Source organism: Marinobacter albus (assembly GCF_030238305.1).
In the GTDB taxonomy this organism is placed as follows: Bacteria; Pseudomonadota; Gammaproteobacteria; order Pseudomonadales; family Oleiphilaceae; genus Marinobacter; species Marinobacter albus.
On record NZ_JASSQD010000001.1, the window covers coordinates 798,407 to 855,800 of the forward strand.

Genomic DNA, 57,394 nt, shown 5'->3' on the forward strand with positions numbered 1-57,394 from the left:
CTCCGCGGCTGCCGCCATTTCACTGCCCACCATTGCCCTGCACATGTACGGCGGTGAAGACGGCTGGCGCTGGGCCATCGCCCAGAGCGCCATTGTGATGGCGGCCTATGGGGTCTACTACTGGTTTGCCATCACCGACGGCCCTGTCGGTACGGTACACCGCAAACCGCGCAAGGCCGTGGCGCTGGAAGTCAGCTCCTGGGGCGACATGGTCAAGCTGATTCTGTGGACCATTCCCCTGGTCGGGGTGCTGAGCATCCTGGTCTGGCGCATCCGGAACATGGGGTACCTGAGTGCCACCGGAGCAACCATCTGTTACGCGGTGATCTTCGCGATTGTGTGCTACCAGATCATTCAGATCCTCCGGGTGAACGTGCCTATCCTGAAAAAAGGCGTACCAGAGGACGACAAATACCCGTTCAACAGCGTGGCTGCGCTGAACAGCACCTACTTTGCCAATTTTGGCGCCGAACTGGCCGTGGTCTCCATGTTGCCGATGTTTTTCGAGCAAACCTGGAGCCTGAGCGCGACTGCCGCAGGCCTCATCGCCGCCTCGTTTGCCTTCGTGAACCTGGTCGCCCGTCCCATGGGTGGGCTGGTGTCTGACCGGATGGGGAACCGCCGTTTCGTGATGCTCAGCTACATGCTCGGTATTTCCGTTGGTTTTGCCCTGATGGGGCTGATGAACTCCAACTGGCCGCTGATCATTGCGGTGGGGATTACCGTGTTCACCTCCTTCTTTGTCCAGGGAGCGGAGGGAGCCACCTTCGGCATCATACCCTCCATCAAACGCCGCCTGACAGGACAGATTTCCGGCATGGCGGGGGCCTACGGTAACGTGGGTGCGGTGGTTTACCTGACCATCTTCACCTTCGTCACCCCGACCCAGTTCTTCTACATCATTGCCGCGGGCGCCTTTATCAGCTGGGTTCTGTGTGTCATGTGGCTGAAGGAGCCGGAATCCGGCTTTGCCGAGGAGTACCAGGTGTCGTCGGTGGATCTTCAGATCGAGGAAGAGGAACGTCGCCGCCAGGCCGCTGCAACTGCGGGCTGATATTCGAAAGGGAGGCCAAAACCGCCAGGAGTAATCCTGGCGGTTTTTTTTTATTCAAGGAATTCCGGTGCCCCATACACGCTGAAGGCCGACGACCGTCTGCCAGGTACTCACTCCACGATCCCGCTCCTCGCGCGAGACCGTGCCGGGGCGGTCAGAAGTGGTCGTATCCGAACTTCATGTAGGTGATTCCGGGGCTCAGGATCAGCCTCCAGGCCAGTTCGACATCGTCGCAGAAGTCCGGATCGTAGGCCTTGACCGTGTCGATCAGGCACTCGAGCCAAAGGTCATAGAGGTGGGGTTTAATGTTCAGCTGGGCGGCGCTGTGCAGGTAAGCGATTCTTCGAAGCACATCGTCAATGGTGCCGCTGGCGTAGAACGCGACCAGGCTGAAGAACGATTTTTTCAGCATTCGGCGTTGCACATTCATATCCGTATTTCGAAATAGAATGCGAACTTCCGACGAGGATTTCAGGAAGCGCCGGTAGAAGGCCTCAAAGAACTCAATACCATCCGGCGACTCCAGGAGGACTCGGTCATAGCTTTCGTCAAAGATGTCATCGAACGACATGACAACCTCCGGTCTTTGATAGGAAGGCATAGCTCATATTTTAAAAGTAGCAGTCCAAAGGTTACATAACCATTCCGGTGAGAGGCGGTGCCTTGCCCGGCAAAGAAAAGCCCCGGTGCCATTGCTGGGACCGGGGCTCGAAGGGGGTGTGGGAATTACGGGTTCTTGATGTAGGCGTTCTTGCGCAGATAGAACCACCAGTTAACCAGCAGGCACACCGCGTAGAAAACCGCAAAACCGTACATGGCCACCTCCGGAGTGCCGGCCTGGATCTCCTGGCCCATCACCCGTGGCGCAATGAAGGCGCCGTAAGCGGCAACTGCCGATGTCCACCCCAGTACCGGGCCTTTCTGCTGCTGATCAAAGATGAAACCAATGCTGCGGAAGGTAGACCCATTGCCGATACCGCTGGCCGCAAACATGATGATGAAGAGGATCAGGAAGGGCGCGAAATAGGTGTTCGGATCGGTGCTGTTGTACGCCAGCATCATCACATAGCCGGTTGCGACCGAGGCACCGACCATCACCACCGAGATAATCTGGGTGACGATGGAGCCGCCCACCTTGTCGGAAATCCAGCCGCCGACTGGCCGGATCAGGGCGCCGACGAAAGGTCCCATCCAGGCCCAGGTGAGCGCGCTGGGGGCATCCGGGTTAACAACGCGTGTCATGGTGCCGTCCGCGGCGACTTCCATCATGTTGCCGAAAATGACGCTGATGGACAGCGGCAGCGCGGCCGAGAAGCCGATGAATGAGCCGAAGGTGAGGATGTACAGCACGGTCATGGACCAGGTGTGCTTGTTGCTGAAAATCGCGAACTGGTTCTTGATGTTCGGTTTGATGTCGCCAGGGATCAGTCGCAAGAGCGCCACGGTCAGCACAATGGTAACCGGCAGTGCCAGCCACATGTTCATCATCTGCAGTGCCCAGACACCGGCGATGGAAGTCAGCAGGCCGACGCCGTAGAGGCCGAGGATCTTGCTGAAGGCGGAAAGAGGGCTGCCCGGGTTGGGGGTGACCACTTTCAGGTTGTTCATACCGAACCAGCTGGCGAACGCCAGGGGAATCAGGAACAGCAACCAGATAAATCCGGCATTCTGGATCCAGGTGTCGGTGCCGGCATCAATGCGACCAATCAGGGTGCCGCTCGGGCTTTGCAGTTGCATCGGGTCGCCGGCCAGCGCCCCAAAAATGCCAATGGTCATGACCAGGGGGATCACAACCTGCATGGTGGTGACGCCAAAGTTACCGAGGCCGGCGTTCATGCCGAGGCCATAACCCTGCTTGCTCTTCGGGTAGAAGGTGCTGATGTTACTCATCGAACAGGCGAAGTTGCCGCCGCCGATACCGGAGAGCAGAGCCAGAGCCTGGAACACAATAAAGGGGGTGTCCGGATTCATAAGGGCGATGCCGGTACCCAGGGCAGGAAGCATCAGCAGCGAAGTGGTGAGAAACACCGTGTTGCGGCCACCGGCAATCTTGATCATGAAGGAGGCCGGAATCCGGAGGGTCGCGCCGGAGAGACCGGCGATGGCGCTTAGTGTAAAGAGTTGTTCAACGGAGAAAGGGAAGCCCAGGTTTTTCATCTGGGTGGTGATCATCCCCCACATCAGCCAGACGGCAAAGCCCATCAGCAGGCTGGGAATGGATATCCAGAGGTTGCGGGTAGCTATGCGCTTGCCTTCACTCTCCCAGAAAGACTCGTTCTCGACGTCCCAGTGTTCGATGTCGGCATTGGTCCTGTCTTTGGCGCCCATCGGTCCGGCGTCTGTTGTGCTATTAGCCATGATTTTGCTCCTCGGTTTGCTAACCCGGAGCCACGGCACCCGTGGCTTCTTGGGCTTTGCGGACATTGTGCAAATCAAGTAGCAAGCCAGGTCTTGATGAACATCAAGGAAGATGTTGGGTCAATTTTACTCGCGTTTTATGACAGTTTCAGTGACTGTGTCCGTGTCTAAAAAAGCAATAAAAACATATCGTTGTGGTGGTTGTACGCCCAAGGTGGTAGCCGGGCAGGCGCAGGATTCAGTGGAGGTAGCCAATCATTTCCGGCGCTGTTGGCTGTGGTGAAACAGGGTGAGAAGCAGGATCGCGACCATTCCGTAAGCCGTGGCCCAGGCCAGGGCGGATATCCAGAGCGCCTCTGGATGGGCAAACGGAGTGGCACCCGCGTACAGCCGAGCCAGTACAGCCACCGCCATGGCGAAAGCGATGCCGTGTACCTGCCAGGCTGGAGGAAAGGTCCGTCTCGCCCTCTGCCAGGCCAGGCGTAGCATCACACTGAGAGACAGGGTGCCGAGAGCGCCAATCGTAATCACATGCAACGCCGGTAAGGGATCAATTCCCTGCAAAAGCCTAACTCCCGTTATGCCCGCTCCGCCAGCCAGCCAAAAATAGCCAATAGCAAGCACCAGCAAGTCGTGCCGGTTCACGCAATACGAGAGTTTCCAGCGCGCGGTACGGATCACAATAAGAGCGGCTGACGATACTAAAAGAAGGCCGGTAACCGAGTCTGCAAGGGGCATGAACACCAGTATCAACGCCGCTGGCAGAATCACCAGAAGCGCACCTTCAATTCGTGGCTGCACCCTGGCTTCTATTGGAATGCCCCGCTTTTCCAGCGTTCCGGCCACAGCCGGGGCGATAATTCTCCCGCCCATGAATGTCATCAGCAATAACAGACCAAGAATGGCGGCCATCATGATCCGTCGTGTGTCGGGTACTGGAAGCTCGAAATCAGGAGGAGCAGCCGCCGCAATCCAGAAGATGACTGACAGTAGGCACAGAACCAGGATCAGCGGCCCGGCGATCTTGTTGCGCCACTTTTTGGCCGCCTGGAATCTTGGGACGGCGTAACGGGCAAGCAATAATGCAAACGCCGGGCTCAGCAGCTGGGATACCAGGCTGGCGGGCAACAACACCCAGCACAGGCGGGCCGCCAGCCAAAGCAGAAACAGGGGGGCCAGTACTTTCCAGGGTTGGGGACCAAGGGTATAGCCGGCAATCAGGGCCAACGCAAAACCGAAAATCAGCTCATGGCCATGTCCGGCGCCCAGAAGCCCCGCGGGCCACCCGGAACCTGACAGCACCGCATTAATCGACAAGGGCACGACCAGAGCTGCCCATACAGCTGCCGCCGGAAAAAACAGCCAGAAAGCGTGAAACGGTTTTGTCGTTGCTTTTGCCATTAGCCTGTTACCGATGCGGTGGCGCCGTCTTGCCTGAGATCATTGGGGCTTCTTGACCGTACAGACTGGCCCGGCTATCACTAAAATATAAGAACTGGTGAAAGGGGTTCATCATGTCTATTGCTAAATTGTTTCGCTTGCCCTTCTCGGGCAACGGCGTGTGGTTGGAGCTGCAACGCCAGAACTTCTCCATTCCTTTCCTTGCCTGGGCGGTGGTTGTTCCCTTGTCATTTCTGCCGCCGGTGCTGCTGTATTACGCCGGAACCCATTACGGCGACGCCTTTCTGGCCGGGTTTGCCGACAAGGAGTGGCGTTTTATAACCACCATACTGTTCCTGGCGGAATTGCTGACGTTTTTTGTTATGGGGTGGCTTATCCGCGCCGTTCTTGAGGGGGACAAACTGGAAATCAGTTACCAGGACTCCTACCTGTTGGCCGCAGTTGCGCCCATTCCCTTGTGGTTGTCATCCCTGGCGCTGCTGGTTCCTGTGCTGGCGGTAAGCGTTGTGGCTGTCGCTGTCGGTATGTTTCTGTCCTGCGCTCTGGTTTACCAGGGCGCCCGGTCTCTGTGCCACCGCTCCGACAACGATGTTGTCACCATGTCTGCCACCTACACCATAATGGCGGCGTCTCTGCTGGCCTGGGGTATCCTGATGGCAATGGTGTGGGCGTTCTGATCACACGGTGTAGGGAAGCACGCCGTAATAGATGGCACTGAAGTGAAGCGCACTGCCGCCGATGACAAACAGGTGCCACACCGCATGCATGTAGGGGATGCGGTCAGCCAGGTAGAAAATCACGCCGGCGGTATAAACCACTCCGCCGGCGATGGTCAGGTAGAGTGCGGTCTCGCTCAGGCTGGCAACCAGGTCGGAGGAGGCAAAGGTGATCAGCCACCCCATGGCAACGTAGATACCCACCCGGGCCAGTTTGAATCGATTTTTGAAGATGATCTTGAGTACGACGCCGGTCAACGCCAGTGACCAGATCACGGCAAACAGGGTCCAGCCGACGGTACCTCGCATGTTGACCAGCAGGAACGGAGTGTAGGTGCCCGCAATCAGTAGGAAGATGGCGCAATGATCGAGGGTTTTGAAAGCGCTCTTGAGTTCCGGGTGTCGCGCGCCGTGATAGAGGGCTGATGCCAGGTAAAGGAGGATCAGCGACGCGCCGAAGATACTGAAACTTACCAGCTTCCAGGTGTCCCCCAGCTGGCTTGCCCCAACGATCAGCGCGATCGTTCCAATCACGCTCAGAATGGCGCCAATTCCATGCGTCGCGCTGTTCAGCCATTCCTCGATGCGATGGTGGATGGACGTCGACGGAACTTCGTTGGTGGTCATGGTAACGGTACCTGTATTGGTCATGCCGGTACGGTACGTGAGCGTACAGGTGTACGCAACACTGCCAGATGAACATCCTGTGATCATGCTCAGAAAATCTGAACAACCTGCCTGAAATGTTCCGATATCACCCCGACGGTGTCGTCGTTAAACTTGTTGTCATCAGTTTAGTTCAGGTTAGAGACGTCAGTGCACCAGCACGGCGTGACCTCATTGCCGAATTAACATATTGCGGAAAGCGTTGAGCATTTCAGGCAGTAGGGCATGGCCCTGCTGCTTTTTTTTGTTCAACGAAACGTTTTTTTCGTGGCTCCGGTTTTCAGGCGGGAGAAGGTGGCCGGTACGACTCCCAGCCACGAGGCCAGTTGGTTGTCCGGCACCCGCTTGACGAGTTCGGGGTATTCTTCCAGCAGCAGCTGATAGCGGTCCCGGGCTGGCAGGGTGTGTTTACGGAATTCACGCATGCTGGTCAGTTCTGCCAGCTCTTCGGTCAGAGCCAGGGCAAATCGGGGCCAGAGGCCTTCTCCGTGGGCACGAATGGTCGAGCGAAAGCGGGAGAAGTCCGCAACCCACAGCGTTGCCGGAGTAACCGAAGTCAGGCACAGGGTGTTGCGAACTGTGCGGGTGCGGCCAAACACCGGCCAGACCATGTCGCCCTCGGAGAAGAAGTGATGGATCGCCACCTTTCCGCTCGGGGCCTCCCGGAACAGTCGAAGAATGCCGTACTGGATGAGGTAAACGCGGCCCCAGGGCCGGTCGTGCTTTTCCAGTATGGTTTCGGCGTCGATACGCTGGGGCTGGAAAAGCCCCGACAAATCGGTCAATAGTCGCGTGTCCGCGTCATCCTGATTGTCGTTGAGGCGAATACCGAACACTCGACTCAATCCATGGAGCAGTGCCTCCGACTCCGAAGCCGATTCCTGCCGAACAATGCCCGCGTCCTCTTGCCCGAGTAAGCAGGGGGAGGAGGACATGTCCGGCCTGACGATGCTGTTCATGGCGTAGACCCTGTAATGACTGATCTGGCAATTATGGTAGCAGAGCGGCGCGGCACGAAATGATCTAAGTCATCGTGGTCCGGTAAGAATCTGATCAGAAAAGAAAAAGCGGAATTTTTGGAGGGCTGTAAATGGCCGTCCTACCGGGTTCGCGCTACACTTTGCGGTTTCGTCCGCCCGACTCTCTTCTGCCCGGAGTACTCATGGCCGCTGCGCTGGCATTGTTTATCAAGCTGATCCCCCTGTACGTGACCGTCGCGCTTGGCTGGGTGGCTGGCCGTTATCTGGAAGCCAGCGGCAGGCATATCGCCGGCATCATGCTGTACATCGTCACACCCTCGGTGGTGTTCTCGGGGGTGATGGCCGCGCCCCTGTCTCCGGAGGTCATTTTCCTGCCATTCCTGACGTTCGGAATAGCCTCGGTGCTGGGTATTGTTCAGCTCAAGCTGGCAAGGAAAGTCGTTACCGATGGCAGCGCCAGCATCATGCCCTTGTGCGTAGGCTCCGGGAATACCGGTTATTTTGGTGTGCCTGTGGCCCTGTTGCTCTTCGGTGAAGAAGGGCTCGGGCTCTACATTGTGTGCATGCTCGGCACCACCCTGTTCGAAAACTCGGTGGGGTTCTATCTCGCCGCCCGTGGCCGGTATGACCTGAAGGCCGCACTCTGGCGGGTCGCGAAGCTGCCATCGGTATATGCTTTTCTGGCCGCCGTATTCCTGAACCTGTCCGGCATCCGTATTCCGGACATGTTTGTTCCCTTGTTCGATAATCTGCGGGGCGCCTACAGTATTCTCGGCATGATGATCATTGGCATGAGCATTACCAGTTTTCGGGGATTGGCGGGCAATATCCGCTTCACCGGCCTGGCTTTCTTCGGCAAATTCGTGGTCTGGCCGTTGGTTGCCATCCTGTTCTGGTGGCTGGATGCCAATGTGCTGGGAATTTATGAGCCCGCCGTCCACAAAGCCATGTTCCTGATTTCAATCACTCCGATCGCCGCCAATACCGTGGTTATCGCGACCCTGCTCGACACATCCCCACGGCAGGCGGCGGGCACGGTGCTACTCACCACCCTGTTCGCCCTGGCGTTCATCCCGGTAATGATCTCCCTCGCATTCTAGCGGGAGCCCGATGACGAGGTGTTGGCGGCTGGCTGCATGGATTCGGATCGAGCCTCTGCAATGTCCTTGCGGGCATGGCGAACCACGCTCACGCCGGCCGTGACCGCGAGAGTCCCCATGATGGCCGCAACCATCAGGTCAGGCCAGGCGCTGCCGGTACCGAAGACCCCAAGCGCCGCCCCCATAACGGCAATGTTGCTGATGGCGTCGTTCCGGCTACACAGCCACACCGAACGCATGTCGGAATCGCCCTCCCGGAATCGGAACAGCATGACAGCGACACTGACGTTAGCGGTCAGGGCCAGCAGGCCGACGGCGCCCATGGTCAGAGGCTCGGGAGTAATGCCGGTTTGGGCGATCCAGATGGCGCGCGCCCAGACCACCAGGCCAAAGGTGGCCATGGTCAGGCCCTTGATCATCGCCGCCCGGCCGCGCCAGAGCATACCCATGGAGAGGACGCTCAATGAGAGGATGTAGTTGGCACTGTCGCCAAAGAAATCGATGGCGTCGGCCATCAGCGAGACCGAGCCGGATTGAATGCTGGCAATTCCTTCCACCAAAAACATCGCGAGATTGACCCACAGGGCAATCCATAAGGCGCGTCGGAACCCGGGCGCCGGTGATTTGGGGTCGGGGGCAGAGCAGGTGCACGCCATTACAAACCTCCTGATGGTGTTTTTAGCCATTTAAAACCCTGTAGTTGCTACAGAGTCAACCGGCTGCATAGGGGACGGGGCAGTCAGCTGTGGCCCTGGCCGTGGGTACCGGGTACATGGTTGTGTTTGTCAGAGGTTTCGAGGACTTCCAGTTCCGTAGTGAGGCCGTCAAGAATGCCACACTCCCGGACGGTCCGGCCCTCCGAGCAGGCTCTCTGAAGGTGTTCGAGCGTCTTTTCCAGACTCGCCAGCTCCTGCCGACGCTCGCGAACGTGGTGCAGGTGCCTTGCCAGCAAGGCGTCTACACCGCTGCAATCTGCCTCCGGATTCTCGGCAAGGCGAATCAGTTCGCGGATTTCGTCCTGCGCCATATCCAGGTTGCGACACCGTTTGATGAACAGCAGGCGATCCAGGTGGGCCGGACGATAGGACCGGTAACCGCTGGCGGAACGGTCAGGTTCCGGAAGCAAACCGATCTTTTCATAGTATCGGACGGTTTCAACGGGGATCTTGGCCCGTTTCGAAATTTCGCCAATTTTCATAGTGTTTCCGGTCTGTGGTCCGCGGTTTCCGGTCAACGTTCTCAGATTCAGGCGCATGGCTTTATCACCATAGCGCTCCGTGATGACCGGGACAATAAACAAACCGGGAAGCGGCCTGCGGTCAGCCTGCGCGATGTGTTTGCCGGGGAAAAATGACACACATCAACCCCGTGTCAGGCTTGTGCAAAAAATTCAGTTTCGGTTCAGTTTTGGCAACTACAGTGAAAGAGTACCGACAATCCTAAGCAAGGAGTTTGACTATGGTTTCCATGAAAAAAATCGTTGCCGTTGGTGTCCTGGCAGCCGCCCCGGTTTGGGCTTTTGCCCATGGCAGTGAGGGACCCTACTCAGGACACGGGCCTGGCATGATGATGAGCCCGGAACAGATGGAACAGATGCACCGTAACTGGTCGAGAATGGACGGCATGATGCAGCAGGTTCCCGAAGCCAGTTCGCCAGCCGAGCGCCAGCGTCTGATGGAGGAACACTGGGAGGCGATGGAAGAACAGATGGAGCTGATGCACCAGGGCATGATGGGGCCCGGCATGATGGGTAATAGCCAGGGCATGATGAACAATGGCCAGGGCATGATGAACAATCAGGGACAAAAGCAGTCTGGAAACGCCCAGGGTAAGGGGTCGGGAGCTGCCGGCATGGGTTATGAGCAGCGCATGGAAATGATGGACCGTCGTATGGACCAGATGCAGATCATGATGGAGCAGATGTTCAAGCATCAGCAGCAACTGAACCGGAATTGATCTCTGTCGTTCTTGAGCCGGAAGTGTGTGATAGCGTGAGGCCTTTCGTGACTCTTTTCTGAAATAATCGGAGGCTCTTGTGCTGGAGCGCCTGCAACGCCGATTAGGGCTGCAGACGATACCCGGGGTGTTCTTCACCGCTGCGGGAATGGCGGTCATGTTTGTGATCGTTGCCATTCCCTTTGATGAGGAAGTCTCCGGGCTGTTCGGGATTCTGACCGGCTGGGTGGCCAGTCATCTGGGTTGGTTCTATATCCTCTCGGTTACATCCCTGCTGCTGTTCCTTCTGGCTCTTGCCGTCAGCCGGTATGGCACTATCCGGCTGGGCAGTGACGATTCCCGCCCGGATTATTCCAACCTGACCTGGTTCACCATGTTGTTCGCAGCGGGTATTGGCACCATCCTGATGTTCTGGGGCGTAGCCGAGCCGATTTCCCATTTTTCCGAACCTCCCTTCGAGGGGGTCCGAGCGGGTAGTGAGCGCGCGGCCAGTGATGCCATGACCATCGCGCTTTACCACTTCGGCCTGCACACCTGGACCATCTTTGCCATGCCGGGGCTGGCCATCGGCTACTTTGCCTATCGGCACAATCTGCCCATGCGCATCAGCAGCCTGTTCTACCCGATTCTGGGGGACCGGGTTTTTGGTCCCTGGGGATGGGCGGTGGATGTCATTGCTGTGCTCGGCACCCTGTTCGGGGTTGCGACGTCGCTGGGCCTGGGCACTCTGCAGTTGAACAGCGGCCTGGCTTACCTTTTTGGTATCCCGTCCACGGGAACGGTTCAGGTTCTGTTGATCGCAATCATCGCCGGCATTGCGGCCACATCGGTGGCCCTCGGGCTGGACAAGGGGGTCCGGCGCCTGTCCCAGCTCAATATCGTGCTCGCGATAGTGCTTATACTGTTTGTGATAACCGTTGGGCCGACCGTTTTTATTGCCGAGGGCATCGTACAAAGTGTCGGAGATTATCTTGATGCCCTGCCGTGGCTGGCCTTCTGGACTGAAACCTTCAGGGATTCGGACTGGCAACGCCAGTGGACACTGTTCTATTGGGCCTGGACCATTTCCTGGGCACCCTACGTGGGAATATTCATTGCCCGGATTTCCCGTGGCCGAACCATCCGTGAGTTCGTCGCGGGCGTTCTGTTTGCGCCGACGGCTTTCACTGTGCTGTGGTTTGGCGTTTTTGGCCTTGCAGCGATTGACGTGGAGATGAACGGCAAGGTCGCGCTGGCTCAGCAGGTCCAGCAGGATCCATCGGTGGCAATCTTCGCGTTTCTTGAGGCGTTTCCCCTCGCCGACCTGGCCTCGTTACTCAGTGTAGTGATCATTATCATCTTCTTTACCACGTCGTCGGATTCCGCCTCGCTGGTTATCGACATGCTGACACGTCGGGACGACCAGCCATCGCTGGTGCGTCAGCGCATCTTCTGGGCGGCGGCCCAGGGTGTAATTGCCGCAAGTCTGTTGCTGGCTGGCGGTCTGGATGCACTGCAGAATGTGATTACCTCCCTGGGCCTGCCGTTCTGTGTGCTGCTGATCTTCATGGCAGTGGCACTGTTCCGGGCCCTGAGAGCGGATTACCGGGGTTACTCGGTCAGTGAGCTGGTGCAGGGACGTGCCTTCCCGGATGTGGAAGCCGTTAAGGTATCCCAACAGGAGAACCAGGATGTACAGTAAAATCTTGATTGCCATCGATCCTGAGGACGACGGTGAGGGCAAGCGGGCTCTTGAAGAGAGCGTCAAACTGCTCGATCAGGCCGGGGAATTGCACCTCGCCAGCGTCTTCAGTCCCGGCGGCGCCGGTTTCTTTCCCCACGTCACTGAAGATGCACCAGAGGAAAAAGAGGCGGAAGTACGGGGCACGCTCAGCCTGTTGGCCAGGAAATATCTACCGCTGAATCAGAACGCGACCTTGCACGTGGTGGCGGGCAACGCGGGCGAGAAACTGGTCGCGTTGGCGGGTACTACCTGTGCGGACCTGATGATCCTGGTATCGCGCGGTGCTACCGGGCGGTGGCCTCTGCGTCGTGCAACGGTGGAGTACGTCTCCGTCAACGCGCCCTGTGCGGTACTGGTGCTTCCGGCACTGTTGAAAGCGCCCGAAGAGGACGGTGAGGGACACTAATCGAACAGCGACAGTTGCGGACTGTCTGGCCCAGGCCCTGACGGCGTCCGGGGTCGCTGTTGCACGGGGCCCTTTCGGCTGCCATGACGATGCAGCACCCGGTCGGTTTCCTCGCGGGATACCTTGTATTTCCGGAACTCGCCAATCGCCTTGCGGGCGGCTCGCGCTGCCTGTTCGTGGTCACACACCGGGCTTATGTAGGTGTTACCACCGAACCGTTCCTTTTGCGCTGGCGTCATCAGCCAGGGCGTGTGAATCAGCTCCGCCGGCAGGCCTTTCAGTTCGGGTATCCATTGCCGGATGAATTTCCCTTCGGTGTCCAGCTTCCGGCTCTGCAGAACCGGATTGTAGATGCGCAGGGCGTTAATGCCGGTAAGCCCGGACTGCATCTGCGCCTGCGGATAGTGAATGCCGGGCTCGAAATCGGTGAATTGGCGAGCCAGGTGCAGGGCCGGATCGCGCCAATGCAGCCAGAGCTGGTAACTGGCTACGGCCATCAACATGGCACGCATTCGGAAGTTGATCCAGCCGGTCTGGCGAAGTGAACGCATGCAGGCGTCCACCAACGGCCAGCCGGTCTGCCCCTCCTGCCAGCGTTGCAGTCGCTCGGAATCGCCGGGGCCGGACTTCAAACCTTCCAGCTCCCGGTGCATGGCCCGGAACTCCAGTTCCGGCTCGTCTTCCAGTTTCTGGATGAAATGGCAGTGCCAATGCAGGCGAGAGCGGAAGCTGGTCAGGCTGCGCTTTTTCCGGGGCAGGCTGTTGGGGTGTTGGCCGGTATACTTGGCTCCCTGATAGATCTCCCGCAGGCTGACGGTGCCGTAGGCAATGTGCGGACTGAGTCGGGAACAGGCGCGCACCGCACTGGCCGGGCTGGAAATGTTGTATTGGTAGCCGACACAGCGCCGTTCCAGAAAGGAGGTCAACAGCTTCTCGCCCCGCTGGCTGCCGCCGGACTGTCGGTCGGGGCAAGGTGTGGCGTCGGCCAGGCTTGGTGTGGTGGCCTGGGCCGCCAGGTCGTCGAGATTGGCGGGCGCTGCCAAGCGCTCCGGGGCAGCGACGGTTTCCTGCCGCATGATTCGCGTCCAGGCCTCGTCCCAGAGGTCCCGGTCCGGCAGCCGGCGAACCACGCCAAACTGCTGCCATTCCCGGAATTCGATCCCCTGTTCCTGGCACCAGCCGATCACGGCTTTGTCCCGGTCGAAGGTCCACTGGCCACCGGTCTCCTGGTGGCAGAAGACCCGCTTGATGCGGTGTGTGGATTTGAGCCGGTCAAGCGCCTCGTGCACGGGGCCGACCATCACCAGCAGGTTGCTGCCTTTGCCTCGGAGCTGCTTCCGCAGGTCCGACAGCGACTCCTCGATGAACTGCCATTGCCGCCTCGAGGTGTCCGGCAGTTGCCAGTACCCCGGCTCGATCACGTACAGCGGAATCACGGGCTCCCCGAGGTCCGCCGCAGCGGACAGCGGAGCGTGGTCGCGAGTGCGCAGGTCGCGCTTGAACCAGACGACGCTGGTCATAAGGGGGTACCCCGGTTACGTCGGCAGCGCTCGCTGCAGTAACGAACGGCTTCCCAGTCCTTTGCCCATTTCTTACGCCAGGTAAAAGGGCGGTGGCAGACCGGACAGGTTTTCGAAGGCAGATTCGGTTTCTGGTGCACGATAAGGGTCGTATGTCCTGTCAGTAGCGGAAAAATACGTTACCGGTGCCAGTGAGGATCAGCAAACACCGGGCCGGGCTCAGCAATAGGCAACGTTTGGACAGTTGCTCTCTGCCCGCTCCCACTGGATGGTGACGTGCCGGATATTGAAGTCGTGAGCCAGCATCTGGGTAGCCTGTTCAATCAATCGGTCGTCGTCCGAGGCATCCGGCTTCACCAGGTGCACCGTCAAGGCATTTTCTGTGGTGCTGAGTGCCCAGATATGGAGGTGATGGACCGATCTCACACCGGGCAGGCGGTTTAGCTTCTCGTACACCTCGCGGGGATCAATATCCCTGGGCACGGCGTCCACGGCGAGGGTGACCGAATCTTTCAGCAGTTGCCAGGTCCCAAAGAAGATCACCGCTGCGATCACCAGACTCACCAGTGGGTCAATCCAACTGATGCCTGTCAGGATGATCACGAGTCCGGCGACCACGATACCCAGCGAGACCGCAGTGTCTGCTGCCATGTGCAGGAAGGCACCGAGAATGTTGAGATCGCCTTTCTGCCCGGCCAGAACGCCGTACACGGCTTCGATGGCAACGAAGGCCAGGTTCAGAATAACGGCAACGGCAAAGGCCCGGTTATGGGTGTTGAAGTGGTCACTGTGGCTGTGGCCATGACTGTGCCCATGACCATGAGGGTAACTGTGCATGAGTAAAAGCCTGTCCCGATCGTTTAATGGTCGCATTGCAAACCCTGTAGTCGTTACAGGGTCAAGGGTCTACCATCACCCTTCCGAAGCCAGGGCGGTCAGATCCTCGCTCATCATCTTCGGTGTCAGACCGGGACGAAACAGCAGGCGGGCATTGCCGGCACCGTCGAACACATAAACGGCGGCACTGTGGGATACCTGGTAGTTGCCGTCGGCGTCGGGTTCGTCGTAACCGAAGGTCGTGCGGTACCGCTTGGTGAGGTCTCGCAGCGCCGGTTCCCCGCCGGTCAGGCCGATGATGTTCTCGCCAAAGAAATCCACATAGCTGGCTATGCGTTCCGGCGTGTCCCGATCCGGGTCCACGCTCACGAACAGGGTTGTCACCCGGTCCTGCAGGGTCTCCGGCATCTGGTTGATGGCCTTGCTGAGGGCAGTCAGGGTGGTCGGGCAGACATCCGGGCAGGAGGTAAAGCCGAAAAACAGCAGGCGTATCTGCCCGGCGGAATCGGCTTCAGTCACCGGCTCGCCAGCGGAGCCGGTCAGCGCGAATTCCAGGTCCGGCATCAGGCTGCTGATGTCCTTGCCTTGCCAGGTCTCGCTGTCAGAACAGCCGGACAGCGTCAGCACAAGGCCAAGCAGGGCGGCAACACAGGGGCGAAATCGGGAGGTGGGCTTCCTGAACGGCATCATGACGCGGGTCCTTCGGTTACGGTGTCGCAACGGGTGAACTTGCCGTCCTCGTGCATGGCGCGGCGAAGGATGATCAGGATGCCGAGGATGCTCATCATCGCCGGTGGAATCCAGGTCAGCAGTCCACCCAGTAGCTGATCGGTTGCCGGTGGCATGGGCCAGGCCCGGCCACAGACTTCGTATACGTCGTAAACCATGCCCCGGGAGAACACAATCCAGGCGCCGAGAATCATCTGTGGAATCGCCACCAGGGCCAGCAACAGAATTCGTTTGCCATAGCCCAGAGCGTTGGTCAGCACCGGCGATCGGGCATCGAAAATCAGCCACCAGAACAACAGGCCATCCAGCAGCATGCTCCAGTTCATGAGCCAGTAGAGCTGACGGCTGAGCATGGCGTCGAAATGGATTGGTGGCCAGAGCCAGAAGTAGATCAGACCGACAAACAGTACCGAGGCCACCACCGGCTGCTGAAGCATCCGGTACAACAGCCCCAGCGGCTTGAGCAGACGACGCCCACGAGGACCGATCACCCTGTGCCAGAAGCGCAGAACCGGCAGCGGGTTGGACAGCGCAATCAGTATGGGGCCCAGATGATGAAGTATGAGGTGCTGGCCGCGGTGAACAAAGAACATGTACTGGGAGTAGTAATCAAAGCGGGTCTGCATCACGCCGTAACAGAGCAGTACCCCCGCCACAAAAGTCAGAATCCGGCCTGAACCCGGTCGCTCCTTCTCCGGCAGGCGCGGTAACGCCAGCCCGTACAGGCCCAGTACCACCATGAAACTGAGTACCGTCAGCGGTGAAAAATCGTAGGGCAGCAGGTAGCCGGCAGCAGACATCGGAAGCACTCTTTGTGTGCAAGTACAGGAAACAGCGTTTATCTTTTTTATCAGAGCCCCCCGAGTCTTACCGGCATGGCGGCGGATTTCAAGACCGGTTCAATCAGGTTTGCGGACGGAGAGAGTGCATGGCGCGATTCACCGATTCCATAGTGGCGCCTTCGGTGCTGATTTTTGACTGGCACGGCACGCTGGTGGACACCCACGACGCCATGTTCAGCGCCATGGAAGACATGCTGCCCCAGCTGGAGGAGTTGAACCTTGTCGAGCGGTTGTTGCCGGAGGAGAAATGCCGGACGGCAGACGATGCCAGGCTGGTGCGCTACATCCGCATCTTCCGGCGCCTGCACCCGCGGATTCTGGCGGAACGCCGGGTCTCCCGGACCGATATCTTCAACGCCATTTTCGGTGACGACCGCGACGCCAAACTGACAGCCCACAAAGCCTACAACGAGGCGTACCGGCGGTACTTCGGCAAGGTCCGGCCCTTTCAGCCGGGCGCCTATGAGTACCTGTCTGCGCTCAAGGCCATGGGCATTAAGCTGGCGGTCTCTACCAACCGGAACCGGGAGTTCCTGGACCGGGAGCTGGTGACCGTGGACGAAGGCCGCTGGCAACAGCTGTTTGATGCGACCGTGTGTGCCGACGACGTCACCGAGTACAAGCCAGACCCGGAAGTCATCCTCAAGACACTGGAGAAACTGGGGCTGCCCGCGGATGATCGCGCCTGGTATGTGGGGGACAGCTATGTCGACATGCTGACGGCGAATAAGGCGGGAGTGGCCGGGGTATTCTATAACGGCGCATGCTGGGAACCCGACCGTATCAACAGCTGGTTTTCCTTTCGCGATGCTCCGTCGGCCATTCTCGATAGCTTCGAAGACCTGCTTGACCTGCTGGCGCTGCTGGAACGAAGCCACCCGGAGGCGTTCCGTCAGGCACCGGCCGAAGTGCGACCCAAACCCTTTCCGCCGCCCCGGCGACCGGAACCGCGGGTCGAGGCCGACTGGCATCCCGCGGTGGTCAAGCTTATCCGCCCCTCGGTGGTGCTGTTCGACTGGCACGCCACCCTGGTGGATACCCTTGATGCTATGTACCACGCCGTGGATGACATGCTGCCGGACTTTCACAAGCTGGACCTGATGGACCGCATGATGGCGCCCGAGGACAGCAAAACTCCGGAGGATGCGCGGCTGGTGGCCTATGTCCGGGAGTTCGCCCGCCTGCACCCGAAGGTGAAGGCCGACCGGAAAATTTCCCGGACCGATATTTTCGAGGTGCTGTTTGGCGACGATCAGGAGGCCAAGCAGGTTGCCCACCGGGCCTTCAATTATCACTACCGCACCCATTACGGCACGGTGAAGGCGTTTGAACCCCGGGTGCGGGATGTGCTTGAAGGACTGCGACGACTGCATATGCAGGTGGGTGTGATCACCAATCGCGACCGAGAGTTCTTCGAACATGAGCTGGCGGCAGTGGAGGACACCGGCTGGACCCACCTGTTCGATGTGGACGTGTGCGGCGATGACACGCCCCTGCGCAAACCGCACCCTGACCAGCTGTTGCTGGCGGTGCAGAAACTGGATTACCCGCCGGACCCCAGTGTCTGGTACATCGGGGATAGCACCACCGATGTGATCGCCGCCAAACGTGCGGGTCTGACCTCGGTCTTTTTTAACGGTGCCCAGTGGGATCTGCCCTGGCTAAGCCGGATCTTTCCGGGCACTCACAAGCATCCGGATAAGCCAGACGTCGTGGTCAACGATTTTTCGGAGTTCTGGGCACTGGTACTTGCCTGTGAGGTGGGGCCGCCATAACCGCGAGAAAGTGCAGGGTGCTCTCGTCCCTCAGGAAATCTGACCGCCCCTGCAATCGGCCAGGTAGCGGTTGAAACGAGACAGAAACCCCGGGTTTTCGCGGGTAAAACCGTTGCTGAGGTACAGGTACAGCGGCGCGTGGCGAAGAAAACGCTTGTGCAGCTTTTCCCTGGCACCATCATTGTCGGTCTTCAGCCCCGCCATGACACGCTCGTCCATCACCGCCGCATCAATCCGGTTGCGCTCGAGTAGGGCCAGTAACTGCCCCGGCGAGGCTACAGTGAGGAAGATCTCATAGCCATTCGCCATCAGCCAGGACTCCTCGCTGCTGCCATCCACCACGCCGATTCGTGCAAGACGTGTATCGAGCTCTGGATCGACGGTGAAGAAGTACCATTTAGCCATGGCTACAGGTGCACTGCGGCGTGCGGTGGTGTCGAGCTTCGCCGAGGGATCAATTGCAAAGTAGCCATCGACCCGGTTGCGGCGCAGGGAGTGGATCGCCCGTTTAGGCGGCGTCACCCGGATGTTCGCAGACCAGCCGGCCTGCCCGGCTGCGCAGGCAATCGTTTCAACCGTCTCGCCGGCAACCTGACGTCGGAGGTCCGGACTGATGGCGTCAGTCACCTGGTAGGGTGGCGCCTCGAACGTGTAGAGGTTGAGTTCACGGGTCTGAGCCTGGCATACCGGGATTAAGAGAGCGCCCAGCAGGCCAGCAATGAAAGGCCGCATGTTCATGATGACCGTACTCGTTGCGCCGCGTGTTTGCTGTTCTTTGAGCGTAGCATTCCTGGCCGGGCTTCACTCTTGAACTTTAGGAGGTATTGCTCGATCCATCTGGCCTACAGCTGCTCAATTGTCGCCAGTAACGCATCGCCCCGTTTAAGCAGCGCTTCCCGTCTCTCCGGCTTTTGTTTGTCCCAGTTGCGATACATCATGCCCATCCGAGGATTCCCCGCGAATTGGTCCCGGTGGCGGTTGATAAAGTGCCAGTACAGGGCATTGAAGGGGCAGGCATCGTCTTCCGTGCTCTTGTTCACCTTGTAGTGACAATTGCTGCAATGGTCGGACATGCGATTGATGTATTTGCCACTGGCGGCGTAGGGCTTGGAGCCGAGATAGCCACCATCGGCGTGCATCACCATGCCCAGCACGTTCGGCAGCTCGACCCAGTCGTAGGCGTCGGCGTAGACCGCCAGGTACCAGTCGCAGATCTCCTCGGGGGTAACGCCGGCGAGCAGGGCAAAGTTGCCGGTGACCATCAGGCGCTGGATATGGTGGGCGTAGGCGTTGCGTCGGGTGGCATCAATGGCCTTGTGCATGCAGCGCATCCTGGTCTCGCCGGTCCAGTAGAACCAGGGCAGGCTGCGGGTGTTGCCAAGGCGATTCTCCCTGGCGTAATCCGGCATGTGCAGCCAGTAGATCCCCCGGACGAACTCGCGCCAGCCGATGATCTGGCGGATAAAACCCTCCACCGCGTTGATCGGTGCCCGGCCCGAGTACCAGGCCTGGGCGGCGGCCTCACACACGGTCAGGGGATCCAGCAGGCCGCAGTTGATGTAGGGGGAGAGAATGGCGTGAAACAGCCAGTCCTCGGTGTCGGAGATGGCATCCTGATAATCGCCGAAACAGGGCAGGGCGAAATCAATAAAGTGTTCAAGCGCCGCCTTCGCGTCCTCGGGCGTGACTGCGAAGTGGAAGTCCTCGGTGGTGCCGAAGTGATCGGCAAAATGTTTGTCCACCAGTTCAATCACTTCCCGGGTGATGGCATCAGGTTGGACGCGGAACGGAGCAGGCGCAGGCGGTTTGCCGGTCCACTTTTTCCGGTTGTCGGCGTCGAAGTTCCATTGGCCGCCCTCGGGCTCGCCATCACCCGTCATCAATAAACCGGTTTTTCGGCGCATTTCCCGGTAGAAAAACTCCATTCGCAGCTGTTTTCGTCCTTCTGCCCAGGCTGAGAACTCCTGCTTGCTGGCGATGAAACGGGTGTCCGGGCGAATCTCCACTGTCACGCCCAGCCGCTCGTGCCAACGACTGATCTGTTCGTGAAGCCGCCACTCTCCGCACTCGGTGGTGATGACGCTTCCCGCTCCCAGCGTTTTCAGCTGGTCGGCAACGACGGCTTCCAGGCTCTGGAGGTCGTTGTCCGGATGGAACGTCTGGTAATGCACTTGCCAACCATCCCGTTCGAGACGGTCTGCGAAGTGCCGCATGGCGCTGAACAGCAGCACGAGTTTCTTCTTGTGGTGATTGGTGTAGCCGGCCTCCTCGCCGACTTCGGCCATGACGATCCGGTCCCTCGTCGGGTCGGCATCAACGAGGGCACTGATGTCGGGGGTCAGTTGATCGCCGAGGATCAGGATCAGGTTGGCCATATCAGGATGCTCCTCAGGTTCCAGGATGCCCCAAAGGGGGTAGCCTGAATACGCCAAGGGCACAAGGGTGGTTCAAAAGTCGGCGTGTTAAAGTGAAAGTCATCATCAACTGACCCGCATCAAGGGGCGACGGGCAATCGTCCGTGATAATGGGCCAACTTTCCGGTTTACGGATTCATTCCGACGTTCAGAGTTATATTTATGGCTTACGAAACCGCCGTCGCAGCTGCAGCAAACGATCTTCCGGCTTTCATCTGGGATGATGCCCTGATCCGCCGTTATGATCTCAGTGGCCCCCGTTACACCTCGTACCCGACGGCCGTGGAGTTCACCTCCGATTACACGGTGGAAGACATGGTGCAGGCGGCTGCCCGCAGCAAGGCCAGTGGCCGGCCATTGTCCCTGTACACGCACCTGCCGTTCTGTGCGCACCTCTGTTATTACTGCGCCTGCAACAAGGTAATCACCAAGAAACGCGACAAGGCGATGCCCTATGTCGAGCGGGTGCTGAAGGAGGCCGCGATCCAGTCGCGCCTTTTTGGGGCCGACCGGCCGGTGCAACAGCTGCACTGGGGCGGCGGCACGCCAACCTTCCTGCCGCGGGATGTGATGCAGCACCTGATGGCGGGCTACGGCGAACTCTTCAACCTGCAAACCGGCGACGAGCGTGACTACAGCGTGGAAATCGATCCCCGTGAGGTGGACCAGGATACCCTGCCCACCCTGTGGGAGCTGGGTTTTAACCGCATCAGCCTGGGTGTCCAGGATGTGAATCCGAAGGTGCAGAAAGCGGTAAACCGCATCCAGCCAAGGGAGATGACGGAGGCGGTACTGAATGAGGCACGCCGGATCGGTTTCCGGTCCATCAACCTGGACCTGATCTACGGCCTGCCGTACCAGACGCCGGAGAGTTTTGCCGAGACCCTGGAAGCGGTGATCGAGATGTCACCCGACCGTCTGTCGGTGTTCAGCTATGCGCACCTGCCGGACCGGTTCTATCCGCAAACCCGTATTCTGTCGGATACCCTGCCCACGCCCCAGCAGAAGCTGACGATCCTGCACAACACCATAAACCGCCTGCTGGAGGCCGGGTACGAGTACATCGGCATGGACCACTTCGCCAAGCCGGACGACAGCCTGGCGGTGGCCCAGCGGGAGGGGCGTCTGCACCGGAACTTCCAGGGTTACACCACCCACTCCGACTGCGACCTGGTGTCTCTCGGGGTTTCCGCCATCGGCCAGACCGACGATGCCTATTTCCAGAACAACCACGACCTGCCAGCCTGGGAAGCGGCTATCGACGCTGGCCAACTGGCGATTACCCGGGGTGTGGGCCTGAGCCGCGATGACCGCATCCGCCGTTGGGTGATCGGCCAGCTGATCTGCCAGTTCCGTCTGGACCGCCAGCAGTTTGCCGACACCTGGGGCGAGGATTTCGACCGCTACTTCGCCGATGAACTCAACCGCCTGCGGCCGATGATCAAGGATGAACTGGTGTCTGACGAAGGTCAGGTGCTCCAGGTTCAGCCTGCCGGTCGGTTGCTGATCCGTGCGATCTGCCAGATCTTCGACCTGTATAGGAAGGAAGGCGCCAGTCAACGGTTCTCCCGGATAATCTGAAATCGGGGTCAGAAGAAGGCTTTCTTCTGACCGCACCTTCACTCCGCTGACAAAGGTCAAGGCACTCGCCCATCCCGGGCGCTACCCTCTAACCCCTCATTCCAGCGGAGAAACCCATGGAACTCGTGTGCCCGGCCGGCAGCCTGCCGGCCCTGAAAACCGCCGTGGATAATGGTGCCGACGCGGTCTACTTCGGCTTCCGCGACAGCACCAACGCCCGCCAGTTTGCGGGCCTGAATTTCAATGACAAGCGCGCCGCTGAGGGCATTGAATACGCCCATTCCAAAGGCAGCAGGGTCTTCTGTGCCATCAACACCTACCCGCAGCCGGAGGGCTGGGAGCAGTGGAAAAGGGCTGTCGACCGTGCTGCAGGCCTGGGTGTCGATGCCATCATCCTGGCCGACATGGGCCTGCTCGATTACGCCGCCAGCCGCTACCCGAATATTCCGCGCCACCTCTCGGTGCAGGGCTCTGCCACCAGCTACGAGGCGCTGTCGTTCTACAAAGATAACTTCGACATACGCCGGGCGGTGCTGCCCCGGGTTCTGTCTCTGGATCAGGTGCGGGGTGTCGCCAAACACAGTCCGGTGGAACTGGAAGTGTTCGCCTTCGGCAGCTTGTGCATTATGGCCGAGGGTCGCTGTTACCTGTCGTCGTACCTGACGGACGAATCGCCCAACACCCGCGGCGCCTGCTCTCCGGCGAAGGCCGTGCGTTGGCGCGAGACGCCGGAGGGGCTGGAGTCCCGTCTGAACGATGTCCTGATTGACCGTTACGGCCAGGGTGAATCGGCCGGTTACCCGACCCTCTGCAAAGGCCGGTTCGAGGTGGAGGGCAGCGTCTACCATGCCATCGAGGAACCGGTCAGTCTGAATACTCTGGACCTGTTACCTGACTTGCAGGCGCTGGGCATCAGTGCGGTGAAGATCGAGGGTCGCCAGCGCAGCCCCGCCTACATTGCCGACGTGGCCCGCACCTGGCGCCAGGCCCTGGACAACCTGGAAAGAACGCCGGGAATGTTCACCGTGGAGAATGACTGGCGCAACACCCTGTCCGGGCTCTCCGAAGGCGGCCTGACCACCCTGGGCGCCTATCATCGCAAGTGGAAATAAGGTTCTGCCAATCATGATGAAACTTTCTCTCGGACCCATCCTGTGGTTCTGGTCCAAGCAGACCGTGTTCGATTTCTACGCCAAAGCCGCCGAATGGCCGGTGGATACCATCTACCTGGGTGAGGCCGTCTGCTCCCGGCGCCGGGAACTGAAGCCGGACGACTGGTTTGATCTGGCCCGGGACCTGAAAGCCTGCGGCAAGGAGGTGGTGATCTCCACCCAGACCCTGATCGAGTCGGAAGCGGATCTGCGTCGCCTGCGCCGGATCTGCGATCAGAATGAGTTCCTGGTGGAGGCCAACGATCAGAGTGCGGTGCAGGTCGCCAGCCGCCACCACATTCCGTTTATTAGCGGCCCTTCCATGAACATCTACAACGTCGCCACGCTCAAGGTGCTGGCGAAGCAGGGACTGAAAGGCTGGAACCTGCCGGTCGAGCTGGGCAAGGAGACCCTCGAGCAGCTGATCAACGGCCTGAAACAGGAAGGCCTGGAACTGCCCGCCGAGGTGTTCGCCTGGGGTTTTCTGCCCCTGGCCTGGTCGTCCCGCTGTTTCACTGCCCGCCATTACAACCTGTCCAAGGACAACTGCGAGTTCCGTTGTTTGCAGCATCCGGACGGCATGGAGTTGCGTTCCCGCGAATCCCGGGAACTGTTCCGCCTGAATGGTATTTCCACGCTCTCGGGGTCCCGATACGACCTCACGCGTGAACTGCCGGAAATGGAGCGGATGGGCGTGAACACGGTGCGCCTGAGCCCGGAACACCAGGGCATGGAGGAAGTGGTAAAACGCTTTGATCAGGTACGCCGGGGTGAAGTGCCTGCCACCGACCCGCTGCACCTGGTGGAGGCACCACCCTGCAACGGATACTGGTATGGCAAGCCGGGAATGGACCTGATCCGCTGAGGCCGATCAGTCCCTGACGGGTTTGACGCCAGGAAAGCGGTCAGACACATACGTGCTGTGACACTGGATGCAGTTGCCTGTCATTTTGCCGAACAGCTTGTGTTGCTTCTCCGTGTCGTCATTCCTGCCGGCCTCTGCCAGCGATGCCGCGAGTTGATGAAACTCCTTGTCCAGCTTGATAAAGCCTTCTGGTACGGCCGACATCAGATCTTTACGATCCTGTTCAGTGAGTGATTGCTGCAGGATGAAACTGTCGTAAATATCCCGGGCTTGCTTCGCAACCTTGTCATGCTGACCCATAACGATGGCCGAATGGATCTGTCCCATCGCCGTCTGAATCGATCGCATCTCTTCGCGCAGCAGTCGATCCAGTTTGCCGGTGAGCTTGGGAGTGACCGGTTCGGCAGCCGTGGCAGCGAATGACACAGTAAGGCTCAGGATGAGGATGCTCAGAAGCGAACTGTTTGTTTTTGTCATGAAGATGCCCCCTCTGTCGATGAATGTTGAGCGTCGTTCAGGCTATCAGTGTTGAGTAGTTTGCCTGTTGAGATATGTTAACTGTCCGCTGTCTGTTGAATCCTCAAGGCTATGGGGGTTGGACGAAGTGGCCCACCCCAGATCTTCCAGGATGACGTAGAGCGCCGGCAAACCCAGTAACACGACCAGAGTCGACACCAGCAGGCCGAACACCACGGAAATCACCAGCGGAATCACCGCCATGGCCTGGGTGTTGGTTTCGGCCAGCAAGGGCAGCAGGCCGGCTACGGTGGTGCTGGTGGTGATCAGAATGGCCCGGAACCGGTTCCGGCTGGCGGCGCCAGCGGCTTCGACGGTGCTCATGCCCTGTTCCCGATAGCTTTTGATGAACTGCACCAGCAGGATGGCATTGTTGACTACAATGCCGGCCAGTGAAGCAGCGCCGATCAATGATGGCATGGACAGGTTATAGCCCATGAGCAGGTGGCCCCAGACCGCCCCCATGAAAGCCACCGGAATGGACAGCATCACGATGATCGGCTCCAGATAGCTGCGGAACTGGAACGACAGGATCAGGAAGATGCCCAGCAGGCCGATCAGCAGGCCCCGGGCGATGGACTGGCCGGTTTCCCGGGAGCGGGCGGTCTGGCCTTCCACCTGTAGAGTGATTTCCGGCCATCGTTCGCGAAGCTCCGGAAACACACGGTTCTGAAGATCGGTGACGATGGCATCGGCGTTGGTCATACGTCCGTTCACATCCGCCGATACTGTGACGGTGCGTAGACCGTCAATGCGGGTAACCTGGGCCCACTGACGCTCGTCGGTAATATCGGCCACCTCCCGCAGCGGGATCATCTGGCCATTCTTGCCGGTGATGACCGTGTCTTCCAGGAACGCCCGGGTAGTGCGCTCGGCGCGGCTCTGGCGGACCAGAATCTCGATGTGCTGGTCGCCGATCTGCACCGTATCGACAATATCGCCCAGCAACCTGGTGCGTATCTGGCCGGCGACATCGCTGGCGGTCAGGCCGAGGGCCAGGGCACTGTCTTTGAGTTTCAACGTGCGCTGGGGTTTGCCGGGGCGGAGGTCGTCCAGCACGTTGAAGGTGCCGGTGTAGTCGGCCACGTCGTTGCCCAGGTAGCGGGCCGCTTCTTTGAGATGGTCCAGGTCGCTGCCCTGCAATCGGATCTCGATCGGAATGCCCGCCGGGCCGAATCCCGGTTCCTGAATGGTCAGGGCAATCAGGCCAGGAATATCGCCGATTTCCTGGTACCAGCGGTCGGTCACGGTGGCCAGATCAACGGTGCGGTTTTCTGCGGTGAGCAGGTCGGCCATCACCGTGGCCACATGGGCGCCTTGCTCGCCGGCACCGGCGTGCTGGTTGAAGCGGGTCTGGACATTGCGCACCAGAGCCTGGCCATCCGGTTGCTCGGGGCTGTATTCCTTGTTCAGCCGGAGCATGGCTTCGGTAATTCGGTTGGTGATTTTCCGGGTCTGGTGCAGGGGGGTGCCCTGGGGCATCAGCACCCGGGCTTCCAGGACATCACCGTCGATTTCCGGCATGGCCTCCATACGCACATGGCCGCCCGCCATAAGGCCGACAGACCCCAGCAGAATGATCAGCATGCCGGCCAGCACCCCGTAGCGAAAGCGGATGGCGGTATCGGCCAGTTGCCCCAACGTTTCCCGGCTTGTTTCAAAGCCCCGGTCAAACCGCGCGCGAAAGCGGGAAGCGGGTTTGTCCCGGCCTTTGCCCAAACCACTTTTCAGGTGATGGGGCAGAATCCAGAAGGCTTCGATCAAAGAGGCGGCCAGGGCGGCAATCAGCACCACCGGCAGGACTTCCAGTACCGAGCCCAGTTCGCCGGCCAGAAATGCCAGGGGTAAAAACACCGAGACGGTGGTCAGAAACGACGACAACACGCCCGGCAGGATTTCCAGGGTGCCATGGGTCGCGGCCTGCAGAGGCGTAGCGCCTTCAGTGGCATGGCGTGCAATGTTCTCGGTGATGACCACCGAATCATCCATCACGATGCCAATGGCCATCAGTAACGCCACCAGGGTGATCATGTTCAGGGACAGCCCGGTCAGGGCCATCATCACGAAGGCGCCGGCAAAGGCCGCCGGCAGGCCGAACAGTGCCCAGAAGGCCAGCCTGGGCCGGAAGAACAGGGCCATCACCAGCCCCACCAGCAGCAGGCCGGTAATGCCATTGCCGACCAGCATCTGCAGGCGGTCCTTGACGATGGAGGTCATATCCTGGGTGATCTCAAGGTTCACTGTGCCATTCCGCCGGCGCTTTTCCTCGGCAATAAAAGCCTGAAGGGCATCCATCACCCGCAGGGCATCTTCACCGCGGTTTTTGTGGATTTCCAGAATGATCGCCCGCTGGCCGTTGAACTCGGCGCGCTCTTCCTGCCGTTCATAAGTCTCAGACAGGGTGGCAATATCGCCCAGAGTGAGCACGGCACCGGCCTGGCCGCCCAGCACTGGCAGGTTGGTCAGCGTCTGCAACGACCGGCGCTCGTCCACGAAACGTAGCTGGATATCCTGGCTGTCGGTTTCCAGGGTGCCCAGGGGCATGTCAACATTCTGACCAGTGATGGCCCGGGCGACATCCCGCACGCCCAAGCCGTACTGGCGCAACAGGTTCTGTGATATCTCCACCTGCCATTGGCGCTGGGACAGGCCCACCGGCACCACATCAGCTACGCCATCAATGGCAAACAAGCGGTCTTCCAATTGGTTGGTATAGCTTTCCAGGTGGGCGAAACTCATGGGGCCGGTGACAGCAATGGCGGCCACCAGGTCGGTGCGGTAGAGCTCCCGGATGATCGGGTCTTCAGCTTCTTCCGGCAAGTCGGTAAGGCCTTTGATTTCGGTGCGGATATCGTCCAGAAACCGGCCCATATCGCCGCCGGATTCCATGCTGGCAATAGTCTGGGCCTGGTTGTCCCGGGCGGTACAGGTAACCTCCTGCATATGGTTCACCCGCTGCAGGGCTTCGCTCAGACGCTGGCAGAGTGCTTCCTCCACATCGGCAGCCGTGGCGCCCCGGTACTCCATGGTGATACTCACTTCCGGCGGCAGATAGTCCGGAAAGGTTTCCCGGGTAAGGCTGGGGGCGGCAAACAGCCCCGCCGCCAGTATCAGAATCAGCAGCAGGTTGCCCGCCGTGGGATGGCCCCCGAACCAGCGGATCATGGCTGATCTCCCGAGGCCGGTTGTTGCCCGATTTCCCCGGCAGCCTCGACCGCTTGGGAGGCCAGCAGAGTTCCGTCGATGGCGGGTACCAGATCATCCAGAACCAGCCGGTCTCCCGGTTTCAGGCCTTCACTGATAACGGCCAGATCCCTCTGCTGCCAGGCGACCGTGACTTCTCTTCGCTGCAGGCGATTGTCTTCATCGGCGAGGTAGACCACGCCCTGATGAACAGCGCTGGCCGGGATTACGATAACCGGCCGGGGAGTGGGGGCGCTAATACTGGTCTGCACGAACATGTTTCGTACCAGCGGCGGGCGGGCAGGCGGATTGGCGTTGCGGTAAGGTTCTTCCACCGAGATCACCGCCTGAACAGTCCGGGTGGCCGGGTCGAGACTGCTGGTGACCCGGGTAAGTTTCCCGGGCCAGTGGGCATCCGGCACGTTGGTGGGGGTTACCCGGACCTGCAGATCGCCCAGGGAGAATTGGTCATGAAAGTCGGTGAAGTTGTTGGTTGTGCCGGCGCCGGGTTCCGGCAGGCTGTCGTCCGACAGTTGCGACAACACCCGGCGCAGTTCTGCTACTTCCAGCTGCACTGTGGCCTCGGCCCGGGTTATGTCGTCGGCAATGAACAGGCTCTGGCCGGGGCTGACATGCTGGCCGATGTCGATATCGGCCTGATGGACCCGCAGGTCCCAGAGTGCTTCAAAGCGGGTGTCTTCCAGGTCTTCCCGGGCACTGGCAAGCGCGGATTCCGTTCTGGCCTTGCGGGCCTCCAGGGTATCCCGCCTGACAGGAATCAGGTTCAGCTGGTTTCTGAGGCTCTGGACCGCCTGTTCCTGCTGCAGGGTTGCCCGCTGTTGCTCGTCGTACCGGGTTTCAGAGAGGGCGCCCCGCTCGGTCAGGGTTCTTGCCCGGTCCAGTTCCCGCCTGGCCAGCGTCAGCCGGCGTTCTTCCAGCTTCAGCAGCTCACCCGTATTGCGCTCTTCCTGCGCCAGTTGTCGCAGTTCGGCTTCGATGCCTGCCAGATCCGCCTGGGCGGAGGCTTCGGCCAGTTCATAACGGGTGGGGTCGATCTCAAGCAACCGTGTGCCCGCGGCGATCAGGTTGCCGCTCTCCAGCTCCGGGTGCTTCCAGATAACCCGCCCGCCAACATTGGCCACAGCGTTCCAGCTTCGGGCCGGAAGCACCTGGCCATAGCCCCGGGCTTCGGTACGGAATTCCCGGGGCGTGACTGTCATTATGCGCACCGGGGTAGCGGCTACCTGCGACTCTGCCCGTTCCGGCGGTTGTTTCAGCTTTATCATGATCGCGACAAAGACGATGCCGGCCATCAGAGCCAGAGCCAGAGTCAGTTTATTTTTCCGGGTCATCGGGCTTCTCCTGAAAGCTGGCGCTGTATAGTTTGAAGATTCGGGGTGCCGCCTGCTCAAGGGTATGCATCTCGCCACTGACCATGGCCTGAACTACCAGCCCCTGAATAGCACCGAGATACAGCACCGCCGCAGCCTCGATATCGATACCGGAGGCGATGCGCCCCTGCTGGATGCCAAGATTCAGCAGCCCGACCACCTTCTTGCGGTAGCGGGCGAGTGTCTGGCGGATGATAGTTTTGGCGGGGCCGTTGTCTGGCTTCTGCAATTCCCCCAGCATCAGTCGCGGAATACCCGGGTGCCGGGCGATAAAGCCCACGTGGGCCAGGAACATGGCTTCCAGTGCCTGGTCTGCCTGCTGGTGTTGGTCGGCGGCACTGAATACCTGGCGGGTGAGCTGCTCTGACACCCAGCCCGCTACTGACTCCCACAGCCGGTTCTTGTTGGGGAAGTGTTTGAACAGGGCGCCCTGCGACAACCCCACTTCATCGGCAATACGGGCCGTGGTGAGGGTGGCCGGGTCCTGTTCGCTGCAAAGCTGGACGACCGCTTCGATGGTGGCAGACTGGCGCAGTTCGGTGCTCTGGTAGGCGCGTTTGGAGCCTTTTGGCTTTGTTGACATGGTAATACCAAAAGAAAGTAATTAATTACTTTATTCTGAAAGCCTGAAATGGTTTTTGCAACAATCTTCGAGTGTGAGGCGGCTGATGTCGTTTCCGGGTTCTGCCGTGGAATCGGGTTCTCCTTCCCTGGAAGTGGCTCGGGACCGGACCGGATGGATACCAGCAAAAGCGCTAATGGGCAGCTATGGCGAGCCAAATGCGCCGGACCCTCTCCGAGGTATGCCTTTGAGCCGCCAGGTCTGCCCGGCACTGGGCTTGGGAAGCCCGGTTACGAGTTTGGGAACAGTGTCGTCCGAAAGCTGACCGTCCATTCCAGACCATCCAGCAGGTTCTTCAGCGCCAGCCCCAGCTCGGTGTCCCCCTCAATGACCAGACGGCGCTGGAAGAAGAGCTGGTCCGGGTCCTGACGCCGTTCGGCCAGGGTTCGGAATGCTGACAGGGAGCCGCGGATGATAGCTTCCCCTGAGCCGTCAACCACCCTCAGCCTGCCCGACCAGAATCCCAAAGTAATACCCGGGTGACCCTCGTTCAATTCCAGGCGGATCTTCCGTCCCTCGAAATCATCAAACTCGCCCTCGGCAATGGCCCGGGCGAACAGACGATTCAGGGGTGCTTCGGCCGCCAGTTGTTTGACCGGCATGGGGATGCGCTGGTCGACAGCGCCAAGCAGCGGGGCGGGGGACGGAAGGTATTCCCGGAGTACCGTCAGGGACTGGTCGAGTAATGGGTGGTGTGCGGGGAACGCGGTCAGCTTGGGTAACGAAAGGTGCATCGTCGGCTCCGTTATCTGGGACGGAGGCAGGGTAGGGGAAAACTGGTTTGGGGGCTTTGATATAACTCAGGGGGTGAAAGTGGGGTCAGAAGAAGGCTTTCTTCAGATCCCCGGGTGGCGGTGAAGTTGGGGTCAGATGAAGGCTTTCATTTGACCCCTTCTTTGGGCCGGCTTCCCTCAGCGGTGCAGACCTTCTTCCACCGCCCAGACGGCCACTTCCACCCGGGAGCGCAGGTTCAGCTTTTTCAGCAGGTGCTTCACGTGCACCTTCACGGTGCCATCGCTTATGTCCAGTTTGCGGCCGATCATCTTGTTGGAGAGCCCCTCGGCAATCAGGCGGAGGATATCCTTTTCCCGGGGTGTCAGGCTGTCGAAGTCCGGGCGCGAAGCCTGCTGCGGCTTGTTGGAGCGCAGGGCCTGGGCCAGCAGTGTGGTAAGGCGCTCGCTGATCACCATCTTGCCGACGGCGGCCTGGTGCAGCTGCCGGATCATATCCTCCGGTTCCATATCCTTGAGCAGGTAGCCGTCAGCGCCTGCGCGCAGCGCGGCTACCACATCATCCTCGTGATCGGAGACAGTGAACATGATGATCCGGGAACTGATGTTCTGTTGCCGCAGTTTCTCAAGGGCTTCGATGCCGTTCATCTCGGGCATGTTCAGATCCATCAGGATCAGGTCCGGCTCGATTTCCGTGGCCAGGCGAATGCCGTCTGAAGCGTTGTTGGCTTCACCAACCACTTCCATATCGTCTTCCATTTCGATCAGCTGCTTGATGCCCTGGCGCAGAAGCGGATGATCATCAATCAGCAGAATGCTTGCGGGTATATCTGACATGGTTACTCTGGTTTCCTTTTCTGCGTTCCGGCGTGCTTGGAGGCCGCCCGTGTGTGTGGTCCGGATCAGGCACTGGAGACTTCGGTCGGGATAAGGTTCCGGCTTTTCGGGATGAAAGACAATGACACTTCCACACCGCCTTCCTCCCGGTTCTGAACCCGTACCTGCCCACCCAGTGTTCGGGCGCGATCCTGCATGATGACCATTCCATAATGATTGATGGGCTGGTCGCCCTCGGGCAGGCCCCTGCCGTTGTCACGGATCCGGGCTTTCACTTTCGGTGACTCGAAGATTATATCGACTTCAACTTCGCTGGCGTCGGCATGCTTCACGGCGTTGGCAAGCCCTTCCCGAACAATCTGGAGGGTATGGATTTCCTCATTGGGCGACAGTGTATTCGGCGGCAGGTTGTAGACCAGTTGCACCGGCTTGCCGAGCCGTTCTGAAAATTCTTCAACGGTGTGTTTGAGCGCGGAAGACAGATCCGGGGTGTCCAGCTTCAGCCGGAACGTGGTCAGCAACTCGCGCAGTTGCCGGTAGGCGCTGTTCAGGCCCATGCTGAGTTCATCCAGAATGGCCTCGTGGGTCGCCTCTTGCTCGCCGGTGATGTTGAGCCTGCGCAGGCGCGCTACCTGCATCTTCAGGTAGGACAGCGACTGCGCCAGTGAGTCGTGCAGCTCCCGGGCGATAACCGTGCGTTCTTCCGCCAGGGTCAGCTGCTGCTCCTCGGTAATCTGCCGCTCGAGGAAGATTGCGGTGGCCAGCTGATCGCTCAGGATTTCCAGCAGCTGGCGGGCGGTCGGTGCCAGCTCCATCTGGACAGGGTACCAGACTTCCAGTGTCCCCAGCAGATGTCCGGGGGTGCGGATGGGCAGCAACAGGCGGCGGCCGTCATTGTTTTCAATCGGGAGGTCTTCGTACTGCTCGGGTTGCACCAGGCAGGCGTTGCAGTGGTGGTCCCGGCAATAGAAGGGGCGCTCCCGGGTCGCGGTGGTGACGGCCTGAATGGGCTGGGAAGAGTCCCGGTCATGAAGGTAGATCTGGATCGGGCCAATACCGAGCAACTGCTCCAGTTGCTGGAGCATGGGCACGGCGCCGTCGCACAGGTCGTGATTGGCGAACAGGCCATGACTGGCGGTATGAAGGAGCTGCAAGGCCGCGTTGCTCTTTTCCAGCTCATCGGTTTTGGTCCGGACGCGTTCCTCCAGTTCGTGATAGGTCAGGGCCAGCTCACTCGTCATCTGGTCGAAGGCATCGCCAAGCTGGGCCAGCTCATCGGAGCCTCTCAATTGAGCCTTGTGAGAAAAGTCGTGTTGCCGGACAGCGTCGGCAATGTCGACGAGTTTTCGCAGCGGACGCAACACCCGGTTTTTCATGTCAATGAACAGGGCGAGAATAATCAGGATGGAGAACGCGAGACTGATGATCTGGATCATGTGCAGCAGATCGATCCGGGCTTCCGTGCGCTCTTCAAGCATGGTGACCAGCTGGTCCACCTCGCGAACGTAGGTGTCCGTCGCGGAAATCAGTTGGGCACTCACCAGCGATCCGGGATCATGATTTTTCAGGGCTGGTTGCAGGTTGGACTGCCAGGTATCCAGGATCGACTGGTACTGCCGCGCCAACGGGTGCTCGGTATTGTCGGGTATGGCCTGGATAATACCAACATTAACCAGGCGCGCCATGTACTTCTCGGTCAGCGCCTGAAAAGCCTCGTTATCGCGCTCATGGTCGCGGGAGCCAGCCGCCCTCGACAGCAGCTGAAAGGCCCCCATCCGGAGTGCGCCGGCCTGATTTATGGCCGTTGCATTGCCTTCGATGCTTTTGGACACGGCGAGGGTGGCGGCCATGCTCACCAGAGCGGTCAGTATAATGGCTCCGACCACAACCGAGAGCCGGTTCACGAGAGATGTTCTGGATTTCATCAATAATCGTCTTGTCGGTTGCCCTGACACGATGCCGGAAGCATCAGCCTTCAAGGTAGTTGATGACGGCATTGGGTCGTGTTTTCTACCTCCTTGAGAATAGTCACTTACCCCAAGAGGCGATAGCCCATCATAGTCTTTGACCGTTTACAGGGCAAAAGATGAAACTGAAAGTTGGGTTTTGCAGGGAGAGCCATCTATGACGGCTGATTGGGAACGTGAGGAGGACCGGCTGACCTCGCTGGCCGTTGTCCTTCCGCTTGCGCTGATGGGGTTTGTTATTGCATCCGGCTGCTGGACATTGTTTGCCGTGGCCGGCGTGCACGTGCGGGCCGAGTTGGCGCTGACCAGCCTCCAGTTTGGCTTCCTGCTGGCGATGCCCATGGCGGTCAGTGCCTTCCTGGCGATCCCCGCCGGGCTGGCGGCACAGAACGTCGGAGCGCGCCGGGTCATGCTGTTATGCCTGGCGGGGTTGGCGCTCTGCATGATGCTTTTGCTGGTGACGAGGAGTTATGTCGGGTACCTGGTGGCTGCGGGGGGGCTTGGCCTGGCGGGCGGCTTTTATTGCGCCGGCCTGCAGTTTGTTACCGGCCACTGTCGGCCCGCACGTCTGGGGCTTGTGCTGGGGATTTTCGGAAGTGGCGTTACTGGCGCCGGATTCAATTACTATCTGGTTCCGTTGTTTCACGAGGCCTTTTCCTGGCGGGGAGTCGCCCTGGCGTACCTGGTGGCACTGCTCCTGATTCTGGTCCTGATGGTGATGTTAACGTCGTCGGATGACGCCGGCGCGGACGCCGGTTCCCCGGTCAGGCTGGGCAAGCGGTTTGCTACCATCGCGCTGAATCGCCGCTGGCAGGTCTGTGCCTTTTTCGGCGTGGTTGCGGGCAGTTTTTTTGCCCTGGCACTCTGGTTGCCCGACTATTTGTCCTCCCAGTTCCGACTGGACGTCCAGACCGGTGCCCGGCTGTCGCAGTGGTTCGTGGTGCCGGGGGCCCTGGCTCAGATCGTGGGCGGCGCGCTGTCAGACCGGTACGGGTCGGCTGCCGTCATCAGCCGATCGCTGGTGGCCTGCCTGATCTCCCTGTTTGTGCTTTCCTACCCACCGATGACGTTGTTCATCCGGGGCGGCGAGACCGTCATTGAACTGGAGTTCGCGTTACCCCTGTTCGTCGAGGCCCTGTTCGTGGTGGCGCTGGGGCTTGCCCTCGGCTGTGCCATGGGCAGTCTGCAGCGGCTGGCGATTCTGGGCAGCACTTCCTCCGCGGCCCTGGTGGCCGGTCTCCTGCTGGTTGGCGCTTGCTCCGTTGCTTTTCTGCTGCCGGTGATTTTCGGCGCCGTGAACCACTGGCTGGGTATCCGCACCGCGGTGTTCATGATTCTGTTTGCCCTGCTGGCCGGCTGCCTGTGGATGTTCGCCCGGGACAGCCGCCATCGTGAACGCCGGTCCTTTCTCCACCGGGGGATATGAGCGCCCTACCACCAGTGAGGTAGGGGCAGGTTATGAGGTAGTAACCACGCAGATTTCGGGGATTTTCTCACACACAATGGTCTCAAATCGGAACAACGATCCGGAGAGAGACCATGAGTCATTTGATCGACAAGCTGAACTACTTCAGGAAGAAGCGCGAGCCGTTCGCCAACGGGTACGGTGAAACCCACGATGTCTCCCGCGACTGGGAAGACAGCTACCGCAAGCGCTGGCAGCACGACAAGATTGTCCGCTCCACCCACGGCGTCAACTGCACCGGTTCCTGCAGCTGGAAAATCTACGTCAAGAACGGTCTGGTCACCTGGGAAACCCAGCAGACCGATTACCCCCGTACCCGTGCCGACCTGCCCAACCATGAGCCTCGCGGCTGTCCTCGTGGCGCTAGCTACTCCTGGTACATGTACAGCGCCAACCGCCTGAAGTACCCGCTGATGCGCAAGCACCTGATGAAACTCTGGCGCGCGGCGAAAGCACAGCATAACGATCCGGTCGAAGCCTGGGCCTCAATTGTCGAAGATCCCAAGAAGACCGCCGAGTACAAACCTCGCCGTGGCATGGGCGGCTTCGTGCGTTCCAGCTGGGACGAAGTCAACGAGCTGATCGGTGCGTCCAACGTCTACACCGCAAAGCAGCACGGTCCGGACCGCATCATCGGTTTCTCCCCGATTCCCGCCATGTCGATGGTGTCCTACGCCGCCGGTAGCCGCTACCTGTCGCTGATCGGTGGCGTGTGCATGAGTTTCTACGACTGGTACTGCGACCTGCCTCCGGCCTCGCCGCAAACCTGGGGCGAGCAGACCGACGTGCCCGAGTCCGCCGACTGGTACAACTCCGGCTACATCATCGCCTGGGGCTCCAACGTGCCCCAGACCCGGACCCCGGATGCGCACTTCTTCACCGAGGTTCGCTACAAGGGCACCAAGACCGTCGCCATCACGCCGGACTACGCGGAAGTGTCCAAGCTGTCCGATGAGTGGCTGAACCCGAAGCAGGGCACCGACGCCGCGCTGGGCATGGCCATGGGCCACGTGATCCTGAAGGAGTTTCATGTCGACAAGCCCAGCGAGTATTTCACCGACTACGTACGCCGTTACACCGACATGCCGTACCTGGTCATGCTCGATGAGAAGGACGACGGCAGCTATGTGCCGGGCCGGTTCCTGCGCGCCAGTGACCTGGTGGATGGCCTTGGTGAAGAGAACAACCCCGAGTGGAAAACCATCGCCATTGACGAGGCCTCCGGCGAGCTCACCGCTCCCAATGGCTCCATCGGCTATCGCTGGGGCGAGAAGGGCAAGTGGAACCTGAAGCAAACCGCCAAGGGTTCCGACGTCAATCTGCAGCTGTCGATGGTCGAGAAGCACGACGAGGTCGTCGATGTTGCCTTCCCGTATTTCGGTGGCATCGAGCATGACCATTTCCAGCACGTCGAGATCAAGGACATCCTCAAGCACAAACTGGGCACCCGCAAGGTGCAGCTGGCGGACGGCTCCGAGGGTCGTGTAGTGACGGTCTACGACCTGATGGTCGCCAACTACGGCATCAGCCGGGGCCTGGGCGAGGAGGACGGCGCGACGTCCTACGACGAGGTGAAACCGTACACGCCGGCCTGGCAGGAAAAGATCACCGGCGTTCCGGCCGAGAAAGTGATTCGCATCGCCCGTGAGTTCGCCGATAACGCCGACAAGACCAAGGGCCGTTCCATGGTCATCGTCGGGGCCGGTATGAACCACTGGTACCACATGGACATGAACTACCGCGGCCTGATCAATATGCTGATCATGTGTGGCTGCGTTGGCCAGAGCGGTGGTGGCTGGAGCCACTATGTCGGCCAGGAGAAACTGCGCCCGCAGACCGGCTGGCAGCCGCTGGCGTTTGGCCTGGACTGGCAGCGTCCGCCGCGGCACATGAACTCCACCTCCTTCTTCTACGCCCATTCCGGTCAGTGGCGCTACGAGAAACTGGGTGTGGACGAAATCCTGTCGCCGCTGGCGGACAAGTCCAAATTCGGTGGCAGCCTGATTGATTACAACGTGCGTGCCGAGCGCATGGGCTGGTTGCCCTCCGCGCCTCAGCTCAACCGTAACCCGCTGGGCATTGCCGCCGAGGCGGAAAAGGCCGGCATGGAGGTGGCGGATTATGTGGCGCAGTCCATGAAGGACGGTTCCCTGGCCTTCGCCAGTGAGGATCCGGAAGCGCCCCAGAACCACCCGCGCAACCTGTTCATCTGGCGCTCCAACCTGCTGGGTTCGTCCGGCAAGGGCCATGAGTACATGCTGAAGTACCTTCTGGGTACCACGAATGGCCTGCAGGGCAAGGATCTTGGCCATGAAGGTGGTGCGAAGCCGGAAGAGGTGAAATGGCATGACGAGGCGCCGGAAGGCAAGCTCGACCTGCTGGTGACCCTGGACTTCCGCATGTCCACCACCTGCCTGTATTCCGACATCGTTCTGCCGACGGCCACCTGGTATGAGAAGAACGACCTGAATACCTCGGACATGCATCCGTTTATTCACCCGCTGACCGCCGCCACCGATCCGGCCTGGGAAGCCCGCAGCGACTGGGAGATCTACAAGGGCATCGCCAAGTCCTTCTCGAAAGCCGCCGAGGGCCACCTCGGTGTCGAGAAAGACGTGGTTACCCTGCCACTGTTGCATGACGCCCCGGCCGAGCTGGGCCAGCCGTTTGACGTGAAGGACTGGAAGCGGGGCGAGTGCGACCTGATCCCGGGCAAGACCGCCCCCAGCTTCATCACCGTGGAGCGGGACTACCCGAACACCTACGCCCGTTTCAGCTCGCTTGGCCCGCTGATGGACAAGCTGGGTAACGGTGGCAAGGGCATCAGCTGGAACACCGAGAAGGAAGTGAACTTCCTCAAGGAGCTGAACTACACCCACATCGACGGTGCCAACGCGGGTCGTCCGAAGATCGAGTCCGCCATCGATGCGGCGGAAGTGATCCTGACCCTGGCACCGGAAACCAACGGCCAGGTGGCGGTCAAAGCCTGGGCGGCCCTGTCCGAGATGACCGGTCTGGACCACACCCACCTGGCCACCAACAAGGAAGAGGAGAAAATCCGCTTCCGGGACATTGTGGCGCAGCCGCGCAAGATCATCTCCAGCCCGACCTGGTCTGGCCTCGAAGACGAGCACGTGTCCTACAACGCCGGATACACCAACGTCCACGAGCTGATTCCCTGGCGCACCCTGACCGGCCGTCAGCAGTTCTACCAGGACCACGAGTGGATGCGCGCCTTCGGTGAAAGCCTGCTGGTTTACCGGCCGCCTATCAACACCAAGGCCGTCGGCAGCATGCTCAACCAGCGCAGCAACGGTAACCCGGAGAAAGCGCTGAACTGGATCACGCCGCACCAGAAGTGGGGCATCCACAGCACCTACAGCGACAACCTGCTGATGCTGACCCTCTCCCGCGGTGGTCCCATCGTGTGGCTGAGCGAGGATGATGCCAGGGACATGGGCATCGAGGACAACGACTGGATCGAGCTGTTCAACGCCAACGGTGCCATTGCGGCCCGGGCCGTGGTGAGCCAGCGGGTAATGCCCGGCATGGTGATGATGTACCACGCCCAGGAGCGGATCGTGAACGTGCCCGGATCGGAAATCACCGGCACCCGGGGTGGTATCCACAACTCGGTCACCCGGGTCTGCCCGAAACCGACCCACATGATCGGCGGTTACGCCCAGTATTCCTACGGGTTCAACTACTACGGCACCGTCGGCTCCAACCGCGACGAATTCGTGGTGGTGCGCAAGATGCACAACGTCGACTGGCTCGATGGCGAAGGCAATGACACTGTTCAGGAGGCTGTAAAATGAAAATCCGTTCCCAAGTCGGCATGGTACTGAACCTGGATAAGTGCATTGGTTGCCACACCTGTTCAGTGACCTGCAAAAACGTGTGGACCAGCCGTGAAGGCATGGAGTACGCCTGGTTCAACAACGTCGAGACCAAGCCCGGTATCGGCTACCCGAAGGAGTGGGAGAACCAGGACAAATGGAAGGGCGGCTGGATGCGCGACAGCTCCGGCAAGATCCGTCCGAAGATCGGTGGCCGTTTCCGGGTCCTGGCGAACATCTTCGCCAACCCGGACCTGCCGGAGATCGACGATTACTACGAGCCGTTCGACTTCGATTACCAGCACCTGCACACCGCCGGCGACAGCAAGCATCAGCCGGTCGCCCGGCCGCGCTCGCTGATCTCCGGCCAGCGCATGCAGAAGATCGAGTGGGGCCCGAACTGGGAAGAAATCCTCGGCACCGAGTTCGCCAAACGCCGCAAGGACAAGAACTTCGACCAGGTGCAGGCGGACATCTACGGCCAGTTCGAGAACACCTTCATGATGTACCTGCCGCGCCTGTGCGAGCACTGCCTGAACCCGGCCTGTGTCGCCAGCTGCCCGAGCGGCGCCATCTACAAGCGTGAGGAAGACGGCATCGTCCTGATCGATCAGGACAAATGCCGTGGCTGGCGCATGTGCGTCTCCGGCTGCCCGTACAAGAAGATCTACTTCAACTGGAAAACCGGCAAGTCCGAGAAGTGCATCTTCTGCTACCCGCGCATTGAGGCCGGTATGCCGACCGTGTGCTCCGAGACCTGTGTCGGCCGCATTCGCTACCTGGGTGTACTGCTGTACGACGCCGACCGCATCGAGGAAGTGGCCAGCGCCCCTGGGGAGCAGGAACTGTATGAAAAGCAGCTGGAAATCTTCCTGGACCCGTTCGACCCGAAGGTGATCGAGCAGGCGAAGAAAGACGGCATCCCGATGAACGTCATCGAAGCGGCCCAGCAGAGCCCGGTCTACAAGATGGCCGTGGACTGGAAACTGGCCCTGCCGCTGCACCCGGAATATCGCACCCTGCCCATGGTGTGGTACGTGCCACCCCTGAGCCCGATCCAGTCCGCCGCGGAAGCCGGCAAGGTCGAGTTCGATGGCGTGCTGCCGAAGATCGAAAGCCTGCGGATCCCGGTCAAGTACCTTGCCAACCTGCTCACCGCCGGTGACGAGAAACCCATCGTTCGTGCCCTCAAGCGGATCATGGCCATGCGGCTGTACAAGCGCGCCCAAACCGTGGAAGGCAGAGAGGACCTGCAGGCCCTCGAAGAGGCCGGGCTCACCAAGGCCCAGGCCGATGAAATGTACCGCTACCTGGCGATCGCCAATTACGAGGACCGCTTCGTGATTCCGACCAGCCACCGCGAGCTGGCCAAAGAAGCCTTTCCCGATGCCACCGCCTATGGCGAGCGCAACGGTTGCGGCTTCAGCTTCGGCGATGGCTGCAATGGCGACAGCGATTTCAACATGTTCGGTGGCCGCAAGCAGACCACCAGCATGGTGCAGAAGCTGTCGACCGTGAAGCAGGTTGACCCGAAACAGCTGCAGGAATAAGGAGGCCGAGATGCAACTTTTGAAAGTACTGGCACGGGTTCTTGAGTACCCCACTGAAGAACTCCAGGCCTCCAAAGATGCCCTGGTAGCGGCGGTCCTTGAGGACCCTCGGCTGCCCGGGCAGAACAAGGAACAGCTGCTTCGTGGCGTGGAAAGGGTGTGCGCCGGCGACTTGCTGGACATGCAGGAGAACTACGTCGCCATCTTTGACAAAGGCCGGGCAACCTCCCTGTTGCTGTTCGAGCACGTGCACGGGGAATCCCGTGACCGCGGCCAGGCCATGGTGGACCTGATGGAGCAATATCGCGCCAACGGCCTGGAGATCGACGCCAAGGAGCTGCCGGACTACCTGCCGTTGTTCCTGGAATACCTCTCTACCCGCCCATGGGATGAAATCCGCAACTGGCTGGAGGATATCCACCACATCCTGGGCCTGCTCGGCGAGCGCCTTTACCAGCGTGAGAGCTTCTATCACGTGGTGATGGATTCGTTGCTGGTGCTGTCCGGGCGCACGGTGAATCGCCAGGAGCTGGCCCGGATCGTGGCCTCGGAAGAGCGCGATGACACCCCGGAGGCCCTGGATAAAGTCTGGGAAGAGGAAATGGTGAAGTTTGTCGACGATCAGGGCGGTTCCTGCAGTACCGGTGGCGTGGTAGGCCAGCGCCGCCGGGAACTGGAGCAGACCCAGACCATTCACCTGAGTGATCAACTGATGACGGATGCCACACCCCGTCGGTCAGGGCGCGCCTGAGGGCGCAGGAGGAAATGACAATGTCTTACCTGAATACACTGCTATTTGGAATCTACCCGTACGTGGCCATCGCCGTGCTCGTACTCGGAACCTGGGCGCGTTACGACCAGGGGCAGTTCACTTGGAAAGCACATTCCAGCCAGATGCTGCGCAAGAAAAACATGGTGATGGCCAGTGGGCTGTTCCATGTTGGCGTGCTGGTGATCTTCTTCGGCCACCTGGTTGGCCTGCTGACCCCGCACGCGCTCTACGAGCCGTTCATGACCCCGGGCACCAAGCAGGTGATGGCGATCGTCGTCGGCGGCATTGCGGGCGTGATGGCGATTGTGGGTGGCGGAATGCTTGCCTGGCGCCGGCTGACCGACCCGCGCGTGAAGGCCAGTAGCACCTTCGCTGACAACATGATCATTGTGATCCTGGTCATCCAGCTGGCACTGGGCCTGCTCACCATTCTGCCCACCCTGGGCCATCTGGATGGCGGCACCATGCTCAAGTTCTCTGCCTGGGCCCAGGGGATCTTCACCCTGCAGGGCGGCGTAGCGGACTACATTGCCGACGTGCACTGGATCTACAAGACCCACATCTTTCTGGGACTGACCATCTTCGTGCTGTTTCCGTTCACCCGCCTGGTACACATGCTCAGCGTACCGGTGGAGTATTTTGGCCGGAAATACCAGGTGGTGCGCAAGCGCGCATAAAGCAAAACAGGGGGCCGGTGAACATGTTCACCGGCCCCGACATTACCGAGGCGACTACCATGCAACTCATCCCCGTCGGCGACGCCGAAAAGCCCAGAAACCAGTTCCCGCCGGTGTACGTGGGTGACACCCTGATCACCGAGGACGACATTGCCCGGGAAATGCAGCACCACCCGGCCCAGGAAGTCTCCGAAGCCTGGCACGAAGCCGCCAGGAGTCTCGTGCTCCGAGAACTGCTCCTGAAGCAGGCAAGCCGCCTGAAGCTGGACGAGATCACGGACGAGGAAGATCGAATCGCCCGGGTGCTGGAGCTGGAACTCAACGTTCCCGACCCCGTTGAGCAGGACTGCGAACGCTTCTATGCGGCGAACCCCAGCCGGTTCCGCAGCCCCACACTCATGGCAGTCAGCCACATTCTGCTGGCGGCGGCCCCGGACGATGTGCAGGAGCGAATTCGGCAGGAAGAGGTCGGTCGCCAGCTGCTGGCTGCTCTGCTTGATGGACGCTCCCGTTTCACCGACCTGGCCAGGCAGTACTCCGCGTGTGAGTCCCGACACCAGGACGGCAGCCTTGGCCAGATCAGCAAGGGCCAGACGGTCGAAGAATTCGAGCGCCCGGTGCTCAGTATGGAGGAAGGGCTCAGCCCGGAACTGATCGAAACCCGTTACGGCTGGCACATCGTTCGTGTCGATCAGCGCATCGACGGCGAACAGTTGCCCTACGAGCACGTCAAGCCGCAGATCCGACAGTACCTGAGCGAGAGCGTGACCAGACGGGCATTCCGTCAGTACCTGCAGGTGCTGGCTGCGGAAACCGGGGTGGAAGGCGTAGACCTGGAATTGCCGGATTCGCCGTTAATGCAATAGCACCTGACCTCTCCGATCGAACTCAATTACTCCGGAATAGCACCGGGACTACCCCCAACGGGGGAGCGATTTTCAAGCCGTGTCCTTCTAGTATTTAAAATATGATTTTCAATGCATGAATATGCAGGAGGGCACGCCATGGCGGTGATGCAAACAGCCGAAACCCGCTACGCCAAACCGGTGCTGATCGCTGTAAACAAACCATTCGACGATGAAGACGGTCTGGGGAACCTGCGCCGCCACGAGCTGTTCCGCAGCCTTGCAGGTAAAGATCTCGAACAGCTCGTTCAACAGTCTCGGCGCCTCCGCCTCGGTCACCACCAGTTGCTGTATCGGCAGGATATGCCGGCCCATCATTTCTTCTTTGTGATCTCCGGCCGCCTGCGTCTGTACCGACTGGACTCCTCCGGCATCGATCGCACTCTCGACAGCATCGCGCCGGGCGATTGCTTCGCTGAAGTCATGATTTACGCCGATCCTCCCCGGTACGCCTGCTACGCCGAAGCCCTGAAATCCAGCGAAGTGCTGATGATCCCCGTCAAAGCCTACCGGGAATTGATTGATCGACACCCGGAGTATGCCCAGGCCGCACTTCGCCATTACGCCAAGCGGGCGGTCTCCCGATTCCATGAACTGGAGATCATGACCGTCCAGAATGCCCGCGACCGACTGATTCGCTACCTGATCGACCTGCTTCCCAATGGCGTTGAGCAGGCCGGGGAAGTGGAGTTGCCGCTGCCCAAATGCCTGGTGGCCTCGCGTCTGGCCATGCAGCCGGAGACCTTCTCCAGGATCCTGGCCGACCTGAAAGCCAACGGCCTGGTCCGGGTCAATCGGAGCAAGCTGTTTATATCCGACCCGCAGCGGCTGGTCGAAATCAGCCAGTGAGCCCTGGCCCCAATTCCTCCAGGTTCTTTTCGCAGGAGGCTGTGTGACATCAAGAAAGCAACGCCCGCTTATCTATGCCTGTTCCGGCTGCTCCGATGTGGCGCAGTTGGCGAACAACGTCGCCGTCAGGTTGGATCACGCCGGAGAGTTTGAAATGTCCTGCATTTCCGGCGTCGGCGGGCACGTGCCGGCGCTGGTGAAAACCGCCCGGTCCGGTCGCCCGATCACCGTGATTGACGGTTGCCCGCTGCATTGCGCCCTGAGCTGCCTTGAGAACGTAGGGGTGACACCGGATGAGCACGTCCGGTTGTACGAATCCGGCTTCAGGAAACGTTATGGCCAGAGCTATGGAGAGGAAGCTGTTCGTGACGTCTGCGAGCAGGTCCTGGACCGTCGGGATAATCCGCAGCTAATCGCCCGGCAGGGGTGATCCGCTTTGCCTCATTTTATTCAGGAAATTGTCACATGATCAGTAACTACAGCGATTTGGTGCAAACAAGCCTCGCCCAGGTCGATGCCCAGCGGTTCCTTTTCGTTTTTTGCCGGGCCGAGTTGCCCGAAGACGCCTCCGCCGAAGAGAAGGACGCCTTCCAGCGAGGCGAGGGCGGTGCCCTGACTCCGGTGATCTGCGTCGACAAGACCCCGGAGGAGGCGCCGGATTTCGCGACCCTCGTGGAAGAGTCCCGCAGTACCGGTCAGGACTGGGACATGGTCTTTGTCGCAGCAATGTCGGGTCGTGGCGGCATGGAGCCCTCTTCCGACGAAGCCAAGCAGCCCCTGACGATGATGGTGGAGTCGATTCGACTGGGGCATATCTCCAACTACTTGCCGCTTAATACCCGGGGCGAAGCCGTCTCGCTGCAGTAATCCAGACGGCCGAAGCGCGCTGCGGCCTATCTCGTGAGTGGTATGTGATTTTTGTTAATTGGATCTAGACTAATTCTTAGTCGGGTTCTTCGGGAGACTGACTTGAGCGCACTGTTACGCACCGCCACCGGTCTTTTTTTCGCCGCCATTTTTGCGGTCGGCGTGCTGGCGCCAGCCGCCCGCGCCGAGGTCGTGAACGAGTACGAGCCGGTGGCCGCCCGTCAGGTGATTCAGAAAGCGTTTCCTTCAGTAACGGAGGTGCGTCCCCGGGAAGGCAACCGGGCAATACAGGAGCTGTACGCCGGCGACGAGCTCAAGGGCTATGTCTATCAGAGCCTCGATTTCGTCCAGACACCGGCCTATTCGGGCAAACCGATCAACGTGGTGGTAGTGCTGGACACCGATGGCCAGATCGTCCAGAACCGGGTCATCGAGCACCACGAGCCGATCCTGCTGGTCGGCATCCCCGAAAGCAAGATGCACGACTTTACCGATCAGTACATCGGTCTGAAAGCCGACCAGCGGGTGACCGTTGGCGGCACCTCCAGCGAGCGCAAGGTTGCTGTGGACGGTCTGTCCGGGGCCACCGTCACGGTGATGGTGATCAACGAAGTGATCATGCGCTCGGCCCACAGGGTTGGTGCCGAGCTGGGGCTGGTGGCAGGTGCCGGTGACAGCCGGCCGCCCATGTCGGAACTGGAAATCGGGCCCTTCGTGCCCCGGACCTGGCAGGAGCTGACCGGTGAGGGCTCTGTGCGCCGGCTGCTGTTGACCCGCGGTCAGGTTGATGAGGCCTTCGAGGGCACGGCTGCCGCGGAGGTGGACAAGGCCGCGCCGGAAGAACGGGACGACCCCCTGATTGATCTCTACGCCGCTTACCTGAATGTCCCTGCCATCGGCCGGAATCTGTTGGGTGAGAGCCAGTACCAGTGGCTGAGCTCGGAACTCAAGGAAGGCGAACACGCCATTGCCGTGCTGGCCAAGGGCGACTATTCCTTCAAGGGTTCCGGCTATGTCCGTGGTGGCATCTTCGACCGCATCCAGATTCGTCAGTACGGTGACACCTTCAATTTTCGCGACCTCGATTATTACCGTCTGAGCGACGTTTACGCCGAAGGCATGCCCGATTTCGATGAAATGGCTATCTTCGTTGTCAGGCAACAGTACAACTTCGACCCGGGCACGGAATGGACCCTCGAGCTGACCGTCAAACGCCAGACCGGCCCGCTGGACAGTGAGTTTCAGGTCTTCCCGCTCACTTATCAGTTGCCGGACCAGTACTACACCCGTCCGGAGCCGGTGCTGACCGAAGAGGAAATGCTGGCGGACCAGCCTATGTGGGTGCAGGTGTGGTACCAACGCGAATTCCAGATCGTGGTCCTCAGTCTGGGTATCGGTGTGCTGATGTTCATCCTGTTCTTTCAGGACTGGCTGGTGCAGAAGCCGACCATCTTCCGGTGGATCCGTCACGGCTTCCTGGTCTACACCCTGTTTTTCATCGGCTGGTATGCCCTGGGGCAGCTTTCCATCGTCAACGTGCTGACCTTCGTGAACAGCGTCATCCGTGGCTTCAGTTGGGAAACCTTCCTGATCGATCCAATGCTGTTCATTCTCTGGGCGGTCGTGGCCGCGATCATACTGCTGTGGGGGCGCGCGGTTTACTGTGGCTGGCTGTGCCCGTTCGGGGCCCTGCAGGAGCTGCTGAACGAGATTGCCCGCAGGCTCAAGGTGCCCCAGTACACCGTCCCCTTCGCCTGGCATGAGCGGTTGTGGGCCATCAAGTACATCATTCTGCTGGTGCTGTTCGGGGTCTCCCTCGAGTCCATGGCCACTGCCGAGCGGCTGGCCGAGGTGGAGCCGTTCAAAACCGCCATCACCCTGAAGTTCGATCGCAGCTGGCCCTTCGTCACCTACGCCGTCCTGCTGCTGGTGGTCAACCTGTTTACCCGTAAGGTGTTTTGCCGGTACATGTGCCCGCTCGGCGCGGCCCTGGCATTGCCGAGCAAATTGCGGGTGTTCGACTGGCTCAAGCGCCGGAAGGAGTGCGGCAATCCTTGCCGGCTGTGTGACCACGAATGCGAGGTCCAGGCCATTCATCCTGACGGCCACATCAATTACATGGAGTGTCATTACTGCCTGGATTGCCAGGTGACCTATTTCAACGACCAAAAGTGCCCGCCACTGATCGTCAAACGTCGTGGCAAACGCCGTGGTCACAACGCGCCAGGCCACCCGGACGAGATTCCGGTGGTGCAGGTGCCATGAGCAGTGAAAAAACTAACCACCAAACCAGAAGCAAACCGCCATTACCAATAACGGAGTTGGACGCGATGAAAAAGAGAGATGAGCTAATCAAGGATGCTTCCGAAACCGCAGAGAGCGGCCTCAGTCGCCGGCGTTTCATGGGGGCCGCTGCGCTTGCGGGCGTAGCCGGAGCAACGGGGCTGGGTACGGCTGTCATGTCCCGGGAGGCGTTTGCGGCAGCCGCCGAGGAGGCCCGCAACAACTTCGTGGTGCATCCCGGTGAGCTGGACGAGTATTACGGCTTCTGGAGTGGCGGCCATTCCGGTGAGGTGCGGGTTCTGGGTGTGCCCTCGATGCGGGAGCTGATGCGAATTCCGGTGTTCAACGTTGATTCAGCCACGGGCTGGGGCATCTCCAATGAAAGCAAGGACGTTCTGGGGCATGACAACACCCACCTGAATGGCGACGCCCACCACCCGCACATTTCCATGACCGATGGCCGGTACGACGGCAAGTACCTGTTCATCAACGACAAGGCCAACACCCGGGTAGCCCGGATCCGCCTGGACATAATGAAGTGTGACAAGATCACCACCATTCCCAATGTGCAGGCGATCCACGGTCTGCGACTGCAGAAGGTGCCCAAGACCAAGTACGTATTCTGCAATGCCGAGTATGTGATCCCGCATCCCAACGATGGCAGTGATACCAGCCTGGAGAGCAGTTTTACCATGTTCAACGCCTTGGATGCCGAGACCATGGAAGTGGCCTTCCAGGTGATTGTCGATGGCAACTTGGACAATACCGATGCGGATTACACCGGCAAATACGCCTGCTCGACCTGCTATAACTCCGAGAAGGCGCTGGATCTTGCAGGCACTATGCGCAACGACCGCGACTGGGCGGTGGTGTTCAACATCGAGCGAATCGAAAAAGCCGTCGAAAACGGCGACTACAAGACGCTGGGGGATTCCAGTGTCCCGGTGGTGGACGGTCGCGCGGGCTCGGAATTGACCCGCTACATCCCGGTGCCGAAGAACCCGCACGGTCTGAATACGTCACCTGACGGCAAGTATTTCATTGCCAACGGCAAGCTGTCACCCACCTGCACGGTGATTGCTATCGACAAGCTGGATGCCCTTTTCGCCGGTGAACTCAAAGAAGAACGTGACGTGGTGGTTGCGGAGCCGGAACTGGGTCTCGGGCCCCTGCACACCACCTACGATGGTCGTGGCAATGCCTACACCACCCTGTTCATCGACAGCCAGATCTGCAAGTGGAACATTGCCGATGCCATCAAGCACTACAATGGTGAGAAGGTGAATTACATCCGCCAGAAGCTCGATGTGCATTACCAGCCCGGCCACAACCACGCCTCGCTGACCGAGTCCCGTGATGCGGATGGCAAGTGGCTGGTGGTGTTGTCGAAGTTCTCCAAGGACCGTTTCCTGCCGGTCGGGCCTTTACACCCGGAGAACGATCAGCTGATCGATATTTCCGGCGAGGAAATGAAACTGGTGCACGACGGCCCGACCTTTGCCGAGCCCCACGACTGCATCCTGGTGCGCCGGGACCAGATCAAGACCAAGAAGATCTACGGCCGCGACGATCCGTTCTTTGCCTCGGCCCGGGAGCAGGCGGAAAAGGATGGCGTTACCCTGGAGGCCGACAACAAGGTCATCCGCGATGGGAACAAGGTGCGTGTATACATGACCTCGATTGCGCCGCAATACGGCATGACCGAGTTCAAGGTCAAACAGGGCGACGAGGTGACGGTTTACGTGACCAACCTGGATACCATCGAGGATGTGACCCACGGATTCTGTATGGTGAACCATGGCGTCAGTATGGAGATCAGTCCCCAGCAGACCTCCTCGGTGACCTTTGTGGCGGACCGTCCCGGGGTTCACTGGTACTACTGCAACTGGTTCTGTCATGCGCTGCATATGGAGATGCGGGGCCGTATGATTGTCGAGAAGGCCTGATCCTTGTCGCGCCGGAACCCCGTCGTGGGGTTCCGGTTTTCCTCTTTGAGACCCGATTGATGTACCGACTTTTGCGTTACGGGGTGGCCCTGGCAATCGCCTTACTGTCGTTGACCGCCAGTGCCGACCTGCAGCAACGTCTCGATGCCCTGGCCCCGGGCGCGACCTTCGAGCTTCCTCCCGAGCACCTGTCGCCGCTGACTATCAAGGTGCCCGGGGTGACCGTGACCTGTGCGCCCGAGACCGTGATTGACGGAGAGCGGCAGGGAAATGCGGTGGAAATCCAGGCCGAGGGCGTGACGTTCCGCGGGTGCCTGGTGCGCAACTGGGGCGACAACCTCAACGAACTGGATGCCGGGATTTTTGTGGCGCGGGAGGCCCGTGGCGCGGTGGTGCAGGGTAACCGGTTGCAGGGCCCGGCCTTTGGCGTCTGGCTGGATGCCACACCGGACGTGACGGTGCGCAACAACACCATTCGCGGCGACGCCAGCATGCGGCCGAACGATCGCGGCAATGGGATCCATCTGTTCAATACCACCGGTGCGCTGGTAGAGGATAACGACATCCGCCAGACCCGGGATGCCATCTATATCGAGACCGCCAATCACAACGCCATCCGCAACAACGTTATGGCGGATCTCCGTTATGGCATTCACTACATGTATTCCATGGACAACCTGATTGAGGGCAATGTCACCCGGGGAACCCGGACCGGCTATGCCCTGATGCAGAGCAAGCGCCTGCGGGTGCTCAACAACCGGTCCGAGAACGACGAGAACTACGGTATCCTGATGAACTTCATTACCCAGTCAGAGCTGCGCGGGAACGTGGTGACCGGGGTGTCCCAGGGGCAGACCGCCGGTGTTGCGATCGGTGGTGCCGAGGGCAAGGCCGTGTTCATCTACAACTCCCTGTACAACACCTTTGCAGGCAATGTATTTGCCGACAGCAACATCGGCATTCACCTGACCGCCGGTTCGGAAGACAACCAGGTGTTTGGTAATGCCTTTGTGAACAACCAACAGCAGGTCAAATATGTCGCGACCCGTACCCAGGAATGGTCCCGCGAGGGCGAAGGCAATTATTGGAGCGATTACCTGGGCTGGGATCGAAATCAGGATGGGGTGGGGGATGTGCCCTACGAACCCAACGACAATGTTGACCGGTTGCTGTGGAAATACCCGGAAGCCAGGATCCTGATGTTCAGCCCGGCGGTCGATACCCTGCGCTGGGTTCAGGATGCTTTCCCTGTGGTAAAGTCCGCCGGCGTTTCTGATTCCCATCCCTTGATGCGCATCCCCACCGATTTGCGACCGGAGAGCTGATGAGCTGTTTTCGTCTTGAAAATGTGAGTTTCCGCTACGATAAAAAACCGGTATTGAAGGGTATCGATCTGCGCCTGGAATCGGGTGAGATCCTGGGCCTGTTTGGTCACAACGGGGCCGGTAAGACCACGTCCATCAAACTGATTCTCGGGCTGATGCAGCCGACCCAGGGGACCGTTTCGGTCCTGGACGGGCATGCGGGGGATCCGGAGGTGGCCCAATTCATCGGCTATCTGCCGGAGAACGTCATGTTCTACCCGCAGCTTACGGGCCGCGAGATCCTCAGCCACTTTGCCCGTCTGAAGGGGGCTTCGCCCGGACAGGTTCCCGAGTTGCTCAGCCAGGTGGGGCTGGCTGATGCCATGGATGCCCGCACCAAGACCTATTCCAAGGGCATGCGCCAGCGACTCGGTCTCGCCCAGGCGCTGCTGGGGAAACCTAAGTTGCTGATGCTCGATGAGCCCACCGTGGGCCTGGACCCGGTGGCAACGGCAGACCTTTACCGGCTGCTGCGGAAGCTGCGTGACGAGGGCACCGGCATCGTGCTCTGCTCCCACGTGTTGCCCGGTGTTGAACCCTATATCGACCGCGCAGCCATTCTCACCGACGGTGCCCTGCAGGCGGTCGGTGACCTGTCGGCACTGAGGCGGCAGGCCAACATGCCGGTCACCCTGTCACTGGATCCGGCGAACAGCATTTCCGCCCTGGAGAAGGTGATTGATGGCGCCTCCTCGAGCAATGGCCTGATGATCAAGACCGAACACGGCCGCTTGCGGGTGGACGTGCAACCGAGCGAGAAAATGCACCTTTTACGGGCAGTGATGGCCTCCGGGGAAGTGGCGGATATCAGTATCCACCAACCTAGCCTGGAGGATATCTACGTGCACTTCATCGGCTCTGGCGGCCTGGCCCACCGCGGAGGCAGTCAATGAACAGCATCTGGACTATTGCCCGCAAGGAACTCAGCGACAGTCTGCGTAACCGCTGGCTGCTGGCCATTTCCCTGGTTTTTGCGACGCTGGCCCTGGGCATCGCCTGGTTCGGCGCCGCCGCCTCCGGGCAAGTTGGCTACGCGTCCACCCCGGCGACCATCGCCAGCCTGGCCAGCCTGGGGATTTTCCTGATCCCGCTGATCGCACTGTTACTGGCCTACGACGCCATCGTTGGTGAAGAAGAGGGCGGTACCCTGTTGTTGCTGATGACCTATCCCCTCAGTCGCAGCCAGTTGCTGTTTGGAAAATTTCTCGGCCATGGTCTGACCCTGGCCCTTGCCACCTTCATTGGCTTCGGAGTAGCCGGTATCGCCATTGCACTTCTGGTGGAGGATGTTCGCATTGCCGGTCTGGCGGTCGCCATGTTCCGGTTTATTGCTTCCACGATCCTGCTGGGATGGGGCTTTATTGCGCTGGCGTACCTTGTCAGCGTCCGGGTCAGCGAGAAACCGGTTGCGGCCGGCCTGGCCCTGGCAATCTGGTTTTTCTTCGTGCTCGTCTTCGACCTCGCGCTGCTCGGCACACTGGTGGCGAGTCAGGGCCAGTTCAGCTCAGAGCTGTTGCCATGGCTGTTGATGCTCAATCCGACCGACATCTACCGCCTGCTGAATATCGTGGCCTTCAGCGATAGCGCCGAACTGAACGGAGTTCTCAGTCTTGGCGCCGAACTGCCAATCGGGGCCGCCGGGCTCTGGTTTGGATTGGTGCTCTGGTTTACTGTTCCCCTGACCGGGGCCATATTCCTGTTTCGAAATCGCCGTATCTGACTGGAGCTCTATTGATGTATTGCACCAACCAATATCTGCGCCTGGGATTCCTGATCCTGACGACCTTCCTGTTTGCCGCCTGTGGAAACAACGGGGAGCAGGCCGATGCAAAGCCCCAGCCGGTGCACTTTGCCTCCGGCGACGAATGCCACGTCTGTGGCATGGTAATCGAAGGATTCCCTGGTCCGAAAGGAGAGGCCATTACCGGGAAAGACCAGCGCGTGCGCAAGTTCTGCTCAACTCGCGATATGTTTGCCTGGATGCTCCAGCCGGAAAACGTGAATCGCGCTCACACCCTGTATGTTCACGATATGGCCCAGACCGACTGGCAAAGTCCGGATGACGCTGCCCTGATCAATGCCCGGGAGGCGTTCTACGTGGTTGACTCGGAACGGGATGGCGCCATGGGCCCGACACTGGCGTCCTTCGCCGAGCAGGCGGCTGCCGAGGTGTTCAGGAAGAAGTACGGGGGGCAGGTGCTTTCCTACGGGGAAGTCACCCTGGAACATATCAATACCGAGATGCCCAAGGGGGACATGCACGATATGGGAGACATGGACGCTTCAGCGATGGAGCAGTGAACGGTTCCTCCCCCCGCAAGATGTTTCAGTGCCCTACATGTTTATCGGCGATGATGTTATGGAGCTCTTCGATTGAGTGCACATAACGTACGTAGTTTTCGACGAATTCGCGTCCCTCGGCAACGGTCTCTGCGTCAGCGCCTTTCCTGACCTTGTGAAATTGCGTCAGAACAAATTTTGTGACGTTGTCACCCAGTTTCTGTGCCAGGGCATCAACATCACCGTCGGCAAGCGCCTTGTCGGCAGCTTTGGCCGCAACGGACGCGCTGCCTGCCGGCTGCAATCCGGTGTAGGGTGCGCCTTCAGTTGCCCGGTGCAGGCGCACGAGTGTCTCGAAGAAGAACTGGTCAGCCAGATCACGGGCCTTCGGATCAAGGTTTCGGACCTCAATGGTGCTCTGGAAGGCGATTTTCAGTTGGTCTTCATCTTCTGTTCCAACCCACTTGAGAACGGGCCTCAGAGACTGCTCATCAAGGGCTTCTCTTGCGTCTTCAATAACCGGCCCGTCCAGAGAATCACAGTGAGCGAAACTGACTGAACTCCAAAGTAGTGTTCCGCTGAAAAGGGCAAGGGTGATGATTTGTTTGGTTTTCCTGGATGTGTTCATGATGCACCTCTCGGTAGTGTCCGGGATTGATGGGCAACATGGGGACGACGCCGCATGTTGCGCGTTGCAAATCCAAGGTGACCGAAAGTAAGGCTGCTGGCGTCCGGATTCAGGAATCCGAACGTTCGGATTTTCCGTCGAACGCGGATGACCGGTTCACGTTCAAGCGTCGGTACTGTGAAGGAGTCTTGCCTGTGGTCTTTCTGAACAGAGTGTTGAAGACTGATTTCGAGTTGAAGCCGGATTCGTAAAGGATGTCGGTGATGGACGCGGTATCTGTGGGATCCGAGAGGCGCCCCCTGGCATGCTCGATGCGGTAACGGTTCACGAACTCATAAAAGTTCATGCCCATTTTCTGGTTCAGAAATCGAGACAGGTCCCTCGGTGCCAGCTTTGCCTGTTGGGCAAGCCGGCTCATGGTAAGGTTGGAGTGCAGGTAGGGATGCTGCTGCGTCATCAATTGTTCGATTCGTGCTGCAAGTTCTTCAGCCGGTGGACCGTCGGTCTCTACTGAAGGTGGCTTCACTTCGGCAAGTGCGGGACCCGGGATTCCGGAAAAGACGGCAGGTTGTCGGAATGCCAGTACCGACATGGGTAGCAGAACAAGAATACTCACGACCGTGGTGGCAATAGTCAGCCCTTCGTGGCTGCCTGTGACCCGCATCACGTGGGCGAGCAGGCAGTAAACCAGACTCAGGGACCAGGCTGCGGCGTAGGCCAGGAGCAGGATTCTGAGCCAGCTCAGTTCCTTGTTGCCGAGATTGGAAAAGATGTTGCGGAGTTCAAGTCCGAAGCGCGAGATCATCCTAAGCGTTGCAAACAGATAACCGAGCATTACCCCGTGCAAGGCGAGGGCCACGGCGATGGAGTTCATTACACCTGGGTAGTGGCTATCCGACAGAATTCTGGCCTGTGCTTCTGTAGGCAGGCTGTAGTAGCCGACCGAGAATATAAGCCCCGCCGCGAGGACCGGCAAAAGATGTGATAGGTCCCGGGTTTTCAACTTAAAATCCCGATACATGACCGATTTGGTATACAGGTAGATGGCGCCGGGTTGGAGCATGCCCAGAATGGTGCCCGAGAAGGCGATGCCGGGAAACATAAAGGTGAGACCGGTGGTGTGTAGAAATACTTCCAGCAGGGTGCCGGTGATACCGGCAATCATAATAGCCAATAACCGTCGGGGCATTCGTTGGCCCCTAGCCGGTGCAATGCAAAGCACAATCAGGAAAAGGAACTGAGCAATAACGCCGAACAGGATGAGCTGGGGGAGTGTTAGGAGCACCGTGGCACCAACCGGGGTCGGATCAACCGCCGGTCATGTTCATGAATCTCAGGATCTGTACGTCGCCCTCACTGGAGAAGTGGTGGCGCTCCGGCTTCAGGTCCATGGCATTGATAATGGTCTGCCGGAGCTTGTCGTCGGTGACCGGATTGCCCCGCAGAACACGACGCAAGTCTACCGAGTGCTCGTTGCCAAGGCAAAGCAGCAATCGGCCTTCCACGGTGACCCGCACCCGGTTGCAGGTGGAGCAGAAGTTGTGGGAGTGCGGGGAAATAAAGCCCACGCGGATCGGGCTGTCCGGCATACGGAAGTAGCGGGCCGGGCCTCCGGAGTCTTCGGTGGCGGGCACCAGTTCATGGTGCCGGCGAATGATACTTTGGACTTCATCACTGGTGCACAGGGCCAGTCCCCGGTCATGCTCGGAAATCTCGCCCAGAGGCATCTCTTCGATGAAGCTGATGTCCACCTGTTTCTTGCGAGCGAACTCAATCAGCTCGGGAATTTCCTCGTCATTACGCCCCTTCATCACCACCGTGTTGAGTTTGATGCCCCGGAAGCCAGCCTCTCGGGCCGCATCTATACCATCGAGTACCCGGTTAAGATTTCCGGTACGGGTGATGTTCCGGAATTTCTCGGCGTCCAGCGAGTCGAGGCTGATGTTGAGCCGATGCATGCCGGCTTTGCGTAACGGCTCCGCCATGGTCGACAACTGGCTGCCGTTGGTGGTCATGGCAAAATCGCGAAGGCCATAGGTTCCGACCTCTTTGACCAGTTCGAGGATGTCTTTGCGAACCAGCGGTTCGCCCCCGGTCAGGCGAATTTTCTCGGTCCCGAGCGCAACGAAGTTGCGGGCAACCCGCGCAATTTCTTCCAGAGTCAGAACCTGCTGGCGCGGGAGGAAGGTCATGTCTTCGGCCATGCAGTACACGCAGCGAAAATCACAACGGTCGGTGACGGACAGACGCACGTAGTTTACGGTGCGGCCAAATCGATCTGTCAGATTGCTCTGAGGCATCAGGTTGGTTCCTGTTACTGCGTGCTTTTCGATCAAGTATAGACGCAGTATCGCAAATTAGATCACTGATTCCGATACCCCGCGAGGAGTAACCCTCCGGAGCCTTCCGTGGCCCCGGTGAGATCAGGTTCAGGCCCGAGTGGGTTGCTGCTCCGGGATCGCGCCATCCTCGGCGGTGATCAGCGTGGGGAAAAACAGTGCTTTCACCACTTGCCAGCCCACGGCGAGGGCGCCGACGATAAACACTACATCGCCAACGGTGCGCACCCAGCGGAGCAGTTGCAGAATGTCACTCTGCATGAAAGCCTCGCTGCGCGCATACCAGAGGCCCTCGCTTGCGCTGGCGAAGAACTGGATCAGACCGATCGGCAACAGACTGGTGAACAGCATCAGAACCAGGCCAAGGTTCAGCCCCCAGAACCCCACTTTCATCAGGCGGTCGTTGAAAACCACCTGCGGGCGCAAATAGCGCAGGATCAGCAGGGTAAAGCCAAGCGCCAGGAAGCCGTAGACGCCAAACAGCGCGGCATGGGCATGGGTTGGGGTGGTGTTGAGCCCTTGAATGTAATAGAGCGCGACGGGCGGATTGATCATGAAGCCCAGCACTCCGGCTCCCAGCATGTTCCAGAAGGCCACCGCGACAAAGAACACCAGTGGCCAGCGGACATTTTCCATCCAGGAGGCTCTGGCTTTCAGCCGCCAGTTTTCCCAGGCCTCATAGCCCAGCACCACCAGCGGAACCACTTCCAGGGCGCTGAAGGTCGCGCCGACGGCCATCACTGGCGTTGTGGTGCCGGCGAAGTAAAGATGGTGGAAGGTCCCCGGCACACCACCGAGCATGAACAGGCTGGCGGAGGCCAGGCTGGCGGACGTGGCCACGGTTCTGGACACCAGGCCCATGCTGCAGAAAATGAACGCCAGGGCGGTAGTGGCGAATACCTCAAAGAAGCCTTCGACCCACAGATGCACGATCCACCAGCGCCAGTACTCCATGATCGAAATGTGGGTTCGCTCGCCATAGAAGAAACCGGCACCGTAGAACAGTCCGATTGCCACCACGGAGGCGGTAAGCAGGGCAAGCAGGTTCTTGTCGCCGGGTTGTCTCAATGCCGGAACGATGCCGCGCAGCATCAGCACCAGCCAGAAGGCGATGCCAGTGAATTTGCCAATCTGCCAGAGACGGCCAAGATCCACGAACTCATAGCCCTGATGGCCCAGCCAGAAGCTCAGGTGCTCGGGCATGATTTGGGCAATCGCAAGATAATTGCCGGTAAAGGAGCCGGCCACCACAATCACCAGGGCCCAGAACAGGACATCGACGCCGAGTTTCTGGAACTTCGGGTCTCGGCCGCCGTTGATGATTGGTGCCAGGAACAGGCCGGCAGCCAAAAAGCCGGTTGCAATCCAGAACAGGGCTGCCTGGATGTGCCAGGTGCGGACCAGGGAATAGGGGAACCACTCGGAAACATTGATGCCGTAGAAGCTCTGGCCCTCGACGGTATAGTGCGCGGTGAAACCGCCCAACATCACCTGGAAGCCAAACAGCGCGACCACCAGGAACAGGTATTTCCCGAGCCCCCTCTGGGAGGCTGTCAGGGCGAAGCTGGTCAGTGGATCCCGAACCGGCGCGGCCGGCTCTTCCTCGTCGTGTTTGCGCAGGAATGCCCAGGCCCAGACCAGGCCACCGATACCGGCTATCAGCAACACGACACTGACGATGGACCAGATCACGTTTTCCGGGGTGGGTTTGTTATCGATCAGGGGTTCGTGGGGCCAGTTATTGGTATAGGTGGCGTCGCTGCCGGGTCGTTCTGTAGCGGCAGCCCACGCGGTCCAGAAGAAGAACTCGGTCATCCGTTCCCGACGCTCCGCGCTCGGCAGGGTGTTTTCCTTCATCGCGTAGTTTTCCCGGGTGGAGCGAAGTTCCGGGGCATCGCTGAACAGTCGGCTGTAGTAGTCCGCGGTTTCGGCAATGGCTTGGGTTCGGCGCTCGGACAGGGTCAGGATGCCTGTCTCCGGATTGTAGGTATTGGTGCGGTACTCGGTTTTCAGATCGTACTGCAGGGCGTTTTGCTGTTGGCCGTTCAGATCCTCGTAGGGCATGCCGAACTCTTCCTCGGCCGCGAGATCCAGCCAGGCCAGCAACTCCCGGTGCAGCCAGTCGGCCGTCCAGTCAGGCGCCTGGTAGGCACCGTGGCCCCAGATGGACCCCAGTTGCATGCCGCCCACAGATTGCCAGGCGGTCTGGCCATCGAGGATAGTTTCCTCCGTCATCAAGGGGGCACCGCCGGCGCTGACGACCTGGTCAGGAATGGGCGGAGCGGAGCGGTAGACTTCAGTGCCGAAGT

Annotated in this window: 50 protein-coding genes (2 of these 50 cut by a window edge); 25 read left to right on the forward strand and 25 right to left on the reverse strand. The window is 59.7% G+C overall.

Annotated elements, in window-relative coordinates:
* Positions 1–1,054: the 3' portion of an MFS transporter gene (locus tag QQF73_RS03660; protein WP_219866790.1), read on the forward strand. Its footprint begins 452 nt before the window's first position; 1,054 of the gene's 1,506 nt are visible here — the last part of the coding sequence; its start codon lies beyond the left edge, outside the window; it ends in the stop codon at positions 1,052–1,054.
* A 154-nt stretch (positions 1,055–1,208) separates the two neighbouring features.
* On the opposite strand, the gene QQF73_RS03665 is transcribed toward QQF73_RS03660, so the two are convergent.
* From QQF73_RS03665 to QQF73_RS03675, 3 genes are all read right to left on the reverse strand, one after another.
* Entirely contained in the window at positions 1,209–1,625 is a 417-nt protein-coding gene (locus tag QQF73_RS03665; RefSeq protein WP_219866789.1) for a globin family protein, read from the reverse strand.
* A gap of 155 nt (positions 1,626–1,780) precedes the next feature.
* Complete coding sequence (locus QQF73_RS03670; RefSeq protein ID WP_219866788.1) at positions 1,781–3,412, reverse strand: MFS transporter; 1,632 nt, start codon at positions 3,410–3,412, stop codon at positions 1,781–1,783.
* A gap of 255 nt (positions 3,413–3,667) precedes the next feature.
* A complete protein-coding gene (locus QQF73_RS03675) occupies positions 3,668–4,813 on the reverse strand; it encodes an NnrS family protein (protein ID WP_219866787.1) in 1,146 nt (381 codons plus the stop codon).
* A 113-nt stretch (positions 4,814–4,926) separates the two neighbouring features.
* On the opposite strand from QQF73_RS03675, the gene QQF73_RS03680 reads away from it, so the two are divergent.
* On the forward strand, positions 4,927–5,490 hold the full coding sequence (locus QQF73_RS03680) for a YIP1 family protein (RefSeq protein WP_285367269.1): 564 nt from the start codon (positions 4,927–4,929) through the stop codon (positions 5,488–5,490).
* Here the strand turns inward: QQF73_RS03680 and trhA are convergent, their stop codons facing one another.
* On the reverse strand, positions 5,491–6,156 hold the full coding sequence (gene trhA, locus QQF73_RS03685; RefSeq protein WP_219866785.1) for a PAQR family membrane homeostasis protein TrhA: 666 nt from the start codon (positions 6,154–6,156) through the stop codon (positions 5,491–5,493). It abuts the gene before it with no gap.
* Between the two features lie 287 nt (positions 6,157–6,443).
* The gene (locus QQF73_RS03690) at positions 6,444–7,154 is read right to left on the reverse strand and encodes a Crp/Fnr family transcriptional regulator (protein ID WP_219866784.1); all 711 of its coding nucleotides are present in this window, start codon (positions 7,152–7,154) and stop codon (positions 6,444–6,446) included.
* 203 nt (positions 7,155–7,357) lie between these two features.
* Here QQF73_RS03690 and QQF73_RS03695 point away from each other — a divergent pair, with 203 nt between their 5' ends.
* Entirely contained in the window at positions 7,358–8,275 is a 918-nt protein-coding gene (locus tag QQF73_RS03695) for an AEC family transporter (protein ID WP_219866783.1), read from the forward strand.
* Here QQF73_RS03695 and QQF73_RS03700 read toward each other — a convergent pair.
* Both QQF73_RS03700 and cadR read right to left on the reverse strand, forming a co-directional pair.
* Entirely contained in the window at positions 8,272–8,931 is a 660-nt protein-coding gene (locus QQF73_RS03700) for a cation efflux transmembrane domain-containing protein (protein ID WP_219866782.1), read from the reverse strand. The genes QQF73_RS03695 and QQF73_RS03700 overlap by 4 nt on opposite strands.
* A gap of 83 nt (positions 8,932–9,014) precedes the next feature.
* Positions 9,015–9,473, reverse strand: coding sequence for a Cd(II)/Pb(II)-responsive transcriptional regulator (cadR, locus tag QQF73_RS03705; RefSeq protein WP_219866781.1), 459 nt, complete (start codon positions 9,471–9,473; stop codon positions 9,015–9,017).
* Between the two features lie 260 nt (positions 9,474–9,733).
* On the opposite strand from cadR, the gene QQF73_RS03710 reads away from it, so the two are divergent.
* The 3 genes from QQF73_RS03710 to QQF73_RS03720 all read left to right on the forward strand — a co-directional run bounded on the left by QQF73_RS03710 (position 9,734) and on the right by QQF73_RS03720 (position 12,360).
* Entirely contained in the window at positions 9,734–10,231 is a 498-nt protein-coding gene (locus tag QQF73_RS03710; RefSeq protein WP_219866780.1) for a DUF4175 domain-containing protein, read from the forward strand.
* A 79-nt stretch (positions 10,232–10,310) separates the two neighbouring features.
* Positions 10,311–11,912, forward strand: a complete 1,602-nt coding sequence (locus QQF73_RS03715) for a BCCT family transporter (RefSeq protein WP_219866779.1) — start codon at positions 10,311–10,313, stop codon at positions 11,910–11,912.
* Positions 11,902–12,360 (forward strand): universal stress protein, encoded by a 459-nt coding sequence (locus QQF73_RS03720; protein ID WP_219866778.1) that lies wholly within the window; start codon positions 11,902–11,904, stop codon positions 12,358–12,360. The genes QQF73_RS03715 and QQF73_RS03720 overlap by 11 nt, the downstream gene beginning before the upstream one ends.
* Here the strand turns inward: QQF73_RS03720 and QQF73_RS03725 are convergent.
* The 5 genes from QQF73_RS03725 to QQF73_RS03745 all read right to left on the reverse strand — a co-directional run bounded on the left by QQF73_RS03725 (position 12,357) and on the right by QQF73_RS03745 (position 16,246).
* Complete coding sequence (locus tag QQF73_RS03725; protein ID WP_219866777.1) at positions 12,357–13,880, reverse strand: FAD-binding domain-containing protein; 1,524 nt, start codon at positions 13,878–13,880, stop codon at positions 12,357–12,359. The two genes, QQF73_RS03720 and QQF73_RS03725, sit on opposite strands and share 4 nt — an antisense overlap.
* Positions 13,877–14,020 (reverse strand): DUF2256 domain-containing protein, encoded by a 144-nt coding sequence (locus tag QQF73_RS03730; protein WP_285367270.1) that lies wholly within the window; start codon positions 14,018–14,020, stop codon positions 13,877–13,879. Before QQF73_RS03730 ends, QQF73_RS03725 begins: the two co-directional genes overlap by 4 nt.
* A 79-nt stretch (positions 14,021–14,099) precedes the next feature.
* Positions 14,100–14,717 carry a cation diffusion facilitator family transporter gene (locus tag QQF73_RS03735; protein ID WP_285367271.1) on the reverse strand — a complete coding sequence of 206 codons (618 nt, stop codon included), beginning with the start codon at positions 14,715–14,717 and terminating at the stop codon, positions 14,100–14,102.
* A gap of 75 nt (positions 14,718–14,792) precedes the next feature.
* Positions 14,793–15,407: an SCO family protein gene (locus QQF73_RS03740; RefSeq protein ID WP_285367272.1), complete on the reverse strand. Its 615-nt coding sequence runs from the start codon at positions 15,405–15,407 to the stop codon at positions 14,793–14,795.
* On the reverse strand, positions 15,404–16,246 hold the full coding sequence (locus QQF73_RS03745; RefSeq protein ID WP_285367273.1) for a cytochrome c oxidase assembly protein: 843 nt from the start codon (positions 16,244–16,246) through the stop codon (positions 15,404–15,406). Before QQF73_RS03745 ends, QQF73_RS03740 begins: the two co-directional genes overlap by 4 nt.
* A gap of 128 nt (positions 16,247–16,374) precedes the next feature.
* Here QQF73_RS03745 and QQF73_RS03750 point away from each other — a divergent pair, with 128 nt between their 5' ends.
* The gene (locus QQF73_RS03750; RefSeq protein WP_285367275.1) at positions 16,375–18,063 is read left to right on the forward strand and encodes an HAD family hydrolase; all 1,689 of its coding nucleotides are present in this window, start codon (positions 16,375–16,377) and stop codon (positions 18,061–18,063) included.
* Positions 18,064–18,093: 30 nt separating this feature from the next.
* Here the strand turns inward: QQF73_RS03750 and QQF73_RS03755 are convergent, their stop codons facing one another.
* Entirely contained in the window at positions 18,094–18,801 is a 708-nt protein-coding gene (locus tag QQF73_RS03755) for a substrate-binding periplasmic protein (protein ID WP_219866773.1), read from the reverse strand.
* A gap of 104 nt (positions 18,802–18,905) precedes the next feature.
* Positions 18,906–20,438, reverse strand: a complete 1,533-nt coding sequence (locus tag QQF73_RS03760; RefSeq protein WP_285367276.1) for a cryptochrome/photolyase family protein — start codon at positions 20,436–20,438, stop codon at positions 18,906–18,908.
* Positions 20,439–20,639: 201 nt separating this feature from the next.
* Here QQF73_RS03760 and hemN point away from each other — a divergent pair, with 201 nt between their 5' ends.
* The 3 genes from hemN (at position 20,640) to QQF73_RS03775 (ending at position 24,074) form a co-directional block, all read left to right on the forward strand.
* Positions 20,640–22,058 carry an oxygen-independent coproporphyrinogen III oxidase gene (gene hemN / locus QQF73_RS03765; RefSeq protein WP_285367277.1) on the forward strand — a complete coding sequence of 473 codons (1,419 nt, stop codon included), beginning with the start codon at positions 20,640–20,642 and terminating at the stop codon, positions 22,056–22,058.
* A 116-nt stretch (positions 22,059–22,174) separates the two neighbouring features.
* The gene (ubiU, locus tag QQF73_RS03770; RefSeq protein ID WP_285367279.1) at positions 22,175–23,170 is read left to right on the forward strand and encodes a ubiquinone anaerobic biosynthesis protein UbiU; all 996 of its coding nucleotides are present in this window, start codon (positions 22,175–22,177) and stop codon (positions 23,168–23,170) included.
* A 13-nt stretch (positions 23,171–23,183) separates the two neighbouring features.
* On the forward strand, positions 23,184–24,074 hold the full coding sequence (locus QQF73_RS03775; RefSeq protein WP_285367280.1) for a U32 family peptidase: 891 nt from the start codon (positions 23,184–23,186) through the stop codon (positions 24,072–24,074).
* A gap of 6 nt (positions 24,075–24,080) precedes the next feature.
* On the opposite strand, the gene QQF73_RS03780 is transcribed toward QQF73_RS03775, so the two are convergent.
* From QQF73_RS03780 to QQF73_RS03810, 7 genes are all read right to left on the reverse strand, one after another.
* The gene (locus tag QQF73_RS03780) at positions 24,081–24,551 is read right to left on the reverse strand and encodes a cytochrome c (RefSeq protein ID WP_219866768.1); all 471 of its coding nucleotides are present in this window, start codon (positions 24,549–24,551) and stop codon (positions 24,081–24,083) included.
* Positions 24,552–24,596: 45 nt separating this feature from the next.
* Entirely contained in the window at positions 24,597–27,755 is a 3,159-nt protein-coding gene (locus QQF73_RS03785; protein ID WP_285367281.1) for an efflux RND transporter permease subunit, read from the reverse strand.
* Positions 27,752–29,125: an efflux RND transporter periplasmic adaptor subunit gene (locus QQF73_RS03790; protein WP_285367282.1), complete on the reverse strand. Its 1,374-nt coding sequence runs from the start codon at positions 29,123–29,125 to the stop codon at positions 27,752–27,754. The genes QQF73_RS03785 and QQF73_RS03790 overlap by 4 nt, the downstream gene beginning before the upstream one ends.
* Entirely contained in the window at positions 29,109–29,747 is a 639-nt protein-coding gene (locus QQF73_RS03795; protein ID WP_219866765.1) for a TetR/AcrR family transcriptional regulator, read from the reverse strand. Before QQF73_RS03795 ends, QQF73_RS03790 begins: the two co-directional genes overlap by 17 nt.
* Positions 29,748–30,016: 269 nt before the next feature.
* Complete coding sequence (gene ubiT, locus QQF73_RS03800) at positions 30,017–30,520, reverse strand: ubiquinone anaerobic biosynthesis accessory factor UbiT (protein ID WP_219866764.1); 504 nt, start codon at positions 30,518–30,520, stop codon at positions 30,017–30,019.
* 177 nt (positions 30,521–30,697) lie between these two features.
* Complete coding sequence (gene narL, locus QQF73_RS03805) at positions 30,698–31,354, reverse strand: two-component system response regulator NarL (protein WP_219866763.1); 657 nt, start codon at positions 31,352–31,354, stop codon at positions 30,698–30,700.
* 65 nt (positions 31,355–31,419) lie between these two features.
* Complete coding sequence (locus tag QQF73_RS03810; RefSeq protein ID WP_285367283.1) at positions 31,420–33,279, reverse strand: histidine kinase; 1,860 nt, start codon at positions 33,277–33,279, stop codon at positions 31,420–31,422.
* Between the two features lie 199 nt (positions 33,280–33,478).
* On the opposite strand from QQF73_RS03810, the gene QQF73_RS03815 reads away from it, so the two are divergent.
* From QQF73_RS03815 to QQF73_RS03885, 15 genes are all read left to right on the forward strand, one after another.
* On the forward strand, positions 33,479–34,747 hold the full coding sequence (locus QQF73_RS03815) for an MFS transporter (protein ID WP_285367285.1): 1,269 nt from the start codon (positions 33,479–33,481) through the stop codon (positions 34,745–34,747).
* 113 nt (positions 34,748–34,860) lie between these two features.
* Complete coding sequence (locus QQF73_RS03820; RefSeq protein ID WP_219866760.1) at positions 34,861–38,604, forward strand: nitrate reductase subunit alpha; 3,744 nt, start codon at positions 34,861–34,863, stop codon at positions 38,602–38,604.
* A complete protein-coding gene (narH, locus tag QQF73_RS03825) occupies positions 38,601–40,175 on the forward strand; it encodes a nitrate reductase subunit beta (protein WP_285367287.1) in 1,575 nt (524 codons plus the stop codon). Before QQF73_RS03820 ends, narH begins: the two co-directional genes overlap by 4 nt.
* Positions 40,176–40,185: 10 nt before the next feature.
* Positions 40,186–40,926 (forward strand): nitrate reductase molybdenum cofactor assembly chaperone, encoded by a 741-nt coding sequence (gene narJ, locus QQF73_RS03830; RefSeq protein WP_219866758.1) that lies wholly within the window; start codon positions 40,186–40,188, stop codon positions 40,924–40,926.
* Between the two features lie 20 nt (positions 40,927–40,946).
* Complete coding sequence (gene narI, locus QQF73_RS03835) at positions 40,947–41,624, forward strand: respiratory nitrate reductase subunit gamma (protein ID WP_219866757.1); 678 nt, start codon at positions 40,947–40,949, stop codon at positions 41,622–41,624.
* 59 nt (positions 41,625–41,683) lie between these two features.
* The gene (locus QQF73_RS03840) at positions 41,684–42,490 is read left to right on the forward strand and encodes a peptidylprolyl isomerase (protein WP_285367290.1); all 807 of its coding nucleotides are present in this window, start codon (positions 41,684–41,686) and stop codon (positions 42,488–42,490) included.
* A 138-nt stretch (positions 42,491–42,628) separates the two neighbouring features.
* Entirely contained in the window at positions 42,629–43,378 is a 750-nt protein-coding gene (locus tag QQF73_RS03845) for a Crp/Fnr family transcriptional regulator (RefSeq protein ID WP_219866755.1), read from the forward strand.
* Between the two features lie 43 nt (positions 43,379–43,421).
* On the forward strand, positions 43,422–43,808 hold the full coding sequence (locus QQF73_RS03850) for a putative zinc-binding protein (protein WP_219866754.1): 387 nt from the start codon (positions 43,422–43,424) through the stop codon (positions 43,806–43,808).
* Between the two features lie 35 nt (positions 43,809–43,843).
* Positions 43,844–44,245 carry a ribonucleotide reductase subunit alpha gene (locus QQF73_RS03855; RefSeq protein WP_219866753.1) on the forward strand — a complete coding sequence of 134 codons (402 nt, stop codon included), beginning with the start codon at positions 43,844–43,846 and terminating at the stop codon, positions 44,243–44,245.
* Between the two features lie 162 nt (positions 44,246–44,407).
* On the forward strand, positions 44,408–46,510 hold the full coding sequence (gene nosR / locus QQF73_RS03860) for a transcriptional regulator NosR (protein ID WP_285368281.1): 2,103 nt from the start codon (positions 44,408–44,410) through the stop codon (positions 46,508–46,510).
* Between the two features lie 65 nt (positions 46,511–46,575).
* Positions 46,576–48,474: a TAT-dependent nitrous-oxide reductase gene (gene nosZ, locus QQF73_RS03865; RefSeq protein ID WP_219866751.1), complete on the forward strand. Its 1,899-nt coding sequence runs from the start codon at positions 46,576–46,578 to the stop codon at positions 48,472–48,474.
* A gap of 59 nt (positions 48,475–48,533) precedes the next feature.
* Positions 48,534–49,799 carry a nitrous oxide reductase family maturation protein NosD gene (locus QQF73_RS03870; RefSeq protein ID WP_219866750.1) on the forward strand — a complete coding sequence of 422 codons (1,266 nt, stop codon included), beginning with the start codon at positions 48,534–48,536 and terminating at the stop codon, positions 49,797–49,799.
* Positions 49,799–50,731 (forward strand): ABC transporter ATP-binding protein, encoded by a 933-nt coding sequence (locus QQF73_RS03875; RefSeq protein ID WP_219866749.1) that lies wholly within the window; start codon positions 49,799–49,801, stop codon positions 50,729–50,731. The genes QQF73_RS03870 and QQF73_RS03875 overlap by 1 nt, the downstream gene beginning before the upstream one ends.
* Positions 50,728–51,558: an ABC transporter permease gene (locus QQF73_RS03880; protein WP_219866748.1), complete on the forward strand. Its 831-nt coding sequence runs from the start codon at positions 50,728–50,730 to the stop codon at positions 51,556–51,558. The genes QQF73_RS03875 and QQF73_RS03880 overlap by 4 nt, the downstream gene beginning before the upstream one ends.
* 14 nt (positions 51,559–51,572) lie before the next feature.
* Positions 51,573–52,139 (forward strand): nitrous oxide reductase accessory protein NosL, encoded by a 567-nt coding sequence (locus QQF73_RS03885; RefSeq protein ID WP_219866747.1) that lies wholly within the window; start codon positions 51,573–51,575, stop codon positions 52,137–52,139.
* A gap of 25 nt (positions 52,140–52,164) precedes the next feature.
* Here the strand turns inward: QQF73_RS03885 and QQF73_RS03890 are convergent, their stop codons facing one another.
* The 4 genes from QQF73_RS03890 to QQF73_RS03905 all read right to left on the reverse strand — a co-directional run.
* Positions 52,165–52,746, reverse strand: coding sequence for a DUF6448 family protein (locus QQF73_RS03890; protein ID WP_219866746.1), 582 nt, complete (start codon positions 52,744–52,746; stop codon positions 52,165–52,167).
* 109 nt (positions 52,747–52,855) lie between these two features.
* Positions 52,856–53,935, reverse strand: coding sequence for an AraC family transcriptional regulator (locus QQF73_RS03895; protein WP_285367291.1), 1,080 nt, complete (start codon positions 53,933–53,935; stop codon positions 52,856–52,858).
* 118 nt (positions 53,936–54,053) lie between these two features.
* Positions 54,054–55,046: a GTP 3',8-cyclase MoaA gene (gene moaA / locus QQF73_RS03900; protein WP_219866744.1), complete on the reverse strand. Its 993-nt coding sequence runs from the start codon at positions 55,044–55,046 to the stop codon at positions 54,054–54,056.
* A gap of 129 nt (positions 55,047–55,175) precedes the next feature.
* Positions 55,176–57,394, reverse strand: the 3' portion of a protein-coding gene (locus tag QQF73_RS03905) for a nitric-oxide reductase large subunit (protein ID WP_285367292.1). 70 nt of this gene lie beyond the right edge of the window; the window shows 2,219 of its 2,289 coding nt (coding positions 71–2,289); its start codon lies off the right edge, out of view — the gene reads right to left on this strand; the stop codon is at positions 55,176–55,178.

Excerpts from the sequence above, each read along its gene's own strand:
- QQF73_RS03665 (WP_219866789.1), bottom strand. The coding sequence starts at position 1,625 with ATGTCGTTCGATGACATCTTTGACGAAAGCTATGACCGAGTCCTCCTG.
- QQF73_RS03670 (WP_219866788.1), bottom strand. The coding sequence starts at position 3,412 with ATGGCTAATAGCACAACAGACGCCGGACCGATGGGCGCCAAAGACAGG.
- QQF73_RS03675 (WP_219866787.1), bottom strand. The coding sequence starts at position 4,813 with ATGGCAAAAGCAACGACAAAACCGTTTCACGCTTTCTGGCTGTTTTTT.
- QQF73_RS03680 (WP_285367269.1), top strand. The coding sequence starts at position 4,927 with ATGTCTATTGCTAAATTGTTTCGCTTGCCCTTCTCGGGCAACGGCGTG.
- trhA (WP_219866785.1), bottom strand. The coding sequence starts at position 6,156 with ATGACCACCAACGAAGTTCCGTCGACGTCCATCCACCATCGCATCGAG.
- QQF73_RS03690 (WP_219866784.1), bottom strand. The coding sequence starts at position 7,154 with ATGAACAGCATCGTCAGGCCGGACATGTCCTCCTCCCCCTGCTTACTC.
- QQF73_RS03695 (WP_219866783.1), top strand. The coding sequence starts at position 7,358 with ATGGCCGCTGCGCTGGCATTGTTTATCAAGCTGATCCCCCTGTACGTG.
- QQF73_RS03700 (WP_219866782.1), bottom strand. The coding sequence starts at position 8,931 with ATGGCGTGCACCTGCTCTGCCCCCGACCCCAAATCACCGGCGCCCGGG.
- cadR (WP_219866781.1), bottom strand. The coding sequence starts at position 9,473 with ATGAAAATTGGCGAAATTTCGAAACGGGCCAAGATCCCCGTTGAAACC.
- QQF73_RS03710 (WP_219866780.1), top strand. The coding sequence starts at position 9,734 with ATGGTTTCCATGAAAAAAATCGTTGCCGTTGGTGTCCTGGCAGCCGCC.
- QQF73_RS03720 (WP_219866778.1), top strand. The coding sequence starts at position 11,902 with ATGTACAGTAAAATCTTGATTGCCATCGATCCTGAGGACGACGGTGAG.
- QQF73_RS03725 (WP_219866777.1), bottom strand. The coding sequence starts at position 13,880 with ATGACCAGCGTCGTCTGGTTCAAGCGCGACCTGCGCACTCGCGACCAC.
- QQF73_RS03735 (WP_285367271.1), bottom strand. The coding sequence starts at position 14,717 with ATGCACAGTTACCCTCATGGTCATGGGCACAGTCATGGCCACAGCCAC.
- QQF73_RS03740 (WP_285367272.1), bottom strand. The coding sequence starts at position 15,407 with ATGATGCCGTTCAGGAAGCCCACCTCCCGATTTCGCCCCTGTGTTGCC.
- QQF73_RS03745 (WP_285367273.1), bottom strand. The coding sequence starts at position 16,246 with ATGTCTGCTGCCGGCTACCTGCTGCCCTACGATTTTTCACCGCTGACG.
- QQF73_RS03750 (WP_285367275.1), top strand. The coding sequence starts at position 16,375 with ATGGCGCGATTCACCGATTCCATAGTGGCGCCTTCGGTGCTGATTTTT.
- QQF73_RS03755 (WP_219866773.1), bottom strand. The coding sequence starts at position 18,801 with ATGAACATGCGGCCTTTCATTGCTGGCCTGCTGGGCGCTCTCTTAATC.
- QQF73_RS03760 (WP_285367276.1), bottom strand. The coding sequence starts at position 20,438 with ATGGCCAACCTGATCCTGATCCTCGGCGATCAACTGACCCCCGACATC.
- hemN (WP_285367277.1), top strand. The coding sequence starts at position 20,640 with ATGGCTTACGAAACCGCCGTCGCAGCTGCAGCAAACGATCTTCCGGCT.
- ubiU (WP_285367279.1), top strand. The coding sequence starts at position 22,175 with ATGGAACTCGTGTGCCCGGCCGGCAGCCTGCCGGCCCTGAAAACCGCC.
- QQF73_RS03775 (WP_285367280.1), top strand. The coding sequence starts at position 23,184 with ATGATGAAACTTTCTCTCGGACCCATCCTGTGGTTCTGGTCCAAGCAG.
- QQF73_RS03780 (WP_219866768.1), bottom strand. The coding sequence starts at position 24,551 with ATGACAAAAACAAACAGTTCGCTTCTGAGCATCCTCATCCTGAGCCTT.
- QQF73_RS03785 (WP_285367281.1), bottom strand. The coding sequence starts at position 27,755 with ATGATCCGCTGGTTCGGGGGCCATCCCACGGCGGGCAACCTGCTGCTG.
- QQF73_RS03790 (WP_285367282.1), bottom strand. The coding sequence starts at position 29,125 with ATGACCCGGAAAAATAAACTGACTCTGGCTCTGGCTCTGATGGCCGGC.
- QQF73_RS03795 (WP_219866765.1), bottom strand. The coding sequence starts at position 29,747 with ATGTCAACAAAGCCAAAAGGCTCCAAACGCGCCTACCAGAGCACCGAA.
- ubiT (WP_219866764.1), bottom strand. The coding sequence starts at position 30,520 with ATGCACCTTTCGTTACCCAAGCTGACCGCGTTCCCCGCACACCACCCA.
- narL (WP_219866763.1), bottom strand. The coding sequence starts at position 31,354 with ATGTCAGATATACCCGCAAGCATTCTGCTGATTGATGATCATCCGCTT.
- QQF73_RS03810 (WP_285367283.1), bottom strand. The coding sequence starts at position 33,279 with ATGAAATCCAGAACATCTCTCGTGAACCGGCTCTCGGTTGTGGTCGGA.
- QQF73_RS03815 (WP_285367285.1), top strand. The coding sequence starts at position 33,479 with ATGACGGCTGATTGGGAACGTGAGGAGGACCGGCTGACCTCGCTGGCC.
- QQF73_RS03820 (WP_219866760.1), top strand. The coding sequence starts at position 34,861 with ATGAGTCATTTGATCGACAAGCTGAACTACTTCAGGAAGAAGCGCGAG.
- narH (WP_285367287.1), top strand. The coding sequence starts at position 38,601 with ATGAAAATCCGTTCCCAAGTCGGCATGGTACTGAACCTGGATAAGTGC.
- narJ (WP_219866758.1), top strand. The coding sequence starts at position 40,186 with ATGCAACTTTTGAAAGTACTGGCACGGGTTCTTGAGTACCCCACTGAA.
- narI (WP_219866757.1), top strand. The coding sequence starts at position 40,947 with ATGTCTTACCTGAATACACTGCTATTTGGAATCTACCCGTACGTGGCC.
- QQF73_RS03840 (WP_285367290.1), top strand. The coding sequence starts at position 41,684 with ATGCAACTCATCCCCGTCGGCGACGCCGAAAAGCCCAGAAACCAGTTC.
- QQF73_RS03845 (WP_219866755.1), top strand. The coding sequence starts at position 42,629 with ATGGCGGTGATGCAAACAGCCGAAACCCGCTACGCCAAACCGGTGCTG.
- QQF73_RS03855 (WP_219866753.1), top strand. The coding sequence starts at position 43,844 with ATGATCAGTAACTACAGCGATTTGGTGCAAACAAGCCTCGCCCAGGTC.
- nosZ (WP_219866751.1), top strand. The coding sequence starts at position 46,576 with ATGAAAAAGAGAGATGAGCTAATCAAGGATGCTTCCGAAACCGCAGAG.
- QQF73_RS03870 (WP_219866750.1), top strand. The coding sequence starts at position 48,534 with ATGTACCGACTTTTGCGTTACGGGGTGGCCCTGGCAATCGCCTTACTG.
- QQF73_RS03875 (WP_219866749.1), top strand. The coding sequence starts at position 49,799 with ATGAGCTGTTTTCGTCTTGAAAATGTGAGTTTCCGCTACGATAAAAAA.
- QQF73_RS03880 (WP_219866748.1), top strand. The coding sequence starts at position 50,728 with ATGAACAGCATCTGGACTATTGCCCGCAAGGAACTCAGCGACAGTCTG.
- QQF73_RS03885 (WP_219866747.1), top strand. The coding sequence starts at position 51,573 with ATGTATTGCACCAACCAATATCTGCGCCTGGGATTCCTGATCCTGACG.
- QQF73_RS03890 (WP_219866746.1), bottom strand. The coding sequence starts at position 52,746 with ATGAACACATCCAGGAAAACCAAACAAATCATCACCCTTGCCCTTTTC.
- QQF73_RS03895 (WP_285367291.1), bottom strand. The coding sequence starts at position 53,935 with ATGCCCCGACGGTTATTGGCTATTATGATTGCCGGTATCACCGGCACC.
- moaA (WP_219866744.1), bottom strand. The coding sequence starts at position 55,046 with ATGCCTCAGAGCAATCTGACAGATCGATTTGGCCGCACCGTAAACTAC.